The organism is Rhodococcus sp. Chr-9 (assembly GCF_000801125.1).
In the GTDB taxonomy this organism is placed as follows: domain Bacteria; phylum Actinomycetota; class Actinomycetes; order Mycobacteriales; family Mycobacteriaceae; genus Rhodococcus; species Rhodococcus pyridinivorans.
On record NZ_JTIZ01000105.1, the window covers coordinates 1 to 55872 of the forward strand.

Sequence of the window (55872 nt, forward strand, 5' to 3'; positions counted from 1 at the left end):
GGTCGCACACAAATGACAATGTGTGCATGAGACCCGGGATGGTTCACAGCGGTTCGTTGACCCGCAGTCGGTGCTGCTGCCAGCGGTCGGTGCCCAAGTCCTCTCCGTTTTGGTAGGAGATGTTCGAGGTGAACATCTTCGCTTGGCCATTGTCGAGGTAGTCGGCGGAAAAGTCCTCGACCCTGACGCAGAAGGGCTCGAGTCCGGTGCCGTCGGTGGCGGTACCGGCTCGGAACGAGTCGTACACCGCCGGGGAGGTGTTGCAGAACCCGGGACCGCCGTCGGCGATGACGATCACCGCGCCCTCGTACCCGAACAACCGGCCGGTGGCCACCGCCACCAACAACCCCACCAGGGAGAAGTGGAAGACCAGGTTGCCGGCCTCGCGCAGGTAGCCCTTTTCGGCGGAGATCGACCGGTGCCCGTCGTCGCCGGTGCGGGTGACCGTTCGCCACCGGCGCAGCACGGTCTGTACCTGCTCGAGAGTGTCGTCGATGGGAGTGTCGAGTTTTCCCTGGTGGTGGTGCGGCAGCCGGGACAGATTGCGCGGTACCGCGACCGGCTCACTGCGCAGCGCCCGCAGATGCTCGCGCAGGCGCGGGAGCAGACATCCGATGAGCGAGATCATCAGCAGCGCGTAGATGGCGGTGAACCAGAAGCTGGCGAACACGTCGAACATTTCGAGTCGGTCCAGGAGCGGGCCGAGAACCGGGCGGGCGGCGATGTACTCGTCGACCTTGCCGACGTTGAGGTTGCGTTGCGGGAGCAGCGCCCCGGGGATCGCGGCGACCGCGAGCAGGAACAGCAGCACCAGGGCGGTGCGCATCGAGGTGAGCTGACGCCACAGGTTCCGGGCCTGGGCGAGGGCGCGGCGCCACGGAGGAGGACTCGGTAGCGGTGGTGCCGGATTCCGGTCGGTGAGGGTCATATCGGTAGCACCACGCTGGTGACGAACTCATCCCGGATCCACGCGATGAACAACTCCCATGCCCCGGTCAGCAGAGCGATGCCGACCGCGAGGAGCATCACGCCGCCGACGATTTGAATGGTGCGAGAGTGGCGGCGCAGCCATCCGACACCGCGCAGGGCCGAGGACGAACCGAACGCCAAGGCGATGAACGGCAGTCCCAGTCCCAGGCAGTACGCGACGATCAACAGCACTCCGCGGGCGGCGGTGGTGCCTTCGGTGCCGGCCGCCACAGACAGCACCCCGGCCAACGTCGGGCCCAGGCACGGTGTCCACCCCAGCGCGAAGACCCCACCGAGCAGCGGGGCGCCGGCGAGTGAGGAGATGCGCCGGGGCGCAAAACGGGTGTCCTTCTGCAATGCCGGAATCAGGCCGATGAAGGCCAGGCCCATCACGATGGTGATCACCCCGCCGAGGCGTTGGAGCAGTTCCTGGTTGATCCGCAGTGCCCCGATCACCCCGAATACCGAGGCGGTGGCCAGCACGAACACCACGGTGAAACCGGCGACGAACAGGCCGGCGGCGCCGGTGACCCGCCACCGGCCCGTGGTGTGTACCCCGGCGGTGCCTACACCGGCAGGGGTCAGGGCCGGTGCTTCGGCGCCGGAGACGCCGGCCAGATACGACAGGTAGCCGGGCACCAAGGGCACCACGCACGGAGAGGCGAACGAGATCAACCCGGCCAACAGACAGGCGCCCACCGCCAACAGCAGCGGCCCGGACGCGGCCGCGGTCTGGAAACTCGCCCCGATTCCCTGCGCGAGCACAGTCACGGTCACTGTTCGGCCGCCACGCGTTCGATGACCGGTTGCAGGTCCTCGGTCAGCAGGGCCCGCAGGAACACCGCCGCGACGCGATGCTGCCGGTCGAGGACGAGCGTGGACGGGATGACGCTGGTGGGAAAGGCGCCACCGAGGGCGGTCAAGGTCGCCATCGGCGGGTCGTAGATCGATGGGTAGGACACATTGTTGTCGATCACGAAGTCCTGGGCCTTGTCGCGCTGGGGATCGCGGACGTTGATACCGAGAAACTGCACTCCCAGATCCTGGGTGGCTGCGTAGGCGCGCTCGAGATCGTCGGCTTCGCTGCGGCACGGGGCGCACCACTGTCCCCACAGGTTGAGCACGACCACCTGGTCGGCGTAATCGGCCAGGTCGACGGTGACGCCGTCGGTCATCAGGTCCGGGCCGGAGAGCGCGCCGAGGGTGCCGCGGTCGGCCGGCGGATCGTAGAAAATGTCGGTCTGTCCACCGGGGGCGACGAAATCGAAGGTGCCACCCTGGGCGACGGCGTCGGAGCCGGTGCCGCAGCCGCTCACCCCCACCAGCACCACCACGGCCAGGACCACTCGGCCCAGCAGTCGAGACGGCCGGCCGCCTGTCGGCTTTACGCCGGTCATCGCAGCAGCCCGTTCACCGCGGCACGGACCTGGTCCGGGCCTGTGAACACCGCGGGCTCGGCGATCCGGTCCACCGAACCGTCGCGCTGCAGAAGGAAGGTCAGCGGCAACACGGGTGGGCCGGCCAGTGCCTGCTGTGCCCGGTCGTCGGTGTCGACGAACGAGGGGTAGCCGATGCGCAGGTCGGTCATCAGCGTCGCGGCGGAGCCCGCGGTGTCCTGCACGTTGATCCCGATCACCCGCACCGCGCCGGGCTCGCGGGCGTAGGCATCGAGCACGGGCATTTCTTCCCGGCACGGTCCGCACCACGAGGCCCACACGTTGAGCAGGGCCGGTTCCCCGGCCAGGGCGCCGCCGAGATCGACGGGGCGGTCCGAACCCAGGCACCGCACCGTCACCTCCGCCAGGGGACCTGCAGCCCCGATGCCCGTGCCGGTCGGGCAGGGCGGGGTCGCGCCCGGGTCGGGCAGAGCGTTGCGTGCCGGGGCGGGGCGGGCGGATACCGCGGTCGGCTGTAGCCCGGAATCGGCTGGGGTCACGGTGTCGTCCTCCCGTTGGGGCCACAGCGCCACCACGAACGCGACGATCACGAATAGACACGTGATCGACCATGCAGCTCTGGTAGACATGTGGCCCCTCTCCGTTGTCGTCCGACCGAAATACTACGCGAGATAGTATTTCGATCGGACGACCGGTCGGGATCAGCAGCACATCATCGACGCACACATCTGGCATGCGCCGCTGAGCATCATCACGTGGCAGTCCCACAGCGCCTGCAAATTCGCAATCATTTCCTGCATGTTTCACCTCCTCCTCGATCGCGATGCGCCACTTTCACGCATCTACTATCTCCGTACGTAGATAGTAGATGTAGACGGGAACGCTGGTCCTGGACTCGTCCAGCAAGGAAGCGTTCACGCCGAAAACGACCGGTTCACCTCCGCTGCGGCGCCCGTGGCGGGTTCACCACCTCGAGGCGGTGGAGGACTACCTTGCGAGCCTCTACCGCCGGAGCGGTCGCCGCGAAGAAACCTCGACCACGGCGCGGGCAGCCCGTCTGGGCTGGAGGCTGTCAGCAGTGTCAACCATGCACCGACGCCAGGGGCCGCCGATCTGATCCTCCGCCCCACGGCGCACCGAGCGGAGTTGACCGGCCACGGCCGACAACACGCGAGAAACGTGGTGCGGCGGAACTGCCTGGTGAAGACCTTCAGGGCACCGGAGTTGTCCCTGCCGCGGATCGAACTCCCGGGAGAGGCCGACCGGCTCGAGCATGTCGTCGGCATACTGTTCGAGGTCCGACTCGTCCGAGTCCTGGGATATCCGCGGTCGAACCCGTTCGGCAGTCCCATCCCGCTCCCGACCGAAGACCGCGCCGAGTCGTGACCCGATCTTCTGACCGCCGTCCTGCCCTGTCGACGATTCACCGTTCGGCGCATCGCCGATCACGACTCGGTGGCGCTCGGACTGCTGACCGGAGTCCACATCGGCCTGCACACCGTCCTGACCGACGTGGTGCTCGATCCGGTCACCGACCTGGTGCACTTCGACACCGCCGGCCACCGGCACATCCATCCGCTCGGTTGCGCTCAGCAGGTGCACGGTCGATCCGGGTGATCGGAAGAGTCAACGGCGGTGACCGGCCGCGGACGCATCCGGCCCGCCTTACCCTGGGAGAACGGCAGACACGAAAGCGGAGGCAACGGTGCGGGTGAAGGGGTTCGGTGAACTCGAGGCCGTGGTGATGGACCGGATCTGGGAGCGCGAGGGCACCACCACGGTCCGGCAGATCTTCGACGCTCTCGCCGCGCACCGCGACATCGCCTACACCACGGTGATGTCGACGATGGACAACCTGTACCGCAAAGGGTGGCTGGCACGGGTCCGCACCGGCAAGGCATTCACCTACTGGCCGACACTGAGCCGGGAACAACACACGGCTCGGCTGATGCGCGAAGTGTTCGACGCGGGTGGACAGACCGATCTGGTCTTGACCCACTTCGTCGAGCAGATGAGCGCGGAGGAATCGGCGAGCCTGCGCCAAGCACTGCGTCGACTGTCCGGCGGCGAGGACACCGCGTGATCCCCGTCCTCTGCCTGCTGCTCTACGCAGCCGCCGTCGCGGTGTTCGGTCCCGTGGTCCTGGCACGGCTGACCGCCGCCGGGATCGCCCCGCGCCTGGGCGTGGCCGCCTGGCTGAGCGCAATCACAGGTGTGTCCGTCGCCGCAACCGCTGCCGTGGCGATTGCCCTCGTCGACGTGCTCGGCAGAGGTGGTGACGCCGCTCGATGGATCGTCGACTGTGTCGGCGCGCTCTCGACAAGCGTCGGCGAGCACTCCGGCGCAGACATGCGTCTGCTGTCGGGAATCGTATTGTCCGGGGGAGCGGCCGTGGGGGTCGTCAGGGCGTGGCGGATCTGCCGGGGTGTGCAGCGCCGCCGAGCCCGCACCCATGAGCACGCCCACCTGGCCCGGATGGTCGGACGTCGCATCCCCGATCTCGACGCAGTGGTGATCGACTCCGAGGAACGAGTGGCGTACTGCATAGCCGGACGCGAAAGATCGGTGGTGATCACCCGTGGCGCGTTGGCGGTGCTCGATCCCCGGCAGCTCGCCGCCGTCCTCGCGCACGAGCGAGCCCACCTCGGCGGCCGCCACTCGCTGGTGCTCGATGTCGTCCACAGTGTGGCAGCGGCACTGCCCGGGGTTTCCCTGTTCCGGGTCGGCGCCACCGAGATCGGGCGTCTGTTCGAGATGTGCGCCGACGACGTGTCGGTCCCCGGACAGGGAAGGCGGGCCCTCCTCGGCGGTTTGCTCGCCTTGGGTGGGCATCCGGCCCCGGAAGGTACCCTCGGCGGCGGCGGTGGGCTCACCGCCCGCGCCGCGCGGCTGGTCAGCCCGCCTCCGCCGCTCGTTCGTCTCGGCGTCACCGTCCTGCTCGGGGCCGTCATCGTCACTGTCCTTGCGGGGCCGTTGATGTGCACCTTGATGGATTGAGGCGTTGGGCGGCACCCGAGGTCCCGGGGGCCGGCGTGGCCGAGGGCGATCCCACCAGGGCGGCGACTCTGTCATCGTCGAAACCCGATATAATCCCCTTCAATCGATTATAGGTGTGCGCCGAAGCATTGCTGCCTTCCCGGATCGCTCGTAAGCGGACGGGTTCGGGCGCCGGGTCGAAAGGTGCTCATGAATCTGCTCGCGTCCGTCCTGCAGGCGGTCGGCCTGTTTCTCGTGACCAATATCGACGACATCATCGTGCTGTCGCTGTTCTTCGCTCGAGGAGCCGGGGTTGGGGGCACCACCACAGCGATTTTGGTGGGACAGTATCTGGGATTCGGCGCCATCCTCGCCGCCTCCGTTCTGGTCGCAGTGGGGGCGACGACCTTCTTGCCGGAGGAGGCGATCGCCTACTTCGGTCTGATCCCTCTGCTTCTGGGTGCGTACGCCGCATGGCGGGCATGGCGGGGGCGAGGGGAGGACGACGAACAGAAAACCGCCGGTAAGAAGGTCGCGGTAGGGACGGTCGCCGCGGTTACGTTCGCCAATGGAGGCGACAACATCGGGGTCTACGTCCCGGTGTTCGTCACTGTCGGAGCCCCCGCGGTGGTGGCCTACTCGATCGTCTTTTTGGCCTTGGTTGCAGTTCTGGTCATCGCGGCGCGCTACCTCGCCACCCGCAAGCCGATCGCCGAGGTTCTCGAGCGCTGGGAACACGTGCTGTTTCCGATCGTGTTGATCGGTCTCGGCGTGTTCATTCTCGCCGAGGGTGATGCATTCGGGCTGTGAGGATGCCCGCCGGTGACCCGACCTATTCATATCGTTGAGTGCCGGTTATTATCGTCATATGACGATCAATGATGTGGGTTGCCACGCCCGCGAATCCGTGGATTCGGCAGTGGCGTTGTTCCACAGCCTCTCCGACGGCACCCGCCTAGCCATCGTGCGCCGGCTCGCCGGCGGTGAAGCCCGCGTGGCGGATCTGGTCGGCGCGCTCGACTTGGCGCAGTCGACGATTTCCGCGCATGTGGCGTGCCTGCGGGACTGCGGTCTGGTGCAGGGCCGACCCGAGGGCCGGCAGGTGTTCTACTCGCTGACCCGACCGGAACTGCTCGATCTGCTCGCCGCGGCCGAAACCCTCTTGGCCGCGACGGGCAACGCCGTCGCGCTGTGCCCGAACTACAGCACCGACACCGGGGAGAAGTCGTGAGTGACGCGTGCGGTTGCGGCCACGACGAACCCCGCGTCGAGGGTGAGGAAGAGCACGAGCCCGACAAGTGGTGGCAGGTCACCGAGATTCGGGCGGCCGCCGTCGCCGGGCTGCTGCTGGTTGCCGCCCTGGTCGTGGGGTGGACCGACGGCCCCCACCCGGTGAAGCTGACCCTCGAAGCCCTGGCGCTGATCGTCGCCGGCTACACCTTCGTCCCCTCCACGCTCACACGCCTGGCCCGCGGCAAGATCGGGGTCGGCACTCTGATGACGATCGCCGCCGTCGGCGCCGTGCTGCTCGGCGAGGTCGGCGAGGCCGCGATGCTCGCCTTTCTGTTCGCCATCAGCGAGGGCCTCGAAGAATATGCGGTCACCCGCACCCGCCGCGGCCTACGCGCCCTGCTGAATCTGGTGCCGGACACCGCCACCGTCCTGCGTGGCGGTCGTGAACAGACCGTCGCCCCCGCAGAGTTGGTGCTCGGGGAGATCATGATCGTCAAACCCGGGGAGCGGCTCGCCACCGACGGCACCATCCGCACCGGCCNCCGCCCTGGACACTTCCGCGATCACCGGCGAATCCGTCCCGGTCGAGGCCGCACCGGGCTCCGAGGTGTTCGCCGGCTCGATCAACGGCACCGGCGTTCTCGAGGTCGAGGTCACCGCCGGTGCGCAAGACAACTCGCTGGCCAAGATCGTGCGGATCGTCGAGGCCGAGCAGTCCCGCAAGGGCGAGGCCCAGCGTCTGGCCGACAAGATCGCCAAGCCCCTGGTTCCGGGAGTGATGGTTGCCGCGGCGCTGATCGCCGCGATCGGCAGCGTGTTCGGCGATCCGCTGGTGTGGATCGAACGCGCCCTGGTGGTGCTGGTCGCCGCGTCCCCGTGCGCGCTGGCCATCGCGATCCCGGTCACGGTGGTCGCCGCGATCGGCGCCGCTTCCAAGCTCGGTGTCTTGGTCAAGGGCGGTGCCGCCCTCGAAGCGTTGGGCCGGATCCGCACCGTCGCGCTGGACAAGACCGGCACCCTGACCCGCAACCGCCCCGAGGTCATCGACGTCGCCACCACCGGCGGCGCCACCCGCGGCGACGTCCTGAACGTCGCCGCCGCCCTCGAGGCCCGCAGCGAACACCCCCTCGCCGCAGCGATCCTCGCCGCCGTCGACGACTACACCCCGGCCGAGAACGTCGATGCGGTCCCCGGGGCCGGACTGATCGGACACGTCGGCGGCATCCCCGCCCGGCTCGGCCGGCCCGGCTGGATCGATCCTGGCCCCCTGGCCGCGAATATCGAGTGGATGCAGCACGCCGGAGCCACCGCGGTGCTCATCGAACGCGACGGCGCCCTGATCGGCGCGGTCGCGGTGCGCGACGAACTGCGCCCCGAAGCCCGCGACGTCGTCGCTGGGCTGCGCCGCGACGGCTACACCGTGGCGATGCTCACCGGCGACAACGAGCGCACCGCACGAGCGTTGGCCGCCGCCGTCGGCATCGACGAGGTCCACGCCGATCTGCGTCCGGAGGACAAGGCCCGCATCATCGACACTCTCCGCGGTACGCGGCCGACGGCGATGGTCGGCGACGGCGTCAACGACGCCCCGGCCCTGGCCACCGCCGACCTCGGGATCGCGATGGGCGCGATGGGCACCGACGTCGCCATCGAAACCGCCGATGTCGCCCTGATGGGTGAGGACTTGCGGCACCTACCCCAAGCCCTGCAGCACGCCCGACGCTCCCGGACGATCATGTTGCAGAACGTCGGCCTCTCGCTCGCGATCATCACCGTCCTGATGCCCCTGGCCCTGTTCGGGATACTCGGGCTGGCCGCCGTCGTCCTGGTCCACGAGATCGCCGAGATCATTGTGATCGCCAACGGGGTGCGCGCCGGACGCGCCCGGAGCCTGACCGTGACAACAGAATCGACAAAGTCATCCGTGCCGGTCGCCGGAGCTCGGTCATGACAGATAAGGACAACTCCGTGTCGTCCGTAGTGCCCGTGGGCAGGCGGCGTTGTGGCCGAGGTATTCTCGTCGTGCTGGTGGGTGCCCTGGCTGCGGTCGCGTTGGCCCTCGATCCGGTGGCGCGCGACGCGCTGTCCGGTGGGCGGGCAATCGATTTCGGGTTGTTGCAACTACGGTTGGCCTACAACACCGGGGTCGCGTTCAGTCTCGGTGACCAGCTCCCCCCTACCGTCGTTCTTGCCGTCACCGCTGCCCTCACCGTGACGATCGGCGTGTTCGCCTGGCGCACTGCACTCGACAGTCCACTGATCCAGACCATCGGCCTGGCCGCGATCGTCGCCGGCGCCACCGCCAACGTCGTCGACCGCTTCCTTGACGGCAAAGTCACCGATTATTTCCACACCGGGTGGTGGCCCACCTTCAACCTCGCCGACACCTACATCACCTGCGGTGTTGTCCTCGTCGTCGGCGCCCTGCTTCTCGCAACCTCCAACAGGGACCACATCTCATGAGTCGAATGCCCGAACAGCTGCGCACCCTCTACACCGCGGAGATGACCGCCGCTCGACATAGCAGCGACGATGTCAGGCGCTGGCGCCACCTCGAACGCGCCCACATCTTGTCCCAGCCCTACCCGTGGCCGCACACCCGCAACCACCTCGCCATGTTCACCTTGGCGCTGCGCCAGCGTGATCGCCGCGAGGCTGTGGGCCAGGTCGTGCGGATTCTGCTCGCCGCTCCCGGCTCGGCGCTGGGCCGCTACCCTCAAGGCAACACCGGGCGTACTTCGGCGGGGCTGATGACCCCGATGCAGGTCCCGGAGGATCTGGTTTCGATGCTCACTCGACCCACCTGACACCGCGCCTCTCGCTGCGATTGAGTCAGACGGAACAACAAGTCCGGTAGTGCACCGTCTTCCTCATCTACTACTTGCTGTCCGAGTTCGAAAGGGGCCAGTCAGGGGGACTACCCGCACGTTGTGCTGCGCGGACACGGATTATGTTGAGGGCCGGGCAATCATGTGGCGGCCAGAATCGCAGGACTCGACTTGCCCTCATACCGTCGAACCGAGGTGAACGAGTCCTGCGACCTGACTCTCCCTTCGCTCAGAAGGGAAGAAAACTTTCCGTCTCATTCTACAGCGCAGATCCCGAAACCGGCACGGCACTTTGTGTGCTGGACCTTTTGCGCGATGCATGAGGAACCGCTGGGCGTTGATGCTGAAATGTGCGCGGTCCAAAGATGGCCGTCGCTGCCCGCGTAGCTCGTGGACTGTCGAATCGGAGCACAACGTTGGGCTCGGTTACCGCGGTCGGCCGTACCGGGCGGCGAGACTCTTGCTCGCGGAGAGCGGCGTCTCGTCGTCGGTTCGGGTGGCCTTCACCTTGCGGCGTTCCTTCAACTCCGCCCACACGAAATACCCCAGTCCCATTGGGGCCATGATCCCGAACGCGAGCCACTGCAGCCCGTACGACAGATACGGACCCGCATCAAGTTGGGGAAGTGGGATGACTCCGAGCCCGCCCGGCTGGTGAGCATCGAGTTGTAGGTAGACGTCTTCGAGTTCGAGACCCGTCACAGCCGCGACCTGCGGCGCGTCGATAAAATACACTTGCTGATAGCCCGCGTCAGTGAAGGGCTCCTTGCCGTCCATTGTGCCTTGGGACTTGCGGATCCGAGCATCGAGCGAGACATTTCCGCCCGGTGCGGCGGGGATTGCGGGGACCTCGCTACCGCGTACCGGACGCACATAACCTCGATTGACGAGAATCGTCCGACCATTACCCAGCGCAAACGGCGTGAGCACTTCGTACGCGGGTTGGGATTCGACGCTGCGCAACCGGACGAGCACATCAGAGTCGGGCAGATACGAGCCCTGCGCGACGACCCGCCTCCACTCGTCGTCGATCGTCGCACTGTCACCGCCGAGCAGCTCGGCGACAGGGACCGGGTCCTGCGCCATCGATGCCGAGATCCGCGCATTCCGATCCTCGGTGCTCGTGTTCTTGCTCAGCTGCCACGGGGCGAGCAGGGTGAAGCACCCATACGCGAAACCGACTACCACCACGGCCAGAATGAACCAGCTCGGACGGAGAAGAAACATCACACGGCGCACTTGTTCACGGTAGACCCCAGAGTGGACTCTTCTGCCATCGCATCCCCTCTCGACGCGCTCAACGCCCAGCTGCTGCGGCGCCTCCACCTCGACCTCACCCACCTGACCTTCGAGTCGAGGATGGGGAACAATCCGGGGCGTTTGAGGTGGAGCACCTTGCTGATCTTGGCTACCCCCACGTGCCGGGGCGCGGCCGTGCGGAAATGGTCGTAGAGGGCTTCGGCCCGGTCGTAGAGCTCGCCGCTGATGTTCGGGTCGGCCTCGACCAGTTGTGCTTCGATCGGCGCCGCCGCCCACGGGGCGTCGACGGCGGTACGGATGAACCAGTCGAGTTGGGCGTGGCTGATGCGGGAGCGCACCTTGTGGGTGCGGGCGATCTCGTCGGCGGTGATCTCCTTGAGTGCTCCGGGTCCGGGCAGGTCGTAGCGGGCCACGGTCACCGCCGGATAGCCGTGGGCCGTGGCGGTCGCGGTGTCGATGTCGATGCTGCGTCCGGCGATCACCAACACGGTGGCCCCGTCCTCGCCGCGGGTGCGGTTCATGGCTTCTGCCGCCCGGCCGGGTCCGGGTCGGTGTCGTTGATGCCTCCCAGATCGGTGTATGGAGTCGCAGCGGACGTGTCTGCGGTCGTCGCAGCGGCGATTTCCTTCGGGTCCGGCCGGCTCGAGCTGCGGATCGTGCGAGCGAGTGCCCGCAGGTCCTGGAGCGAGCGGATTCCGTCCGGGACGCTGTCGTCACCGGGTGACCGTAAGGCGTTCGAGTTCAGCGGGTTGGTGGCATGCCGCTCTTCTCCATCCTCGTCCGCGTACGGAGAACGGTCTCCGAGCATCTGGCGGCTCAATTCGCGCATCTGGCGACATTCCTCGATCTTTTCGGCGGCCTGCTGTGCTCGGATCTTTTCGGGCTTGAGGTACTCCTCGATCCGTCCGATGTCCGTGGCGAGGTGCGCCATCGCGGGGGCGATCTTCTCCAATGCCTGTGTTGAGCGTTTCTGCAGGGAGTGCAGTGAGTCCGAGTGCGTCGAGAATGTTCCCCACCTATGGACGCTCATGTCGAGCACGAACGTGTCGCTGTAGGTATCACGCTCGTTGGGGGCAGATCCGTAGGTGATGGTCACGGTGACTCGATCGGGGATCTGTTCATCGTTGCGGATGGACCGGTCGGGGTCGTCCGGGTCCTCTTTGCCGATGAAATAGATGTTGGACAGTTCGTTACCGGGCATGAAGGTGGGGATGGGGTCGGCGTAGCGCTTGAGGAGGAATGCGATGATGCTCGGCTGGCCGCTGTGGGTAGGTTGCTCAGCCAGTGGTGGGTCGAATTCGACCTTGACGTTGTACGCCACCGAGGGTCCGAAGTTGCGTACGACCAGAGACGCCGTCCGAGCAGATAGTTGAGGATCGATCACCAATTCAGCACCGACCATCGGCCGTGATCGGTCCCGACTGTCACGCTTCGTCGCCCGCAACGTGCGAACAGCCACGAAAGCTGCGGCGACCGCCGCCGCTGCGGCCACGACCGTCGCACCACCACCGACAGCCGCACCCACCGCGGACACAAGATCGGTGGTGTCGGACGCAAGGACAGTCGGCACAGTTCTTCTCCACGGGTATTCAGGCGGCAGGGTGGGCGATAATGTCCGATACATCGTCGCAGCATCGAGTTTCAATACTCGAGCGGCGAGTAGCTCCCGATTCTGGGTAGACCTGTGGACGGACTTCCGCGGGAGAAGTTCCGCTGAATCCTCTACAGGTAGCTACTGCACCGGCGACGGTTCCGGACGCAGTTCGGCCAAGGATCCCACCGCGGTGATTCCGACGGGTTCGGTGGTGGATAGCGGAATCACCGCGTACCGGTCGGCAAGCTCACCCCGGACCTTGTCGATCTGCTCGAGTTCGGCTACGGCCCGCCGGCGGAGCAGCGGTGCGGTGGGCTCCGCTGCGGCCAGGGAGTTGTTGATCACCCACGCCCACGGTGCGATACCGGCGCGTCGCAGATCGTCCTGCAGACCGGCGGCCTCGAGCACCGGGGTGGTCTCGGCGAGCGTGACCAGCACAATCTTGGTCTGTGCCGGGTCCTGCAGCCGCATCAGCGGGGTGGTGAACTGCGCACCGTCGCCCATCTGCCGGGCGATCTCGCGGTGATACGAGCCGGTCGCGTCGAGCAGCAGCAGGGTGTGGCCGGTGGGGGCGGTGTCGATGACGACGAACTTGCGGCGTGATTCGTGGATGACCTTGGAAAACGCCTGGAACACTGCGACTTCTTCGGTGCACGGGGAGAGTAGGTCTTCGGCGAGGGTGGCGCGACCGGCGTCGTCGAGTCCGGCGCCCTTGGCGGCCAGGACCCGGTTGCGGTAGGTCTCACTGGCCTCGTGCGGGTCGATGCGGGAGACCTCGAGGTGGTCGAGTTCCCCGGCGAGAGTCTCGGTCAGATGCGCGGCGGGGTCGGTGGTGGTCAGGTGCACGTCATGACCGCGCTGGACCAGAGCGACCGCGATCGCGGCGGCGACGGTGGTCTTACCGACCCCGCCCTTGCCCATACACATCACCAAACCATGCCCGTCGGCCTCGATCGCATCGATCAGATCCGCCAACGGTGCCTCGGCAATCTCGGCAATCGCGACGAGGTCGGTCTCGGCCGCGGCGGTCGGGGGTGAAGCGGCGTCGAACAGGCTGCTCACGGCATCGAGACCGACCATGTTCACCGCTTTGAGTTCGATCAAATCGGTGGGCAGGCCGGCGATCGTATCGGGCACGGTGGCCAGCGCTGCCTGTTCGCGGTGGTACACGGCAGTCGCCAGCGGATCGGTGTCGTCGACGGGGGTGGGCAGCACGCCGTTGACGACCACATGCTGTCTCGTCATGCCGATCGCGGTGAGTTCGTCGTGGGTACGGGCGATTTCGGCGAGGGCGGCGCGGTTGGCGCGGGCGACGAGCACCAGGCGGGTGCGCTCGGGATCCGACAGCGCCTCGACCGCACCGGCGTACATGGCTTTCTGCTTGTCGAGCCCGGCGAGTGGCCCGAGACAGGAGGCGTCGCCCTTACCGTTGTCGAGGAATTCGGTCCAGTTGCCGGGCAGCTGCAGCAGCCGGATGGTGTGGCCGGTGGGGGCGGTGTCGAACAGCACGTGATCGAACCCGGCGACCCGCTCGTCGGGATCGGCGAGCAGCGAGGTGAATTCGTCGAACGAGGCCACTTCGGTGGTGCACGAGCCGGACAACTGTTCGGTGATCGACGCGATCTCCGCGTCGGGCAGCAACCCGCGGACGGGGCCGACGATGCGTTCACGGTAGGCGGCGGCGGCCTGCTCGGGGTCGATCTCGAGCGCTGAGAGCCCCGGCGCCGCGGGGACCTCGGTGATGGTGTTGCCGATGCTCAGACCGAAGACCTGCCCGACGTTCGAGGTCGGGTCGGTCGAGACCAGCAGCACCCTCTTGCCGGCTCGGGCCAGGCGCAGCGCCGACGCGCACGCAATGGAGGTCTTGCCGACCCCGCCTTTGCCGGTGAAGAACACGAACCGGGGCGGGTCGGTCAAAAACGTCGGGTCGGCGGTAGCCATGGAAGCAGGTACTCCTCGTCGGACGGTATCGGCGGGCGGGTGCGGATCTGGGTGGTCAGCAGCAGGTGGACTCGTCCGGTGTGCAGCACGAGTCGTTGTCGTCGGCGAGCCCGAGCATGGTCACCCCGGACGGCGCTGCGGCGGGAACCTCGAGGTCGGCCCACGTGGCGAGCTCGGTGCGGGTCGGGTAACGCCCGGTAGCTACGGTGACGTCGTCGACGAGTACGAGCGGAAGACCGTCCGATCCGGCGAGTTCGAGGAACTTTGTGACGGTCTCGTTGTGCGCGAACGAGAGCGGGTCGTTGGCCAGGTTGTGGCGGGTGATGGTGGCGCCCTGCTCGGTCAGCGCGGCCATGTCGGCGGTGAAGGTGACCAGGTTCTGGTCGAGGTCCTCGCCGCACACGCCGGTGTTGCAGCACAGGGCCGGTTCGAAGACTGCGATCGTGCTCATGGTGTTCTGCTCCTGGTTGGGGTAGGTGCTCAGCGGGTCGCGTCGAGTAGCCGGGTGGCGAGTTCGTCGACGCGGGTGGCGATGTCGCCGCGGACCAGACGCATCCGCTCGATGCCGTCGACGCCGCGCTCGGACGGCTCGTCGATGTCCCAGCTCTCCACCACCACGCCGGCAGGCGCGTCGAGGTGAGCCTCATCGCCGAGGGTGACCACAAGGTCGACCTCGGACAGTAATTGCGGATCGATCGGCTTGGGGTACTCACCGTCGAGGTGAGCCCCGATTTCCTTGAGGACCTGCACCGACAGTGCGTTGAGGGACGATCCGGGCGTGGTGCCGGCGGAGTGGACGACGATCCGGTCGCCTGCGGCCCGGCGCATGAGGGCAGCGGCCATCTGGGATTTGCCGCCGTTCTTCACGCATACGAACAGCATCGAAGCAGTGGGCACGAGGATGGTCCTTTCCGAGGCGCTCGGATTGACGACTGAATAGATCCACGTCAATATAGACGCATGTCGAATCAGCTGTCGAGCGAGGCCGAGCTGTGCTGCCCTCCACTCTCGCGTGAGCCCCTGACCTCCGATTGGGCCGGCGACCTGGCCCGCATGTTCAAGGCCCTCGGCGATCCGGTGCGCCTGCGCATGCTCAGCATGATCGCCAGCCACCAGGGCGGCGAGAGTTGCGTGTGCGACATCAGTCCCGCCTTCGACCTGTCCCAGCCCACCATCTCGCACCACCTCAAGGTGCTGCGCGAAGCCGGACTGCTCGACTGCGAACGCCGCGGCACCTGGGTGTACTACCGGGTGATCCCTGCCGCGCTCGAGCAGTTGTCCGCAGTGCTGGCCACCGAATCGGGGGTGCTACCCGGATCGACCTGTGCGTGCACCCCGGCCGAACCTCATCAGGAGACCGTTTCGTGACCACCACCACCGAAAACCGTTCTGTGGCAGGAAAAATGTCGACCCTCGACCGCTTCCTGGCCGTGTGGATCGGCATCTCCATGGTCGTCGGCCTGCTGCTCGGCCGGATGATCCCCGGGCTCGGCGACGCTCTGAGCGTCCTCGAGATCGACAACATCTCGCTGCCGATCGCCCTCGGTCTGCTGATCATGATGTATCCGGTGCTCGCGAAGGTGCGCTACGACCGTCTCGACACCGTCACCGGCGACCGCAAACTGCTGATCTCGTCGTTGATTCTGAACTGGGTACTCGGCCCGGCGCTGATGTTCGCCCTTGCGTGGTTGCTGCTGCCGGATCTGCCCGAGTACCGTACGGGTCTGATCATCGTCGGCCTCGCACGCTGCATTGCGATGGTCATCATCTGGAACGACCTCGCGTGCGGCGACCGCGAAGCCGCCGCGGTGCTGGTCGCGATCAACTCGGTGTTCCAGGTGATCATGTTCGCCGTCCTCGGCTGGTTCTATCTCTCGGTGCTGCCGGGATGGCTCGGACTCGAGCAGACCGCTTTCGACGTCTCCCCGTGGCAGATCGCCAAATCGGTGTTGATCTTCCTCGGCATCCCGCTCGTCGCCGGTTTCCTGACCCGGCACTTCGGTGAAAAGGCCAAGGGCCGTGACTGGTACGAAGACACATTCCTGCCGAAGATCGGACCGTGGGCGCTGTACGGGTTGCTGTTCACGATCGTGCTCCTGTTCGCGCTCCAGGGCGAGCAGATCACGTCGCAGCCGTGGGACGTCGTGCGGATCGCGTTGCCGCTGCTCGCCTATTTCGTCCTCATGTGGGGCGGTGGGTTCCTGTTCGGCGCCGCGATCGGTCTGGGTTACGAGCGCACGACCACCTTGGCGTTCACCGCTGCGGGCAACAACTTCGAACTCGCTATTGCCGTGGCGATCGGCACCTTCGGTGTCACCTCGGGTCAAGCTCTGGCCGGTGTCGTCGGTCCGCTGATCGAAGTGCCGATCCTCGTCGCCCTCATCTATGTCTCGTTGGCGCTGCGCAAGCGTTTCAAGAGTTCAAATACCCCTGCTGTGCAGTAAAAGTCGATACGCCAGGAGGCGACCGATGTCTTCACACCCCGCACAACCGGAACTGCTCATGCCTCAGGCGGTGCTGCAGCGTTCCGCCGAGCACCTCGCCGACAAGTACGCCGGGGTGTTCTCCCCGCAGACCGTGGAACGGATGGTGTTCGAGTCGTACGCTGCGCTGCGCCGCACCGCCAAGATCCACACGCACCTGACCGCCCTGGCCACCCGGTTCGCCGGCGAACGCCTCACCGCGCTGGCACAAGCCGACGGTGCGATCACCAAGGACGTACCGGAGGTGCTGTTCGTGTGCGTGCGCAACAGCGGCCGCTCCCAGATGGCGGCGGCGTTGCTCGCCCACCACGGCGTCGGACGCGTGCATGTGCGCTCCGCCGGATCGGCGCCCGCATCGTCGATCCATCCCGTTGTCGTCGAGGCGATGGCCGAGATCGGGCTCGATCTCGGCGCCGAATACCCCAAACCGCTCACTGATGATGTGGTGGCGGCCGCGGACGTGGTGGTCACCATGGGCTGCGGTGACGCCTGCGCGGTGTATCCGGGCAAGCGCTACCTCGATTGGTCGCTGCTCGACCCGGAAGACGAGTCGCTCGAGGCGGTGCGCGGCATCCGCGACGACATCGATGCCCGGGTCCGTGTCCTGCTGACCGAGCTCGGCGCTGTCTCTGTCTGATCTTGTCTCTGCCTGACCTTCCTCTACGAAAGGACGTTCCACTTCATGACCACCCACTCCGCCACCGATCGCACGCCGTCGGTGCTGTTCGTGTGCGTGCACAACGCCGGCCGTTCCCAGATGGCCGCCGGGTTCCTCACCGCCCTGGCCGGGGATCGGATCGAGGTCCGCTCCGCCGGCTCCGCTCCGGCCGCGCAGGTCAACCCCGCTGCGGTCGAGGCGATGGCCGAGGTGGGGATCGATATCTCCACGCAGAATCCGAAGATCCTCACCGTCGACGCAGTGCAGGCCTCCGATGTGGTGATCACCATGGGGTGCGGCGACACCTGCCCGGCATTCCCGGGCAAGTCCTACCGGGACTGGGTGCTCGAGGACCCGGCCGGGCAAGGGGTCGAGGCGGTGCGGCCGATCCGCGACGAGATCAAGGCCCAGGTCGAGGCGCTGATCGCCGAGCTCGTTCCAAACGTCGCCCGCGCATCAGCGTCCCCGCACTGTCGATGACCTGATCATCGACAGTGCGAGCGATGCCTCACGGCAGAGATGCTGTCGGTGTGTCGGGAACCATGCGTGGCACGAGCCGGACGTAGAGGACCATGCCGACGAGCTCGACCAGGGTTTGCGTGACGACGATGACGGGGGTCAGGGCATAGCCGGCCGGTAAGGCGAGCGCGAGCGGAAGTACCACGAGCGAATTGCGGGTGGCACCACTGAAGATCAACGCACGTGAGCGGCCGACGTCGAACCGGAACACTCGTGCCGCGATGAATCCGAGTCCGGCCATGAGAATCAAGAAGGCGGCGTAGACGGGGATGACCGTGCCGACGTGGTGGAGTTCGTCGCGAATTTTCGGGATCTGACCAGCCACGACGACGAACAGGGTTCCGGCCATCAGTGGAACCATCGCCGCGGTGAACGCGGTGGTGAGCACGACACCGACACGGCGCCGTGCAGCCAGGGCCTGCGTGACTCACGCCAGGGCGAGCGGTGCGACGATCAGGATGAGAAACGCCTCGAGGAACGGTGCGACGTCGACGATATCGGTGAGCTCTGATCCCATGAACAGCCACAACAGCAGCGGCAGTGCCGCCATCTGGGCGAACATCAGCAGCGGTGAGGCGGCAAGCAGTCGCCTGCTGTCACCTCCGGCGAGACCGGAGAACACGATGACGTAGTCGATGCAGGGCGTGAGCAGGGTCAGCAGGATGCCCAGCAGCACGGCCTGCGGGAATGTCACCACCAACGTCAGGGCGGCGACGACGAGCGGGACGACGACGAAATTGAGAACCAGGGCCGCGGTGAGGAACCGGCGGTCGCGGACGGCCTCGGCCAGTGTGGTGAACGGCACCTGCAGGAAGGTGGCGTAGAGCAGTGCCCCGAGCAGCGGGTAGATGCTCGCTTCGAACACCGACGAGGAATCCGGCAGGGTCAGTCCCACGACGGCGCCGGTCACCAGGGCACCGAGGTAGACGAGGATCTGGTGGCGTTCGAGCCACTGGGTCGCGGACATGCGCTGGTAGAGGCCTTTCGAGGCGGGTCGAGCGAGGCAGCAGTGGGGACCGGCTGTGAAAGCCAGGGATGTGGGACCGGTGGTCAGCGAGCAGGTGGGGCGCTCGTGCCGTCGCCGAACAACGCGCGCACCATTTCTGCAGCCGCTGCCGGTGCCCCCACGTCGAGGATCACTTCGGTACCGCGCAGATGCAGGTCGAATTCGTAGAACGGGCAGCAGTGCTGCTCGGCGGCGGCGAGTTCGGCGAGTGCACCGACTCGGTCGATGGGCAGGCGCAGTCGCACATCCGCCGGACCGGGTTCGCGGACAACGTCGACGAGTACCTGCTGCCACCGGTGCACACGTTCCCCGTGGTCGGCGGCGTCGAGGGAGCAGGCAATCGGCGGGTCGGCCGGCACGGTGATCGCCGCGCCAGGCGCAGCGAAAGGAGGGTCGACGACCTGGGTGCGGGGCTGCGGCGCAAGGAATCCGCAGCCGGCATCGCACGGCTCGGCGCGATCAGGCAGGTCGTCGAGCTGGGCAAGAGCATGCCGAAGCGTGTCGGTGAAGGCGGCGAGTTCCGCGGTCCGGGTGGCGGCCTCGTCCAGGCGAGCGGCCATCTTCGGGCGTAGCTGCGCACGGACCTCGGCGCAGGGATCGTGCTCCCACACCGCCAGTAGTTCGCGGATCTCACCCAAGGGGAGTCCCACGTGCTTGGCCGCCTGGATGAACGCAACGCGGTCGACATCCCGATCTCCGTAGACGCGATATCCACTGTCGGTGCGCCCCGCCGGGACCAGTCCTGCGGATTCGTAGAACCGCAAGGTGGTGGCCGGGACACCGGTGTGTTCGGCGAACTGGGAGATCAGCATCGTGCTCACTCCTCGACGGTAAACCTTCGAGTCGACTCGAAGGTCAAGCCCGACACCGGCTCAGCCCTGCCGACCTTCGACCCGGCGGAGCACGTCGATCAGCTCCGCGGTGCTCGGGGCGCCGCCGGGTCCGTCGGCGGTGCGGTAGACGCGGCAGGTCAACCCGACACCCTCGGTGGGACCGAACGGGTCGATCCCGTCGATGCGGATCGTCGGGGAGCCCGCGAAGGCGGCGCGCTCAGCAGCCTCCGGGGTCTCGATACGGCGCAGCCGGATCGGGGTGCCGGCGTTGCCGGTTGCGGCCAGGGCCTCGGCGAGGCGGTCGCGGGCGAGCTGCCAGTTCGGGCAGCCGTCGAAGTACAGCAGTTCGATATCCATGGCGGTCGGTCCCGTTCGTCAGTGGTTGTCAGCGGCGGGAACGGACTCGGAGCGGCGTTCGAGCAGTACCGTATCGCGCCACACCCCGTGCAGCCGGCCGATGCGCTCGCGCACCCCGACGGTGCGGAAACCCGCCGAATGGTGCAGCGCGAGACTGGCGCGGTTCTCCGGGAAGATCGAGGTCTGCAGAGTCCACAATCCGGCCTCATCGGCGGCGATGACCTGGGTGCGCAGCAGCGCCTTGCCGACCCCACGCCCGCGCATGCCGTCGCCGACATAGACCGAGTTCTCCGCCACCCCCCGGTAGCACTCGCGCCCCGACACCGGGCTCAACGCTGCCCAGCCGACCACCTGGCCCTCGATCTCGGCGACCCACCGATGCCCGGGCAGCCACTGGTCCTCGAGCACCTCGCGGGTGGGGACCTCGGTGGTGAACGTCGCAGTACCGGTGGCGATGCCCTCTCCGTAGATGCGGCGCACGGCCTCCCAGTCGCGGCCGGCGAGCGGACGCACGCTCACGTCGGCCGGGACGTCCTCGGGGCAGCACGGGTGGGCGGTGAGCACCCCCATCACCGCGTCGGCGGCACTGGGCAGGTCGCTGCAGCAGCTCGGGTTGACCATCACCACGGTGCTGGTGCCGTGTTTGCCGGTGGTGACGAAGCCGACGTCGGCGAGCTTGCGGACGTGATGGGAGATGGTGGGCTGGCCGACCCCGAGGATCTCGGCGAGTTCTCCGACGGTGATGCCGGCCGGGCGGGCGGCGACGTGGTGCAGCAGCCGCACCCGGGTGGGCTCGGCCAGGCAGGCGAACCACCCGGCGTAGGTGGCCGCGTCCTCGGGGCTCAGGGCGTCGATGTCCACCTCCGCGCCGGGGATGGCCGGGGTCGGCAGGCCGAGTGATGTCATACCCCCACTATATCGATCGGCATCGATGGCTGCATTCATCGATGCCCATCTATATTCTGGCGGCAGCTTAGATCGATACCCATCGATGAAAGGATCTGTTATGAGCGAGTTGCCCGTCGTCGTGGTGGGAGCCGGACCGATCGGCCTGGCCGCCGCCGCTCACCTGCGTGAAGGCGGCCTCGAGCCGCTGGTACTCGAGCGGGGNTCACGCAGTGGCACAGCGTCCACACCTTCTCCCGCTGGGCCGAACTGATCGACCCCGCAGCCCGCGTCTCCTCGACACCACCGGCTGGAGCGCCCCCGGCGTCGACTCCTACCCCACCGGCCAGGACTGGGCCGGCCGGTACCTGACCCCGCTGGCTGTTTATGACAGCTTGAGTCGAGACCACCGTGACGGCCAGACCCAGACCCGTCTGCGACTCGCCGGACCGATGATGACGGTTTGAGCTGAGCCCACCGCAGTGTTGTGGCATCTGGCCTTGTTCGGATGCCAGGAACTGGTGGAGGGCAGTGATGGAGACTCGGATGGAGTTGTTCGCCCGTATTCGACGTGATGCCCGGGTCGAGGGGTATTCGATCCGGCAGTTGGCCCGCCGCCACCAGGTCGGTCGGGCAACGGTGCGGATGGCGTTGGCTCAGGCAGAGCCGCCGCCGAGGAAGATCCCGGTACGAACGTCACCGAAGCTCGATTCGTTCAAAGCTGCGATCGACGGCATGCTCACCACCGATATCGACGCACCACGAAAGCAACGTCACACGGCTCGCCGAATCCTCGCCAGGCTGGCCGATGAGCATGGGGCGCACGAGTTGTCGTATTCGACCGTGCGTGACTACGTGCGGGTCCGGCGAGCACAGATCGACGTCGAAGCCGGACGTCGCATCGAAGTGTTCGTCCCGCAGGAACACGCACCCGGCGCCGAAGCAGAAGTCGATTTCGGTGAAGTATGGGTGATATTGGCCGGGGTGAAAACCAAATGCCACATGTTCGCCTTCCGCCTCTCGCACTCGGGAAAATCCGTGCATCGGGTGTACTCGACGCAAGGGCAGGAAGCGTTCTTCGAAGGACACATCGCCGCGTTCGACGAGATCGGCGGCGTGCCGACCCGTCACATCCGCTACGACAACCTCACCAGCGCTGTGCAGAAGGTGATCTACGGGCAATCTCGTGCTCGGGTGGAGAACCCACGATGGGTGCTGTTTCGTTCGCACTTCGGGTTCGACCCGTTCTACTGCCAGCCGGGTATCGCCGGGGCGCACGAGAAGGGCGGTGTGGAGGGTGAGGTGGGCAGGTTCCGCCGAAACCGGTTGTCCCCGATGCCGGTTGTCGACTCACTTGATGAGCTCAACGAGAAGATCCGCGGCTGGGACACCGCCGATGACGACCGGCGCATCAATGACCGGATACGCACGGTCGGGCAGGACTTCGCCGTCGAAGCACCGCTTCTTCTGCCTGTTCCCGGTGAGGGGTTCGATCCTGGATTGTCGCTGGAACCGCGGGTCGATCGTAGTGCGTTGATCACGGTGCGGATGGCGAAATACTCTGTTCCTGCACGTTTCATCGGCAGACGAGTACGCGTGTCGTTGCGGGCATCGGAGGTGGTGGTCTTCGACGGGCGGGCGGTGATCGCTCGCCATCAGCGGGTCATCGCCCGGGGCGGTCAGAGTCTGGACCTCGACCACTACCTGGAAGTGTTGCGCACCAAACCCGGCGCGCTGCCGGGGGCGAGCGCGTTGGCTGCAGCCCGTAGGAACGGGACGTTCACCGCCAGCCATGACGCGTTCTGGGCGGCGGCCCGCACAACCGACGGTGACGCCGGTGGAACTCGCCAACTGATCGATGTCCTGCTCCTGCATCGAACGATGGATGCGGTGGATGTGATCGCCGGTATCGAAGCCGCTCTGACCGTCGGCGCGGTGACCGCTGATGTCGTCGCGGTCGAAGCCCGCCGGCACGCGTTCTCGGAGGTCGGTGCGGGTGGGTCTGATCCAGGCCGTCATCTCGTTGCTCGTCGTGGCGGCCGGGAGCAGCGTGTTGTCAGCTTGACCCAACGCCGTCTCGCCGATCCGGCAGCGGTCATCGCTGGTCTGCCGGCCGATTCTCGGCCTGCGCCGACGGTGGATCACTACGACCAGTTGCTCCGCCTACCGGAACGAACCCCACCCGACACCGCCGTCCGAGCAGAGTGAAAGAAGGCCTGAACATGGTTCGTCCACCCGTCACGGTGTCCACCACGTTGCGTCGACGAGGTTTGACCGAGGAGGCCGCCATCGCTGCGGTCGATCAAGCGTGCCGGCGACTACGGCTGCCCACCATTCGTGCCGTCGTCGCGGACGCCGCTGCGGCAGCCCGCAAGGACCAACTCTCGTACTACGGGTTCTTGGCTGAACTTCTGCTTTCCGAATGCGACGACCGTGATCGCAGGAGTGTGGTGCGGCGGATCAAAGGGGCGGGGTTTCCTCGCGAAAAGTGGTTGGCCGACTTCGATTTCGACGCCAACCCCAATATCAATTGCGCGACCATCGGCACCCTCGCGACCGGCGGCTGGATCCGCAAAGGACAACCCCTGTGCTTGATCGGGGACTCCGGGACCGGGAAATCGCATCTCCTCATCGGGCTCGGCGCCGCGGCCGCCGAAGCGGGTTACCGCGTCAAATACGTCCTCGCGACCCGGTTGGTGAACGAGCTCGTCGAAGCCGCCGACGAGAAACAACTTGCCCGCACGATCGCCCGTTACGGCAGGGTGGATCTCCTTCTGATCGACGAACTCGGTTACATGGAACTCGACAAGCGAGGCGCGGAGCTGCTGTTCCAGGTGTTGACCGAACGGGAAGAAAAGAATTCCGTCGCCATCGCATCGAACGAGTCGTTCTCCGGTTGGACGAAGACGTTCACCGACCCACGGCTTTGCGCTGCCATTGTCGACAGGCTCACCTTCGGCGGCAACATCATCGAAACCGGCACCGACTCCTACCGACTCGCCCATACCCGAGCTCAGCACTCCACCTGATCCATGCACCAGGGTGGGCCCGGATCAAGCCGCCCTACTGGACCTGAATGAGATTGACATATTCGTCCCCAGCGTGAGCCCCGAGAACTCTGAGGTCCCCCGGAAAACAGCTAGACCCCCGTATCCACAGGTGTGGGGGGTCTGCACCACAAAGATTACGCTCTGCGGCTGCGGTACCGCAAATCAGCCCGTAACCCCCCGCCACCGCCCCTCGCGCCTCAGCGCTCAGGGAGCACCAGGACCAGGCCGTCCTGGGCCGGTATCGTCACCGCGTCGACGAGCTCTCCGGTATTGACGGACGGGTCCTGCGTGCCCCGCAGATGCCGGTAGGTCTGGCCCAGTGCCACCGGCTGGGCTTCGGTTCCGAGATTGACCAGGACCACGCCGTGGTCGAAATCCCGGCGGTACACGCCCGCGGCGACCGTGCCGACCCCGCGGTGTACGGACGGTTCACCCTCTCCCACGACGGGTTCTCGACGATCGGCTCGCCCAGATAGCCCCCACCCAGCCCTGCTCCGTCCATCTCGTCGTAGAAGGCCAGCTCTCGGTAGTGTTCTTCCATCGCAGCCCAGTACCCGTCCTGCAACAACGTGGCGGTCAGGAAGAACCGGGCCCGCCGAGAGTGCTCGGCCGGTTCGAGACCGCCGCGGCGCCGATCGATCGTCATCGATACGCCGGGAGGTTGCTGTTCGCCGGCCGCGACGGTCGTGAGGTAGTCCTGCACATCTGCTTTCGGATCCCGGCCGCGAGAGGGTCGGCGAAGCTCTCCCACGCTCGGCCGTTGAGGGGGCTGCGGTGCAAGGTGCGGTTGCTGTTGGCGATCAGGATCGCCTCGGGCATCTGCGCCCGCATGAGCTGCTCGGCCCGCGCCAGACCGCGGGCCCAGGGTCCGTCGGGACCGTAGATCTGCTCGTCCGTCTCGTCGATACCGTCGCCGTCGATGTCCCACCGGTCCTGGTCGGCGGTGTAGATCCGATCGCCCCACACATCGAGAAGAATCCCGTCCCACATCCCGGTGGCCCAGACTCGATCGACGACCCACTGCGCTGCGTATTCGGCAAAAATACGGCCCTGCACCTGCGGTACGACATCGGTGAGGTTGGCCAGCGACGTCTTCGGCCATTCGCTGACCGTGCTCCCGAAGGCGGTGGTGGCGAGCCACCGAGGAGGAAAGGAACTGCTGGTGGAGTCCGAGAATTGCCACGGATCGTAGCGGCCGGGCCGGTACTCGGCCAACCCCAGCGCATCCGGATAGTCGACCAGGTTGACGTAGGCGAGCAGCCGAAGAGCGAGGTGGACCTCGTCGAGTGCACGAAATAACGACTGCGGCGCCCGTTGCGCCCACTCGTGGTCAATGACCACGAGGTCGTATCGCGCGAGTTCGTCGACGGACGGCAGCGAATCCTGATCCAGGTAGTACACCGCGGTGCGGGGAAAAACCGGCCCCGCGCTCTCGGCCCTGCTCGCTCACGGACGGCGCACACGAGACGGCGAGCACCATCGCCGCAGCACACACGGCGTATCGAAACAGCCGTCGTACCGGTCGGCTCGATGCTCGGGGCATCGCCTCAGTATGGCCACGGCGGGTGGGGGTGCGGCTCGTCGTTTGATGAAGGTTTGCTGAAGAACTTCGCCGCCTGCGCCTGGGTCTTCTGCCTCGGAGCGCTACTACCGGGCTCGGACACCGGGCCCCGGCTAGCGCGACACAGTCGCGGCGCCGGGATGTCCGGCGGCTCGGCGCTGCCCGTACCGGGTCAGCCCGCGGGGCTTGAACACCGCCAATACCAGCGCGGTCACCAGCACCACCAACGCGGCCGACGCGTGCACCACGTGGGTCGGGTCGGCGAGGACCCGTCGATCGGCATCGGACCACTGCGGTTTCGCCGCAATGGTCGCGGCATTCTCGATCGAGCGGGTGTAGAGCAGCAGCACCGCGGTGGCCACCAGGTTCAACACCAGCTTGAACAGCACCCAATAGTGCCGCAGCAACCCCCATGAGGTGCCCAGGGAGCACACCAGCCCGGTGACCAGCGTCGCCGCGGACAACGGCACCAGCACAACGACGGTGATCAGGGCCAGCACCTGATAGCCCCCCACCGTCGGAGCGGGAGCGGCACCGGGCAGCGTCGCCGCGGCCACCACGAGATAGGTGAGCACCGCGCCGAACCACCCCGCGGCGGCCCCGATATGGACGGTGCGGGCGGCCAGGCGCGCCCGGGGCGAGAGCCTCACGTCCCGACAACCCCGAACAGGCAGCCGTCAGCTGGCGTGGGGTCGGCGCTCTCGGTCGCCGCGACCGCCGAGGTGGGGGGAGCGGACAGGTGTCGGCTCGGGCCGTGAGTACCGTCCCCCAGCAGCATCATGGCCACGATCAGCGCCACCAGCACCGCGACTACGACAAGGGCCGCCTTCACCCAGCGCGGAGTGCGATGCTCCGGTGGGCCACCGGTCGGGCCGTGGCTCTCGGGTAGGGGGTCGGAGGGAGAGGGCGGGCCGGTCATCAGCGGTGCCTTCCGTCTCGCGGGCGGGACGTTCCCGTCCCTACTTTTCAATACACTCTGTCACGACATCTTCACCATGTCGAGGCTGTGGCGCTGCGTATACTTCGGGGGTGCCCAAGCTGTGGAACGAGACGATCGCCTCGCATCGCCACGCCGTGCGGGAGGCGACATTGGACGCCGCTGCGACCGTGATCACCGAGTCCGGTCTCGCGGGGGTGAGCATGTCGAAGATCGCCGAACGCACCGGGATCGGCCGGGCCACGCTGTACAAGTACTTTCCCGACGCCGAGGCCATCCTGGCGGCCTGGCACGACCGCCAGATCACCCGCCACCTGCAGCACCTGGCGCAGGTACGCGATCGCGCCACCGGCGCCGGCTCCCGCCTCGAGGCGGTGCTCGGGGCCTATGCGCAGATCCTCACCCATCATCCCACCGGGGCGATCGTGGCCGGGCTGCACCGCGGCAACCACGTCGAGCATGCGCAACATCGCCTGCACGAGTTCGTACGCGCCCTGGTCACCGACGCGGCGCAGGTCGGCGAGGTCCGCGACGATGTCCCGGCCGACGAGCTGACCGGGTACGTGCTGCATGCGGTCACCGCCGCCGAGGGGCTCGACTCGCCCGCCGCCGCGGACCGGCTCGTCGCCCTCATTCTGACCGGGTTGGCTCCGCAGCAGGGACCCCGGTCGCCACGTCCGCCGTCGACGGATCAGGCCTCGAAATCTGCCGCCGCCCACCACTGACCGGTCGCCGGGCGAGGAGCCAGTGGCCCTCTGTCGGCACCCGGTCGGTCAGGACCGGACCAGGCGGGCGATCGCGTCGGTGGCTTCTTTGATCTTCGCCTGCGCCTCGGGGCCACCGGCGACGGCGGCATCGACGACGCAGTGGCCGATGTGGTCTTCGAGCAGCCCCATCGCCACGGCTTGCAGCGCCTTGGTCATCGCCGAGATCTGGGTGAGGATGTCGATGCAGTACTTCTCGTCCTCGACCATCTTGTGCACCCCTCGGGCCTGGCCCTCGATCCGCTTGAGCCGTTTGAGGTAGTCGTCTTTGGCGGTGATGTAGCCGTGCCCGGCGTGGTCGCCGGCGCCGGCGGCGGCCGGGGCGTCGGGGGACGTGGCCGCGGGGGTGGGGGTGGCCATGGGGTCCTCCTGGTATCCGGCTGTCAGCACGAGCACCCCCGATTATGCCCACCGGAGGTAGACGGCCGAGGCGGGTGCGCCTCCTGCAGGCGGTGGCCGGCCGCCNCAGCCGGCCGCGCACCGGGCCGCCGCCCGGGCGGCCGGATGACGGGCGATCCGGATCAGCGCGGTGGTCACCGTCGACATGCTCTTTCTCCTTGGTGGTGGTGGGGAAGATACGGACGCAGGTGGGTGGCGCCTGCCCGCGCCACCCACCCGGCTTCGGTGAATTCCGGTCCCGGTCACCGGGCGGTGGAGCGGAAGCGGCGCAGTCGCAGGCTGTTGCTGACCACGAACACCGACGAGAACGCCATCGCCGCGCCGGCGAGCATCGGGTTGAGCAGTCCCATCGCGGCCAGCGGCAGGGCGGCGACGTTGTAGGCGAAGGCCCAGAACAGGTTGCCCTTGATGGTGCCCAGGGTGCGGCGCGAGAGCCGGATCGCGTCCGCGGCCGCCCGCAGGTCCCCGCGCACCAGGGTCAGGTCGCTGGCCTCGATCGCGACGTCGGTGCCGGTGCCCATCGCCAGGCCGAGGTCGGCCTGGGCGAGCGCGGCCGCGTCGTTGACTCCGTCACCGACCATGGCGACGACCTTGCCTTGTGCCTGCAGGCGTTTGACCACGTCCACCTTGTCCGCCGGGAGCACCTCGGCGATAACCTCGTCGATGCCGACCTGGGCTGCGATGGCCTGGGCGGCGGCGGTGTTGTCGCCGGTGAGCATGATCGGGGTCAGCCCCAGCTCGCGCAGCTGGGCGATCGCCTCGGCGGAGGTCGGTTTGACGGCGTCGGCCACCACCAGCACCGCCCGGGCGCGGCCGTCCCAGCCGACCGCGACGGCGGTCTGGCCGGCGGATTCGGCGGCGGCCATGGCCTCAGCGAGGTCGGCGGGCAGGTGCTGGGAGAAGTCGGCGAGCAGCCGGGCGCGGCCGACGAGCACCGCATGCTCGTCGACGAGGCCCTGCACGCCCAGGCCCTCGAGGTTGGTGAACTGCTGGGCTGCGGGTAGGTCGCCGATCTTCTCGCGGGCGCCCCGGGCGATGGCCTGCGCGATGGGATGCTCGGACGAGTCCTCCACGGCTCCGGCCAGGCGCAGCACCTGACCGGCGTCCTGGCCGGTAGCGGTGATGACCTCGAGCAGGGTCATCTTGCCGGTGGTGACGGTGCCGGTCTTGTCGAGCACGACGGTGTCGACGCGGCGGGTCGATTCGAGCACCTCGGGGCCCTTGATCAAGATGCCGAGCTGGGCGCCGCGGCCGGTGCCGACCATCAGCGCGGTCGGGGTCGCCAGCCCGAGAGCACACGGGCAGGCGATGATCAGCACGGCGACGGCGGCGGTGAACGCCGCGGCGACCGAGCCGCCGGTGCCGAGCCAGAACCCCAAGGTGGCCACCGCCAGGGCGATCACGATCGGGACGAAGACACCGGAGATCCTGTCGGCCAGTCGTTGGGCCTGGGCCTTGCCGGTCTGGGCGTCTTCGACGAGTCGGGCCATCTGCGCGAGTTGGGTGTCCGAGCCGATCCGGGTGGCGCGCACGACGATCCGCCCGCCGACGTTGACGGTGGCGCCGACGACCGGCTCGTCCNACCTCGACCGGCACCGATTCCCCGGTGAGCATCGAGGCGTCCACCGCGGAGGAGCCGTCGACGACGACACCGTCGGTGGCGATCTTTTCGCCGGGGCGCACGACGAACTCGTCGCCGACGGCCAGCTGGTCGATCGGGATGCGGTGCTCGGTGCCGTCGCGGCGGACCGAGACGTCCTTGGCGCCGAGTTCGAGCAGTGCGCGCAGGGCGGCGCCGGCGCGACGCTTGGAGCGGGCCTCGAAGTAGCGCCCGGCGAGGATGAAGGTGGTGACCCCGGCGGCGGCCTCGAGGTAGATGTTGCCGGCGCCGTCGGTGCGGGCGATGGTCAGCTCGAACGGGTGCGTCATCCCGGTGACGCCGGCGGTGCCCCAGAACAGGGCGTAGATCGACCAGCCCAGGGCGGCGAGGGTACCGAGGGAGACCAGGGTGTCCATGGTGGCGGTGGCGTGCTTGAGGTTGGTGTAGGCGGCCTTGTGGAACGGCCACGCTCCCCATACCACCACCGGCGCGGCGAGGGTGAGCGAGAGCCACTGCCAGTTCGGGAACTGCCACGCCGGGACCATCGCCATCGCGATCACCGGGACGCTGAGCACCAGCGAGATCAGCAGCCGTTGCCGCAGCGCGGCGGTCGGATCCGGTGTGGTAGCCGGTGGGGCCACGGTGCCGGTGCCGGGGGCGGGGGGCGGGGTCGGGAGCGTGGCGGTGTAGCCGGCCTGTTCGACGGCGGCCACGAGATCCTCGGCCGAGACGTCCCCGACGTAGTCGACGCGGGCCTTTTCGGTGGCGTAGTTCACCGTGGCGGTGACACCGTCGAGCTTGTTGAGCTTCTTTTCGACCCGGCTGGCGCAGGACGCGCAGGTCATGCCGCCGATGTCGAGTTCGATTCGGCTGTCGGCCGGGTGGGTGACGGACTTCATCGCGTCTTCCTCCCTCTCGCAAATGTGGTGGCGGTCAGTGCCCGTGTCCGGACGGCATCGGCGCGGTGGCGACCTCGGTGGGGGGCGGGGTGTCGACGTCGTGGATTTCGGTGCCGTGGGTGGCCGGTGGTGCGGGTTCGTCGGGGCCGAGCACGGCGCCGGCCCCGAAGGACAGGGCAAAGACCGCGGCCAGGGCGGCGAGGAATCCGGTGATCTTCGACGGGGCCTTCATCGTGTGCGGTCTCCTGTCCGGGTCGCGGGGTCGGTCAGTCGGCGAGCCGGTAACCGGCCTCGTCGACCGCGGTGGCGATCGCGGTGCGGTCGATGTCGGTGGTCGAGTCGATGTCGACGCGGCCGCTGGCCAGATCGACGGTCACGCCGGTCACGCCGGGGATCTGGCCGATCTCCTCGCGTACGGAGGAGGCGCAGTGCCCGCAGGTCATGCCGGTCACGGTGACGGTGGTGGTGCTCATGGGTTACCCCTCTTGCCGATCGGTGCGGACACGGGATTCCGTGTCGCGGCGGGTCTTCTGTCCCCACCCGCACAATGTATACCATACCCCCCTAGGGTATCTAGAGGTGCAGAGGAACTACTCTGCCCTCACCGAGCCCTCGTTTCCCACCACCGATCAAATCCCGGGCCGGCGCGACCGGAGTTCGGCCCAGCCGCCGGTGAGGAACGGCGTGCCGCCGTAGACGAAGATCACCGTGCCCAGCACCGGCGGAATCCACATCGCGCCGGGGAAGTCCGGCATGGGGTAGCCGAGCAGGTCGGCGACCATGTGGCTGAACGCGACGACCGGCACCGACAGGATCAGGCTGACCCAGAACCGCCGGCGGAACATCTCCCCGCGTGCCCCGTGCCCGGCATGCCGATCGTGACCCCCGTGCCCGGCATGCCGATCGTGACCTCCGTGCCAGGTATGAGCAGCGCCTTGTCCTCGCGAAGTCAGGGCGATGCGGCGGTATCGATGGCCCGACACGCTAAATACTGGATGCCGCTACGGATGTCTTGCTGTGCAGCTGTACCCGTACCCGTTGTGTCAACGCAGCGCGGGGACCGCAGCTGCTGCCGCTCGTCGCCTGACGCATCGACGAGGGGTCCCGGGAGTAATGGCGCAAAACCACGAGGTTCGCGTAGTTCCTGATCGGCGGTGATTTCTCGGTTCGGGCTGCGGACCGGGATGGTTGGCGCTCGGCTTGGCTATTGATGAGGTTGGTCGGCGTTTTGGGAGGCTGGGGTTCGCGGCGACGCGGGCATTCGGGAGCGAGGAGTTGCAGCGACTTCGGGAGTTCCCGGAGATCAGTCGTGAGGAGTTGTTCCGGCACTTCACGCTGACCCCGGCTGATCCGACATTCGTTGCTCCGCAGGGCAGGGCCCTGCAGTCCGTCTTGGCTGGCGTGGTGCCCCGCGAGCACGGCCACACCCGCGGCGGATGCCCTACGAAACAATCAGACCCTCTCCACCCCTGCGTTAGACATCCGGTCCACACCGACCGGGTACCGAACCGGCCGGGTTACCGAGAAGAACGCGCCCGGCGGGGTGCATCACCGGTGCCGGGTGCCGGTGACGCACCCCCACACGGCGCTCAGCTCCGGTAGTCGAGCCTGGTCATCATGCCCGCGTCTTGGTGGTAGCCGTTGTGACAGTGCAGCATCCAGTAACCGGGATTGTCAGCGACGAGGTTGACTTCGATCTTCTGCATCGGCAGGACGATCACGGTGTCCTTACGCGGTCCTGGGGTGCCATCGGCGCGGACGACCTGGAACGTGTGCCCGTGCAGGTGCATCGGATGCCACATCATCGACATGTTGGTGAACGTCAATCGGGCATGCTGGCCTTCCCGGACGGTCAGTGGCTCCATCTGGTCGAACATCCGGCCGTTGATCGTCCACTGATAGCTCATCATGTCGCCACCGAGATCGGCCGTCAGGTTCACATCCGGCGGTCCCTGGGGAAGCATCACTTCACCGGTGGCCGAGAACGAGTGCACGGTGCCGACCTGCCCGGCGAGTTCGGTGGGCCGCATACCTGGATCCGGCACGGCGCCGGCGCCTGTCCGGAGCAGGGCGCGGGTCTGCGCGTTCTTACCCTCTGCCGCGGCGACGAGCGGAAAGACGCCGTCTGCGGCCGTGACGATGACGTCGTAGCGTTCGGACATTCCGACCAACAGTGCATCGACCTCGGTGGGGACCACAGGGAAGCCGTCGGTGTGGGTGACGGTCATGCGGTGCCCGGCGAGCGCGACCCGGAACGCGGTGTCGGCACCGGTATTGATGATACGAATCCGGATCCGCTGGCCCGGCTTGGCGGTGAACGAAGAAGGAGACTCCGGGACGCGGCCGTTGATCAGATAGAGCGGGTAGGTGACATCCCCGGCGTCACCGCCGAGAAGGTTGTCGCTCGTCCCATCGGACAAGCCGCTGGTGGGCGGCTGAGCCATGCCCGACATGCCTGATGACATGCCTGATGACATGCCCGGCATGCCGGACATACCTGGCATGCTCATCCCGGGCATGGAGCCGTGATCCATCGATCCCATCCCACCTTCGCGGAGTTCGTCGAGAATCTGTTGAGGGCTGCGACCGACACCATCGGTCCAGTCATCGAGGACCACGATCCATTCCGCGTCGTACGACAAGGGTTCGTTGGGGTCGTCGACGATCACCGGCGCATACAGCCCGTAGTCCGTTTGCCCACCGACATGTGGGTGGGCCCAGAAGGTGCCCGAGTGCGGCACCGAGAACCGGTAGGTGAAGGACTCGCCCGGCTTGATGTCGGGGCTTGCGGGGGCGGCGCCGTCCATGTCGTTGCGCAGAGCGATGCCATGCCAGTGCACCGATGTGGGATCAGACATCTTGTTGTCGACCGTGACGGCCAGCTCGTCACCGACGCCGGCGCGGATCACCTGTCCCGGCACCGTGTCGCCGTAGGCGTAGGAACGCACTGTTGGTCCGCCGAGGTCGAGTTCTGTCATTTGCGGGGTGAGGTTGGCAGTGACGGTACGACCGGTGTGAGGGCGTTTCGCCTCGGCAGCGAGAATCGCGCTCTGCTCGACGCTCGCTGCTGTGGTGCCGGGCGTCGTCGAGGTTGTCTTGCTGCACGCGGTCAGCGCCAGACCGCCGATGCCCACCGAGGTGGCGGTGAGGAATGTTCGCCTGCTGACGCGGGGACCGAAGTTGCCGGAGGGGGTCACGAAACTCTCCTGAAGAGTGTGCGGTGCGCGCCAGCATGTGGGGCGCGCTGGGAACCGAACAGCTGACCGGACTCCGTATCGGAAGGACACAGGTCGGGTCGGATCCGATCACGTGCGCAGGACACATTTCCGGTGCAAAATCTCCACACCGGACGCTGACGGGGGCCGCCACCGCCGCCACCGACCGAGGCCCGCCGCGTAGCTGCATGCGATGTCGCTGCCGGTGTTCGGCCGGGGCACTCTGTCGGGGTTCGACCTGCTGCCCGCATCCGCAACCGGCACGACCTGAACTTCTACCGCCCCGAGGCGAGCGCCCGCTATCAGCACATCGATTCGCTGTTCGGCGACAACGTCCTCGACTGGGCGCTGCTCGAGACCCACCGGCCGGACCTGATGTGCACTGTCCCCTCGACCCGGGATGGACGATTGTCGTCGGTGACGCGGCTGCGCAAACTGGGCAACCATTCCCGCAATAAGGCCCGGATCAGTGCTCATCGGGGTCAGTCCAGTGGGTAGAGCGTCTGGGCGGTCGCGGCATAGGCGGTGTCGAAGTCGACGGCCAGCACGGCTTCGACCGGCCCGACCACCGCGTGTTGTTCCCAGCTCTGGCCGGTGCGGCTGCGCCAGGCGGTGCCGGTGGTGTCGACCCCCCACAGGGAGCCGTCGCTCGCGGCGGAGAGCAACGCCAGCGGCGGGGCGTCGGGCACCAGGGTGAAGGTGCGCCCGGCGTCGGTGCTGTGTTTGAGTCCGGCGGTGGTGGTCGCCCACACTCCGGTGTCGGTGACGGCGAGCGCGGCCGCGGCCAGCGGGGCGCCGGCACTCCAGGTGGCGCCGTCGTCGGTGGAGGTCAGCAGGCCGGTGCCGCCCTCGTATCCGACCAGCAGCTCTCCGTCGGTGGCCAGGGCATGAAAGTCGACTTCACCGGTCAGGGATTTCGGTGTCCAGGTGCGGCCGCCATCGAGGCTTTCGATCAGTCCCAGTGGGTTCGGGGCGGAGCTGGACGGCCCCGGATGCCCGGACGCGAAAAGGTGGTCGCTGCCGGGCACGCCGGTCAGTCCCATGAAGTCGTCGTCGGAGCCCCCGAGGCGGGTGGTGCGCCCGTCGGTGGCGAGGTCGACGAGGCCGGTGTGGGTGCCGGCCAGCACCGCCCCGCCGGGGGCCAGATGCAGACCGTGCAGGTGATCGAGCGCCGGGGCCAACGCCACCCCGGGCACCGACGACTCGACCGCCGCCACCCCGGCCCCGGACCCGGACCCGGCCGGGGTGGGTGGCTCGCCGGTCGAACACCCGACCAGCACCGCCGCAGCAGCCACAGGGACAAGGACATGCGCCCACCGGCGCAGGGGAAAACTCCACATGAAAAACGAACTCGTTTCGGATCGGGTCGGGTGCCGGCTCAGGTGCGGGCCAGGCGGGCGGGGTCGAGGTCGAGGCGGCGCAGCAGCTGAGCATTGAGCGCGACCACGATCGTCGAGACCGACATGAGGATCGCGGCCACCGCCGGGGAGATCGCGACCCCGGCGAAGGCCAGCACCCCGGCGGCGAGCGGAACGGCGATGATGTTGTAGCCGGTGGCCCACACCAGGTTCTGCCACATCTTGCGGTAGCTGGCATGCGAGAGCGCGATGATCGACAGCACCGCCCGCGGATCGTTCGCCGCGAGCACGACGCCGGCGGATTCGATGGCCACATCGGTGCCTGCACCGATCGCGACGCCGACATCGGCGCGGGCCAAAGCGGGGGCGTCGTTGACACCGTCGCCGACCATCGCGACCGTGTGCCCGCGGTTCTGCAGTTCGGTGACCTTGGCGTCCTTGTGTTCGGGCAGCACCTCGGCGAACACCTCGTCGATACCGAGATCGGCCGCCACCGCGTCGGCGACCTGCCGCGCATCCCCGGTGATCATCGCGACCTTCACCCCACGGGCGTGCAACGCGTCGATGGCCTGACGCGATTCCTCGCGCACGGCGTCCTCCAGCGCCACCGCCCCGAGCACCCGGTCACCCTCGGCCAGGTGCAGCACCGAAGCCCCGCGCCGGATCCACCCGGCGGTGACGGCGGTGACGTCCGCGGGCACCGACAACGACAGGTCGGTGAGCATCGCCGGTCCGCCGACCGTCACCTCGGTGCCGTCGACGATCGCGCGCACCCCGCGTCCGGGTAGCGACCGGAAGTCGGTGGCGACGATCCGCTCGCCCGCCGGGACACGACTGTCGGCGGCGGCGACGATGGCCCGCGCGACGGGATGTTCACTGTCGGCCTCGACCGCCGCGGCCAACGCCAGCACCTGCTCGTCGCTGATCCCGTCGGTCACAGCGACGCCGGTGACCTGATGCCGGCCCTGGGTCAACGTGCCGGTCTTGTCGAAGAGCACCACATCGACGGTGCGCATGCGTTCGAGCGAGAGCCGGTCCTTGACCAGCACCCCGGCCTGGGCGGCGCGTTCGGTGGAGATCGCGATCACCAGCGGGATCGCCAAACCGAGGGCGTGGGGGCAGGCGATGACCAGCACGGTGACGGTGCGCACCACGGCCTCGTCGACGTTGCCGAGCAGCGACCACACCGTAAAGGTGACGATGCCCGCGATGGCGGCGAAGTAGAACAGGAACGCCGCGGCCTTGTCCGCCAGTGCCTGGGCGCGAGAGGAGGAGGCCTGGGCGTCGGCGACCATCCGTTGGATGCCGGCCAGGGCAGTGTCGTCGCCGACCGCGGTGATGCGCACCCGCAGCGCGCTGTCGGTGGCGACGGTGCCGGCGACCACGGTGTCCCCGACCTGCCGGGTGACCGCTTTGGATTCGCCGGTGATCATCGATTCGTCGACCTCGGCGCGGCCGTCGGTGACGGTGCCGTCGGCGGGCACTCGCGCCCCGGCGCGAACCAGCACCCGATCGCCACGGGACAGCTCCGAGATCGGCACCTCGCGGGTGCCGTCATCGGTGATCTTCTCCGCGGTGTCCGGGAGCATCGCGGCCAGGGCTTCGAGGGCGCCCGATGCCGAGCCGAGGGCACGCATCTCGAGCCAGTGCCCGAGCAGCATGATCACGATCAGCAGCGCCAGCTCCCACCAGAAATCCAGGTTGAATCCGCCGAGTCCGAGGGTGGTGACCCAGGACGCGACGAATGCGACGCTGATGGCCATGGCGATGAGCAGCATCATCCCGGGGCGGCGCGAGCGGAGTTCGGCCCAGCCGCCGGTGAGGAACGGCGTGCCGCCGTAGACGAAGATCACCGTGCCCAGCACCGGCGGAATCCACATCGCGCCGGGGAAGTCCGGCATGGGGTAGCCGAGCAGGTCGGCGACCATGTGGCTGAACGCGACGACCGGCACCGACAGGATCAGGCTGACCCAGAACCGGCGGCGGAACATCTCCCCGTGCGCCCCGTGCCCGGCATGTCGATCATGGCCCCCGTGCCCGGTGTGACCCTCGTGCCCGGTGTGGCCTTCGTGCCCGACATGGGCGAGGTGCTCACCGTGACCGGCGTGCGCATCATGTTCATCGGGGGGCGGACTCTGCGTCACCGCACCGTGGTCATGCCCGGCGGATGCCGGCTCCGGGTCGTTGGGTCCGTGCTCGGGGCGCGCCATCGAGACAAGCTCCTGACTGTAGTGGGTTGGGAAACGAACGCGGTGTCTACAGGGTGGTCAGCAGCTGGCGCATGGTGTCGATCTCCTGCTGCTGGGTGTCGACGATGGTGCGGGCCATCTCGACGGCGTCGGGGAACTGTCCGTCCTCGATCTCGGTCTGCGCCATGTCGATCGCGCCTTCGTGGTGGGCGATCATCTGCTCGAGGAACAGGCGAGCGGCGTCGGTGCCCTGCGCATCGGACAGTGCCTGCATGTCCTCCTCACTCATCATCCCTTCCATCTGCATTCCCTCCATTCCCTCCATACCGTCCATGCCCTCGTCCATGTCCATGCCGGGCATGTCGTTGTTGCCGGTTTCGGGCATCTCGGTGGGCTCGCCCCACTGCTCGAGCCAGGATTCGAGCTGCGCGATCTCCGGGCCCTGAGCGGCCTTGATCTGCTCGGCCAGCGCGGTCACGTCGGCGGGGATGTCCTGCTTGGCCAGCAGCATGTCGCTCATCTCGATGGCCTGACTGTGGTGCGGGATCATCATCNGTCGGCGTCGTTGTGCGCTGCCGCTTCGTCGGCGGCGGAGGCGGTGGCCGAGGTGGTGGCGCTCGATGTGGCGGCGGTGGTGCCGGTGTCGGAGTCGCTGCACGCCGCCGCGGTGAACACCACCGCCAGCGCCATGGCGCCGACGGCGAGAGTCTTCTTGTTCATGAGTGGATCCTTTCCTCGAACGGTCACAGACACAGGTGAACCAACGACGGGGTATCCCCGCAGCCGGCGCACCCTGGACTAGGCCAGGTAGGACACGGTGGTCATCATCCCGGCCTCCTGGTGGTAGGCGTTGTGGCAGTGCAGGGCCCATTGGCCCGGGTTGTCGGTGTCGAATTCGATCTCGACGGTGCGCATCGGCCCGATGGTGACGGTGTCCTTGCGCAGACCGGTGTCGGTGAGCGCGAAGGTGTGCCCGTGCAGGTGCATCGGGTGGAACATGTCCGACATGTTCCGCATCCGCATACGTACCCGCTGCCCTTCGCTCACGTCCAGCGGCGGGATGTCGGGGTGGGCCCGGCCGTTGAGGGTCCACCGGTACGGCGACATGGTCCCGCCCATATCCACGCTGTGATACAGGTCGTGATCGCGCTCCGTCAGCCGCACATACTCGCGGGGCGCGAGGTCGGTGCCGAGCAGCACCCGCCGCTCCAGCTCCTCGGGCCGGGACCGTGCGGGTAGCTCGCCGACGGCGGTGCGCACCAGCGCTAGCCCGTGCCCGGTCTTGCCTTCCGCCTGCGCGAACAACGGGAACACGCCGTCGCCGAGGGTGACGAGCACGTCGAAGCGCTCGCCCATGCCGATCAGCAGTGCGTCGGTGTCCTGCGGCACGACGGGGAAGCCGTCGGTGTGGGTGACGGTCATCCGGTGCCCGCCCAGCGCAACACGGAAGGCGGTGTCCGCGCCGGCGTTGACGAACCGGATCCGTACCCGCTGCCGCGGTGTGGCGGTGAAAACCATCGGGTCCTCGGGGACTCGGCCGCCGACCAGGAAGTGCGGGTAGGAGACGTCCCCGGCGCCGCCGAGCAGCGGGGAGAGCATCGTTTCCTCCCCCATGTCCATGCCGTCCATGCCGTCCATGGCGCCGTGGTCCATCCCGCCCATCCCGGCATCGTCGCTCTCGCCGGTGGCGCCGATGCCGAGGTCGCGGCCCACCTCGTCCGGGGTGCGGCCGGTACCGTCGAGCCAGTCGTCGAGCACCACGATCCACTCGTGGTCGTAGTCGCCGGGCTCGAGCGGGTCGTCGATGACCAGCGCGCCGTACAGGCCGCGGTCGAGCTGCAGCCCGGAATGCGAATGGTAGAAGTACGTGCCCGGATCCGGGACGGTGAACTCGTAGGTAAACCGGCCGCCGGCGGTGATGGGGTCCTGGGTCAACCCGGGTACCCCGTCCATGTCGTTGCTCAGCGCCAGGCCGTGCCAGTGCACGCTCGTCTCGACCGGCAGCCGGTTGTCGACCTCCACCCGCAGCAGATCCCCGGCGCGGGCCCGGAGCAGGGGTCCGGGCAGATTCTGGTCGTAGCCCCAGGTGGAGACGACGCGCCCACCGAGGTCCACCTCGACCGGACGCGGCGTCAACCGGGCCGAGACCACTCGCTGGCCGGGGCTGCGGCGCTGCTGCTCGAGCCGGCGCACCACGCCCGACGAGGCGGTCACCGGCGCACCGGTCGGCGATCCGGATCCGGAACAGGCCGCCAGCGCCCCGGCACCGACGAAAAGCGATCCGAGCATGAAGGACCGGCGGGTCAGTTCACCCACGGATCGGCTCCTGTCGGCCGCTGCCATCGGCCGTGCCCCTGGTCGGGGTCAGTAGCTGACGGCGTGCGACGAATTCGTCGTAGTCGATATCGCCGCGGGCGAAACGCGCTTCGAGCACCTGCAGCGGACCTGCCTCGTGTTCGGTGCCGTCTGGCCCGCTTGCGCGGTCGGTGCGGAACATGGCGGCCATCAGGTAGAGCACCACCGCCCAGAACGCGAGCATGCACACGGCCATGAGAATCCATCCGGTCAAGCTCAGCTCACCTGCCCAGCCCATCATGATCGTCCCCTTCCTTCTCTTCGTGCTTCCAGCCTCGCGCACGGACCCCGGTAATCCGGTGGAGGTTGCATGAAGATTTGCTCAAGAAGTCCGGCCCGCAACGTCAGCGCCGGACGCTACTGGCGATGATGGATGCCATGGACACCTCTGCGCGCACGCCCGAGACCAGCAGCGACACCGCAACGGTGCGGCGCCCGCCGACGGGGTTGCGGGCGATGGTCGTCGAGGACGAGGCGCCGCTGGCGAACCTGGTGGGCAGCTACCTCGAACGCGACGGGTTCGAGGTCACGATCACCGGTGACGGCGCCGACGCGGTCGGCCTCGCCCGGCAGGTCGATCCCGATGTCGTGGTCCTGGATCTGGGCCTGCCACATCTGGACGGTGTCGAGGTGTGCCGGCAACTGCGCACCTTCTCCGACGCCTACGTGGTGATGCTCACCGCCCGCACCGAGGAAGTCGACACCCTCATCGGGCTCTCCGTCGGCGCGGATGACTACATGAGCAAACCGTTCAGCCCCCGGGAGTTGACGGCCCGCATCCAGGCCATGCTGCGTCGCCCCCGCACCCACACCCCCCGGCCGGCCGAGTCTGTTCCGGGCACGCCCGCCCGCAACTTCGGTGACCTGGCCATCGACGTCGACGGCCGTGAGGTCACCGTCGGCGGCGTGCCGGTGGCACTCACCCGCACCGAATTCGACGTCCTCGCCGCCCTGTCCCAGGATCCCGCTGTCGTTCTCAGCCGGACGCAGCTGATCGAAGCGGTGTGGGGTCCGAGCTGGGTCGGGGACGAGCAGCTGGTCAACGTGCACATCGGGCATCTGCGCCGCAAACTCGGCGACGACGCCACCGAAGGCCGCTACGTGCGCACCGTCCGCGGCGTCGGCTACCGGATGGGCACCGGACAATGAACACTCGGATCCCCGCGTCGGGGCCGTCGCTGCGACGGGCACTGACCGGTTCGAGTTTCGGCACCCGACTGTTCCTCGCCCTGACCGTGGTGGTGGTCGGCTGCGCGGTCAGCGCCTGGCTCGTCGCCTCCGCGCTCGCGCCCGGCATCTTCCACGATCACCTCGGCCAGGCCGGCATCGACCACAACTCCAGCGAAGCCGCCCACGTCGAACAGGCATTCACCCGGGCGATCATCCTGGCCTGGGGCCTGGCCATCGCGATCGCCGTGCTCCTGGCGCTGGCGGTGAGCTGGTACTTCACCCGCCGCGTCCAACGCTCGCTGACCGCCGTGACCGCCTCCACGGCCCGGATCGCCGATGGCCACTACGACACCCGCGTGCCCAGTCCCGGACTCGGCGGCGAATTCGACGAACTCGCCGCCACCGTCAACGAACTCGCCCGCCGGCTCGACGCCACCGAAACCACCCGGCGTCGGATGCTCGCCGACCTCGGCCACGAGATGCGCACCCCCATCGCCACCCTCGACTCCTACCTCGAAGCCCTCGACGACGGCATCCGCACCTTCGACGACGACACCCGGGCGGTCCTGCGCGCCGCCACCCACCGGCTGGGTCGTCTCGCCCAGGACATCACCGCGGTCTCGCGCGCCGAAGAACACCTCACCCGCATCCGGCCGGTGCCCACCACCACCGGCGCCCTGGTCACCACCGCGGTGGATGCCGTGCGCGAACAGTACGACAGCAAGGGCGTTGCCGTGCACAGCCGTATCGACGACTCCGCAGCTGTGACGGTCGATCCCGACCGGCTCGGTCAGGTGCTGGGCAATCTACTCGACAACGCCCTGCGCCACACCCCCAACGGGGGCACGGTCACCGTCACCAGCAGACGAGTGGACAACGGTCATGCGGAGATCGCCGTCGCCGACACCGGTGACGGCATCACCCCCGATCACCTCGATCATCTGTTCGACCGGTTCTACCGGGCCGATGCCGCCCGCGACCGCCGACACGGTGGGAGCGGCATCGGCCTGACCATCACCCGAGCCCTCGTCGAAGCTCACCACGGGCGTATCCAGGCGCACAGCGAGGGACCCGGCCGTGGGGCACGCTTCACCGTCGAACTGCCCACCGCCGGGTACTGAAACACAATCCTGAGGCAAGCTGTCCGGACCGGGCCAGAGAGACGGCGCTTCTGGAAGGGCGCCGGAACCCGGTGACGGCATCGACGTCGATCCGATCGGGGTCGGCCGAGGAGGCGGATCCCCAACCGGGCGCCGGCGGGATCGCCGCGTGCCGAGCACCGCGACGGAGCGAGTCATATCGCAGCACGTGCCGGGTGCTTCGGCCGGATGATCAGTACCGGACAGGGGGCGTGGTGGGCGATCTGACTCGACACCGAGCCGAGCAGCAGGTTGGTGAAGCCGCCGTGGCCGCGCGAACCCACGACCAGAAGATCTGCGTCCTTCGACGCCGTCAACAGCACGGCCGCGGCGGGCCCCTGATGGATTTCACTGCTGACGGCGACACCGTCGCAGGACACCTCCTTCAATGCTCGGGCCTGGATTCGTTGCGCCACGCGCTGAAACGCATCGAACTCCCATGGCAGGCTTTCCATACCGGCCGCTACTGCGGGAAACTGCCATCCGGTCACCACGCGGAGCTGCCCGTGGCGCAGCCGAGCTTCCGTGACCGCCCATTCCAGGGCGAGCAGTGACTGGGGTGATCCGTCCACTCCGACGACCACCTCGAATGTGTGTTCCTCGTCCATGGGGCACGCCTTCCCGTACTACTAAGTGACGTAGTTGCAGACTGTCACATCAACGACGTTGACGTCTGGGTCTCGGCCGAGGACTGTCCGGTAGCCGTTGCCACCGCAATGTGCACTCATCGGTCCGGCGGTGACATCACTACGGCGCGGGCGATACGCTCGGTGTCTGCCTCGCTCCACCCTTGCGGCGCCGCGACAGCGGCCCAGGCATAGGGGATCAGGTCGGCGTAATTGTGTCCGTGCCCGGGTGGTGAGGTCTGCGCCCGGGCCAGATCGGCGGTGACCTGCCCGAAGGTCACGAAGGGGTACCAGCGCATGGCGGGGCTGCGGTCGCCGCCCGGGGGTTCGGACAGCCAGTCCGGTCGTGAGAACAGCAGCGCGGGATCCCACCACACCGTCGGATCGGAGCTGTGCTGCAGGTAGAGCACGCGCGGGGGTGTCCAGGGCTCGCTCGTGGTGTGCAACCCATTTTCGGTGGGTACCACCAGATCCTGCCGGGTGGCGGCGAATCGGATGACGAGACCGTCGGAGTAGGTCGGCAGCACCTCCGTGGTACCGGGATCGCGTCGATCTTTCACGCTGCGCCACAACCGGTCCGAGTTCGGGCCCACAAACAAGGCCCCGTCGACCGATCGGCGTAGCTCGCCGGGGCCGTCGAAGGCGGCTTCGATCGACTGCGCGCCGAGGCCCTCGCCGTAGACCACCAGGCGGGGGCGGCGGTCCGGGGGAAGCTGCGACCACCGTTGGCGGATACCGTCGATGAGAGCGGCGCCCGCCGCGTCGGCGGCCGCCCGGTCGACCAGAAGCGAAAGCCAGCTCGGCAGGGAGGAATATTGCATTGCGGCGATGGCGGTGTCGCCGTTGTACATCAACTCCACGGAGTCGACGGCGATCGGATCGAGCTTCCCGGCCCCCGTCGTACCGGCCACGACGAGGATCTTCCGATTCCACGCCGCGGTGCGGTCGAGTTCGTCGAGGACAAGCTCGACCCGAGCGGCGGTGTCGGCAGCGGAGGCGAGACCGGCATACACCCGGATCGGTTCCCGGGCCGGGGCGCCGTTGACCGTCGCCAACTCCATCGCTGTGCGGCCGCCGCTCACGAACAACTGTCCCGGCATCCCGAGCGTGTCCCACCCCGACCGCGACACAAGACTGCCCGAACGCTCCGTTAGCTGCGGTTGGACAACGTCCGCCGCGGTACCGTCCTGGGCGCCGAAGACACGGCGGGCCGCGCCGGAACTGCCCGACCGGTCGACCTCGTCGACGGCGAACACCACCACGAGCAGCATCACGAGCGGCACAACCGCATGCGCCACGATCGGGGGTAGATGCGCTCGGCCGCGGAGCCAGTGCCCCCCACCGCGGGCCATCGTCGCCAGTCCTCGGGCGAGAAACAACACCGTTCCGAAGATCGCCGCCCCGAGCAGAGTCGTGCGCCCGTAGGGCACCGTGGCGGGCGAGGGCATCCCCACCAGTACAGCGAGATCACGTTGCCAGTCCGCGGCCGCCCACGCGGTACCGACCACCATCGCCGCGGCTCCGGCCACGACTATCAGCGGCAGGATTTTTTCCGCTCGGCGGGAGGAAAGCGGCCTCCACGACAACTTCGGCACAATCCATCGACGGACCGGGAAGGCCAGTGCCAGGCCCACGCCGTAACCCGTGGCGCCGGCGAGCCCACTGAGCACACCCTGGACGACCCATCCTCGCGGAAGCAAGGACGGGCTCAGGCTCCACGCAAGAAACACGAGCGCAAAACTCAGACCGATGACGTCCGGGCCTGCCAACATCGCCCGTCGACGTTCGCCGCGGCCGATATGACGCCGGGACCGATCGGCAATCTCTGGTGCGGTCACCCGCCGACAGTAACCGTCTGCGATCGGCCGTAGGCGCCGGCCGACTCGGCCGTGCCGGCACCGGGAACAGTCTCTGCACGTCCACATCCCGGTGTCGGGGCTGGGACGAGGGCAAGATAAATCGATATGAGCCGCAGTGAGCTTCCCGGCCCGACCGGATCCTCGATGACGGAACCGGGCGGCGTCCTGGCCGCCGAGGACGTGCCGTGCTCGCCGTGCGTGGCGCAACTTCATTCACCGGCCGAGGAACTGGCAGCGCTGCGCGCCGCAGTCGAGCACGAGCCCGACCCTCTGGTGACCTTGACCCATCTACTGCACCTGTGCCGTGACGAACATCCCGTGCTGTGGGAGCAGGCCGGCAACCCCGCGACCCAGGCCACCGTGACCCAGATGCTCGAGCCCCTCCGCGCCCTCGCCCGTTCCCGTCCGGCCACCGCGGCGCTGGACCCGGCAACGCGACGCGGTCTCGTCGATGCGCTGCAGCCGGTAGGGGCAGTCGCGCCCGTGGTGGTGGCCCGGGAGCTGGCCCAGTTCCTCGACGACCATTACGGGCAATTCTTCGCCGACTCCTTCCGCCGCCGCAGCCCGTACCAGCCCGGTGTCGGAGACCCGATCCCACTCGGAGGACCCGACGTCCGGACGGTGATGGATATGCAGCCCACGGCGCCGCCCTGGCGACTGGCAAACCGGCTGGACGAGACCCGCCACGTCCGGTTGGCCGGAGGATGGGCCACGCAGTTCCGTGTTGTGTTCGACTACAGTCTCGTCGAGACTGCCACCGAACTGATCACCACCGAAACGATCGTTGCCACCTGCCACCCCAACCGCGGCCTCACCGAATTCACCCTTCCCGACGATCCCAGCCAACCCGCGTTTCCGGTGCAGCCGGCGCATCTCGACGCACAGCGTGCGCACCTCGACCGACTCGTCCGCGACGCCGTCCGGGCCGGCGCGTCCATCGTCGTGCTGCCCGAACTGTGCGTCACCGAAGCCCTCGCGCACGACCTGCAGAACTGGGTCAAACGAGACGACGGACCCCAGATCCTGGTGGCGGGCAGCTACCATCACGCCGACGGATCACCGCCACGCCGCCGCAACACCGCCCTGGCCTGGATCCGTGGACACGACCGCCCGTTGATTCACGACAAGCATTCGCCGGCGGAACAACCGATCCGGGAGGACATCCAGCCCCAGGGCTGGCCCGAGGTGCGGGTGTACGTCACCGCCGAAGGGTGGCACCTGGTCCTCGCGATCTGCCGGGATCTGCTCAACCCGCAGGCAGTACACACTCTGGCCGAGATCGGCGCCAACGTGGTGCTGGTCCCGGCGATGAGCGAGAGCCTGGCCCCCTTCACCGGTCAGGTCGCCCATCTGGTCGGCTCGGCGCAGGCCTTCGTCGCCGTAGCAAACAACCCCGCCGACTGGGCCGGCAACGGCGCACCGCCGCCACATCGCGCTGCCCGTGCACTGTTCGGCCATCCGGGACTCGGGCAGCAGACCCGGCAGGTGACCTCGCCCGACACGGCTCCCGGCATCGCCACCTTGCACGTGCGATCCGGACAGCTCCGATGGATCGGCACCGACTGCGAGACCTCGCCCGCGCACCGCAACAGCGTCGTGGACGACATGCCGCCGTGGGCTACCCGGCTGGCAGCCACGTTGCGACCCTACCTGCCGAACGAGATGCCCAGCGGGGGGTCGGTCATCCTGCGCACCGCTGCCGTGCTGGTGCTGCTCACGGAGGGACCGACCGGTCCTCAGGTGCTGCTCACACAACGCACTTCCGATCTGCACGACTATCCCGGACGTCTCGTGTTCCCCGGCGGCGTCCAGGATCCTGGCGACGGCGGGCCGGTGGCGACCGCCCTGCGGGAGGCCCGCGAAGAGATCGGCCTGAACCAGGACGGTGTCCGCATTCTCGGCGTGCTGCCCGCCGTGACCGAACCCGAAACCCGGTTCCTCGTGGTCCCCGTTCTGGGCTGGTCGAATCGGCTCGGGTACCTCGGAGCGGTCAACCTTGCCGAGGTCGATGGAATCCATCAGGTGCCGCTACATCGGATCGCCACCCGCTGGCAGGTCGATCAGCCGGACCGGGACCACCCCGACAACGGAGCCGACTGCGACCTCAGCCGACTGGGCTCGATGACGGCGTGGGTAATGGACACCCTGATCGCCATGCTCGGGGCGGAACCTGGCTCGGGGGTGGACGCATTCCCCTTCCGTACCAGCTGAGCACGGCGAAACCGGGTGCGGACCGCGCGCCGCGTCGCGCAGGCACCGTCGGCAGACGCCGACGAGTGGAACATCCGCTGCGGAAGCCGAGTCCGGCAGGAGATGCTCAAACCGTCGATGTCCGCGCCGGGACGCGTCCGCCGGGTGCCGGTACACGACTGGCGTGCAAGGCCCGAGCGACGTGGCTCGGGTCGACGGCACCGACAGGTGTGCGTGTGCGGTGACAGCGCTATTGCTCTACCGCCGCCGGGGTGGGCGGGTCGTCCACACCAGCGACAGCCCTAGTGATCCGGCCGTACCCAGACCGACCCCCAAGAGGAGGCGGTGCCAGAGTCCGTGTCGGTCCGCCCCGGTGGCCGCCGCCGCATCCCCAAGTCCCCGTAGAGCCGCGGCGACGAGAATGGCGACGGCCAGGCGATGTGTCGTCGTTTCGAGTCGACCCACGAGTGCGTCGAGTTCGGCGGTCCGTAGATGGACCTCCGGACCTCCGGCCTCGAGCATGTCCTGCACTCGCTGTAGCTGGACGGGAAGTTCGGCCATGAGGTCCAGGACGACAGCGCTGGCTGCGGTGAGCCGACGCGCCAGGACGGTGGGGGAGTAACGGTCTTCGACCAGCCGCTGGGCGTAGGGGGCGATGACCTGAGTGAGCTGGAAGTCCGGATCGACCTGCACACCCAGCCCCTCGGTCATGACGAGCATCTTCAGCAACAACGCGAGTTGGCGTGGTAGTTGGACGTGGTGACGACGCAGAACAGTCACGATGTCACGGATCAAGGCACCGACCGGGAGCTCACCCAGGGTGCGATCGGCGTAACGGTCAAGGACGGGAGCCAGGTCCACGGACAGGGCAGCCACATCGACCGCACCGCGAGCAGGAGTCATCTCAGCCAGGGCAGTGGCTACGCGGCGCGGATTCCGACGTGCCAACGCCACCAGCAGGTTTCCGAGATGTGCGCGGAGTGGCGGATCGAGATGCCCGACCATGCCGAAGTCGATGAGCCCGATGCGACCACCGGGTTCGACGAAGAGGTTCCCGGGGTGCGGATCGGCGTGGAAGAACCCATCTTCGAAAATCATCTTTGCGGCGATCCCGGCGGACCGTGCCGCAAGAGCCGACCGATCGACGCCGGCCGCGTCGAGAGCAGGCACATCGCTGATTTTGATTCCTCTGATGCGCTCAAGTGTCAGGACTCGGGAGCTGGTGGTGTCCCAATAGACGCGAGGAATGTGGATGCCGTCGTCACCGGCAAAGTTCGTAGCGAAGCGTTCCGCATTGCGTCCTTCCTCGAGATAGTCCAGTTCGGCACGCAAGGTGCGGCCAAATTCCTCAGCGACGCCGGGCAGATCGTAGTCGGCGGCAGCCTCCCATCGGTGGCTGGCCCGGGCGGCCAGATTCCGGAGAATCTCCAGATCCTGCTCGACCTGTTCGACCACGTCGGGGCGTCGCACCTTGACCACCACCGCGGTACCGTCGCGCAATGTAGCCGCGTGTGCCTGCCCCAGCGAGGCACTGGCCAGCGGGTGCACGTCGAAGGAAGAGAAGATCCTCGAGACGGAATCCCCGAGTTCATGCTCGACGAGTTCGACGATGGTCGAGGCCGGCACCGTCGGGGCGGCGTCCTGCAGTGTCGCCAACTCCACCCGATAGGACTCGGGTAGCAGGTCCTGGCGGGTGGAGAGGATCTGGCCGAGTTTGATGAAAGTCGGCCCGAGTTGTTCGAGCGCCAGGCGCAGATGCTCGGGACTCGAATAGGGCTGTTCCCGGCGGTCGTGTCCCAGAAGCCCTCGGTGGAAGGGCACCCACCGCTGCAGACCCGCCGCCCCGATAAGAAATCCGAGTCCGTGCCGGCCCAGGGTCTCGGCGACTTGACGGTACCGTTCGCTCAGAGGTGGGGGCATGGATTCAGCTCCGCCGGGCAGCGATCGGCTCGGTGCAGCCGTCCACTCGTCGCCGGCTGGCCCCGGCGACGTGGCGCTCCGCGCATCTATCCTGCGGTGTCATAGCGACATAGTTTAGTGGCATCGCGGTACGTCAAGGCTGAGAGTGACGCTGATCAGGTGCCGTCGTTGCAACAGCGTCGTTCTTCACCGGAAGCTCGACGGACGCCATCGAATTGACCCCGGGCACTCTACTCTGATGTCGTGGTTGTTCTCTTCGAGGCGTTGCTCGTCCTGGCGGCCGTGTCGATTGCGTGGTTCGCGCTGTATGTGCTCTACCGGCTCGTTACCGACGAATCGAATCGTCGCAGGCGGTGACCGGCGTACGAGACGGTGGCGGCAGCGCGTGGGCAGGGTGAAAGCGGCAGGACCACCACGCGCATTCGGTCGGCGAAACACGCCGGAGGTGAGCGCTTTCGCTGTACTGCTGTTCCGTGGCCGCCGGTGTCGCGCTGCCCGCAGTGGGGCGCCGGATCCTCCACACAGGTGACCCTGCCTGTGGGGCGACCTACGGTGGTGAAGACAACTATCGAGGGGTACCGTCCGTGTCGGATCGGACCCGCCCGGCGGCGAGACTCGACTTCGACACCCGCAGACAGCTGGAAGGGGACTGGGCTGTTCCGGTCGGAGAATACGGCGTGAACTCGACCGATGACACTGTGCCGATAACCGCTACAGCGTCGCCGTGAATCGGCGCGACTAGGCATCGCCGGAAGGGAAACAGTGCGTCTTACAGGGATGTTCGACTTGCGTGGTGATGCATACCCCCGTCGTGCGCGGCCGGACAACAAGGAGCCGTTACACCGAACCGCAGGCATACACGGCAGATCATGACTGTCGAGGCCGCCCCGGAGCTGCGCGCGCCGAAACCGCTGCGTATGGCGTGGATTATCGCGGCGTGGGGCGCCTGCTTCCTCGGGATCCAGTGGGGGCTCGCGTATGCGCCGATCCTGTGGTTCGCGGCGCTGCGTGCCCTGGTGGCGGGCGGAGTGCTTCTGGCGGTGGCGGGGGTCCAACATCGACCTCGACCCCGCGGGCGGCGCGCGTGGCTGCTGATCTCCGCACTGGCTGCGGTCAATGTCACCCTCGCGTTCGCTGCGATGTTCGCCTCGGTGGCGGGATCGTCGACCGGCACGGCCGCGGTACTGGCCAACGCGCAACCACTGCTGATCGTGCTGCCGGCGTGGTGGTGGTACGGGGAACGAATCTCCCCGCGCACGGTCGCAGCGCTGGCGGCAGGATTCGTGGGCTTGGTGGTGGTGGCCGTGCCCGGCGGCGGAGGGCAAGGGGCGGTGTTGGCGTTGCTGTCCGCCGTGGCGGTCACCGCCGGCACGTTGCTGGGCCGCCGCTTGGGCGGGCTCGACGTCGTCGCAGCCAGCGGATGGCATTTCGTGCTCGGTGGAGCAGGGCTGGCCGTCTGGGCAGCGCTCACGGAGGGAGCGCCCACCATTTCCTGGACTCCGGGCTTTGTGGCAGTGCTGGGTGCGATGTCCGTCGGAGGTACCGCCGCAGCATTCGTCGCTTGGTTCACCGAGAGCCGGCATTGCCGGCTCGACACCTTGACCGCGTGGACGTTCCTGGTGCCGGTGGTGGGCATTGTTCTCGCAGCATTGGTGCTCGGTGAGCGCCCGAACCGTTGGACGGTGCTCGGGCTGTCCGTAGTGTTGGCCGCGCTGTGGCTCGCGCTACGACCGCGCGGGATTCGGCCATCGCCGAGCGGATCTGCCGACGACCGGGCGTGAGCCCTGCGCCCCAACACATTGGTCCAGGATCCGGGTGGGCTCTACCGGCGCATTCGAAAAAAGGACGCGTCGGTCGTCGAACACCACGCCGGATGGCCGGACAGGGAGATGGTCGGCGCGGGATGCAGCACCACAAAAACTACGGCACCTCGTTTTTCGCGACGGATGAACGGGTACGGCATCTGAACCGGGTACTTCCAGCGACACAGCAACCGGCATCGACGAGAGGAGACACCAGTGAGCACCGTAGCGAGCATGCTCGATACCTACCCCAAGAGCTTCGACCGGATCGACACGGCGAAACTGACCGCCTGTATCGAGGCGTGCATCGAGTGTGCGCAAGTATGCACTGCATGCGCCGATGCGTGTCTGAGCGAGGATGCGGCAGCCGAGTTGGTCAAGTGCATCCGCATCGATTTGGACTGCGCCGACATTTGTGAGACCACAGGGCGGGTGCTCTCACGCCACACCGGCTACGACGCCAACCTCACCCGGTCCGTCCTCGATACCTGTGCGGCGGCGTGCAAGGCGTGCGGCGACGAGTGTGCTCGACACGCCTCCCATCACGAACACTGCCGCATGTGTGCCGAGGTGTGCCGACGGTGTGAACAGGCGTGCCACGATCTGATCGCCTCCCTCGGCTGACCCGGCTCCGACTTCGAGAGATCGGACTGTCAAGCGGTTCGTCGGTCGCGACTGCACATCGAGGGTGGTGTGAGGACCGTCTTCCCGCTCTTCGAACGGCGGCGGGGACCGGAACTATGGCCGCACCGTCCAACGCTGGCACAGTGGCCCTCGGTCCCTTCGACGGTGAGAGCACCCGTCGTCGGTATCGCAGGATGACGTATCACACCCGACCGCGCATGACGGGCGCGTGAGCTTCGGGTCGATCGTCGACTTCGTGTCCGAGACGGTCTGCGATCATCACGGCACAATCCGAACGACGTGAGTACGTCACCGCCGCACGCTTTGGCCGATCGGTTCCTCGTCCACTGCGGTGCCCGGCAGCACCGAGGAAATGCATGTGGCCGCAGTCCTCGCCGGCAGATGCAAGGGTGCCGCTCACGGCAGGGTGGCACGGTGCGATCACCGGGGAGCCGCGGACATTTCTCAAAGCCAACCCACCTCATTCCTTCGGTGGGCGGTGGGTGCGTACGGGGTGGCCACCGAATCGGCGACGCAGGGCGGCCACGGCTCTCATCGCCGGCGAATCGCTTTGCCGGGAGGCGAACCGAGCGAACAGGGCGGCGGAAATGACCGGGACAGGGACAGCATGACGGAGGGCTTCTTCGACCGTCCAGCGGCCTTCACCGGAGTCCTCCACATACCCCGACACCCGGAAGAACTCGTCTTCGTCGGACACCGCGTCGACAAGAAGATCGAGAAGCCACGACCGCACGACGGTGCCCCGCGACCAGGCTCTCAGCACTGCGGGTACATCGGTGATCAACTCCTCGGCGGCGAGAAGCTCGAAGCCTTCGGCATAGGCCTGCATCAAGCCGTACTCGACGCCGTTGTGCACCATCTTGGCGTAGTGTCCTGCCCCGAGGGGCCCGGCATGGACGAACGAGTCGGCGCGCTCACCGTCCGGACACAACGCCTCGAAGATCGGCATCAGATCAGAGACATCGGTCGGGTGGCCGCCGACCATGAGCGCATACCCGTCGGCTTCCCCCCACACCCCTCCGGAGACCCCACAGTCCACCAATCGGATGTCCGCGTGGGCAAGGATCTCGGCATGGATGCGGTCCTCGGTGAATCGGGTATTGCCGCCGTCGACGACCCGATCTCCTCCGGACAACATCCGGGAAAGCTGGCCGATCACCTCCCGGGTCGGTGCGCCGGCGGGAACCATCACCCATACCGTGCGCGGGACGGACAACGCCTGGACGAGAGCCTCCAGAGAGGTGACATCACTGGCGGCGGAGTGCGGATCGAATCCGATGACGTCGTGGCCGCGTCGACGCAGGCGCCGGCGCATGCCCGAACCCATCCGGCCCAGGCCCACAAGTCCCAGTTGCATCGCTACTCCTTCTCTCGGCGGGCTCGGACCTCGGGACTCGACCGCCACGGTCCCGGCCCGGCCACCTGTGCGCCTTGCGCCCCGAGTCATGATGTGTCGGTTTCGCCACGGTGGGGTCGTCGGCGCTCGGATGCGGGAGTCCGATCAGGTCTCCGGCGCGAGCGCGCAACCGCGGAATGGGCACAAATGCGTTGTATTCACCGGTCGGCGCCCCGCCTTCCCCGGGATCCGCCCGGACCGGCCGTGGGGCGAGCTGTGCCATCATGATCGCCTGGTTCGATCCTCGGTGTTGTGCGTCAAGGCACGGGCCACCTTGGAAAAGCTGTGACCGGGTCACCCGCTGTTCTCGTGTGCCGCATGCGGCCCGGCCTCCTAGGTTACGGCGGAACCGAGTACGAACTCTGCGATACGAGAGGTCGACCACGAATAGTCTCCTGGGGGTCGAAGGAGAGCGTTGCGTCGGATCAGCAAGTGGCGCAGGGCGCGTCGTTGAGCCGGGGAGTCGTCCACGTCGATGTCGCCGCGGCGAAACGGATGGCGATCATCGCCTGGTGTCGGAATGCGGGACCGGCGTCCCGGTTCCCCGTTCATCCCGGCGCAGATTCTCCCTCTACGGCACCGATGCGTCCGTGGTCCGTCGAACGTCATCTCGAGGTCCGGTGCGTCCAGGCGGGGATTTCAGGTCTTCGGGCGCCTCGCGGCCTTTGCGGGCGAGGACGACGTAGGCGACGGCGAGGACGAACACGATCGCCGAGGTGAACAAGTTGATGCGGATGCCGGCGATCACGGTGGCGGGATCCGAGCGCATCAGCTCGATCCAGAACCGGCCCGCGCAGTATCCAGCGACGTAGAGCGCGAACAGCCGCCCGTGCCCGATCCGGAACCTGCGGTCGACGAGGACGAGCAGCAGGACGACGAGCAGATTCCACAGCAGCTCGTATAGGAAGGCCGGATGCACGACCGCGACGACCTCGCCGGTCGAGACCCCGTCGATCAGGTCGGGTCCGGTCAGGCCGGAATCGGTGCGTCGCTCGTAGATCTCGAGTCCCCACGGCACCGTGGTCTCCCGACCGTACAGCTCCTGGTTGAACCAGTTGCCGAGTCGGCCGATGGCTTGCGCCAGCAGGATTCCCGGGGCGAGGGCGTCCCCGAATGCAGGGAGCGGGATGCCGCGGCGGCGGCAGCCGATCCACGCGCCGACACCGCCGAGCGCGACGGCGCCCCAGATGCCGAGACCCCCCTGCCAGATCTTCAGGGCGTCGAGCGGGTCGGCGCCCTCGCCGAAGTACTTGGGCCAGTCGGTGAGCACGTGGTAGAGCCGGCCGCCGATCAACCCGAACGGCACCGCCCACACCGCGATGTCGAGGACGGTGCCGGGTTCACCACCGCGGGCAATCCAGCGGCGGTCGCCCCAGAAGATCGCCACGACGATCCCGACGATGATGCACAACGCATAGGCGCGCAGCGCGACGGGACCGAGGTACCACACCCCCTGCGGCGGGCTGGGCAGGTACGCCAAGACGGTGGCCGTGGGGGGTACGCCGGTGGAGACCACGTGTTGTTCCTATGTCATATCGGGGCCGCGGCTGGATGCGGACGCGTGTGGGACAAATGTTCTTCAGAGCGCGGGAGACCGTGTGCGCGAGGGGCGCTACCAGGCTGCCGCGGGCGGCGTAGCCGGCGTGCCGGCGGGTGCCACGTTGCTCCATCCTGCCCTGTGCCTGCCCGTGGGAGGTGTTCATTTGATGAAGGTTCTCTGAAGATGGGCAACGGGAGGATGCTGCTGGTATCCGAAGTCGTCAGGACTGGTGCATGATGCCCGACTTCGACCGGCAGCTGCCCGCCTCCGCCCTAGAGATTGCCAGTGGCCGCTACCAACCGCTTCGGGGTGGATTCGACCAGCGGGCGCACATCAGCAGTCGACTCGCTCAGCGACGTGACTCGGTTGAGGGCACCAGCGGTGCGGGTTCTCGGATCTGGTACACGAGATACGCACCCCGCTGGCCGCTTGGACAACCCACTGGAGGTCCTCAACGCCGGATTCCACGGCCCCCGCACCGAGCCGCTGCAGATCCTGCGCTTGAACACCCTCCCGGTTTCCGGCCTCGCCGAGGGGCAGTGGCACCGTCTCGCCCCGCCGAGGAAGGCCGGCTGAACATCGCCCCGGCCGCCACCGACATCCGCTCGCGGGTCGAGGCCGCGACCCGCATCGCCTCGGACCCGATCACCGTGCGGGTGCCCGTCGCGTACCGAGTCCCGGCTCACCACATACCGTCATGCACGTCCTCCGCTGACTGTGAGGATGGATTCACCACCAACCGCGTGAATGCCGGCACGTTCGCCAGTTGCCGGTGGTGGGCTGAAGTCGATGGACTGCGTGCGTGACTCTTCGCCTGACTGGCTTCGTGCCTTTCCCGGGACTTGTCCGCTCGTGGTCCGTCGGCCCCGGCCCGGTGGAGCGACTGGCCTGATCAGGAGCTTGACCGGTGGTGTTCACAGCACCGCCGTGTCCCGTCACAGTCCTGCCGAGACTCCCATCCGGACCGGACCCTTCGTCCCAACCGGAGCTAATGGAGGAACGCATGACCATTTTGACTGACATCGTCGACGTCGTCATCGGAGTCGACACCCACGTCGACACCCACACCGCTGCGGCGGTCGCCGCCGGCACCGGCGCTGTTCTCGGCCAGATCACCGTGACGACCACTGTCGATGGCTACCAGGATCTGGTGGACTTCGCCGACGAGCACAGCGCAGTGCGAGTGTGGGCGATCGAGGGCACCGGCGGGCACGGTGCCGGCTTGGCCCGACTGCTCGAACGCCGTGAGGAACTCGTCGTCGAACTCGACCGGCCCGAGCGCGCCCAACGTCGCCACGGCGCCAAGTCCGACCCTCTCGACGCGGTGCGTGCGGCACGGGAAGCATTGTCCCGCAAGGATGTCGGCACGCCACGATCAGGTGGTGACCGTCAAGCACTATCGGTACTGCTGGCTGCGCGCCGATCCGCCGTCGACGCCTCGACGGTCGCCCAACGCCAGCTGTTCAGCCTCGTCATCGCCGCCCCCGAGGTACTGCGCGACACGCTTCGCGGACACAAACTACCCGAGATGATCCGTCGGGCCGCCACCGTGCGCCTACGCAAGGACTGGAACACCGAAACCACCACCACAGCGACCGTGTTGAAGACACTCGCCCGTCGTGCCCGCACTCTGCAGGCCGAAGCGGACGACCTCGAAAAGCAGATCCTGGCCATCGTGCGGCGGTGGCGGCCGGACCTGCTCGCCCAGCTCGGCGTCGGGCCGATCGTGGCCGCCACGGTGCTGTGCGCATGGTCGCACCCCGGCCGTATCCGGTCCGAAGCGGCGTTCGCGATGCTCGCCGGCGTCGCGCCGATTCCGGCGAACAGTGGTCAGGTCACCACCCGTTATCGGCTGAACCGGCACGGCGACCGGCAGCTCAACCGGGCCCTGCACACCGTCGTGCTGTCCCGGCAACGATACGACGACGCGACCAAGGCGTACACCGCCCGACGAACCGCCGAAGGAAAGACGTCCCGCGAGACCAAACGCTGCCTCAAGCGATACATCGCCCGCGACTTCTACCGGCTACTCGAACACCATCAGACCGCTTGACATCCATAGGAGCGTCCTTGCAGTCAGAACTCCGGTCCGCGGTCTGCGGGAAGAAGGACAAGCCGGCTGGGTAGAGACGGTAGAAAAAGGGCATGAAGAAGCTGTCGCTGATCGCCGTCGCCCGCCACCTGCGGTCTCACGCCGCCACCGCGTCCAGTGGCCGCAGTGCCGAAACCGTATACGGCGGTCACGACCAGGTGCTGCGCCAGACCCTCATCGCCCTGCAACAGGGACGATCGATGGGGGAACACGACAGCCCCGGCGAG

At 67.6% G+C, this 55872-nt stretch carries 56 protein-coding genes and 8 pseudogenes (1 of these 64 only partly in view); 28 read left to right on the plus strand and 36 right to left on the minus strand.

Annotated elements, in window-relative coordinates; genetic code table 11:
- Positions 1-46: 46 nt before the first annotated feature.
- From QR64_RS15700 to QR64_RS15715, 4 genes and pseudogenes are all read right to left on the minus strand, one after another.
- A pseudogene (locus tag QR64_RS15700) lies at positions 47-928 on the minus strand (cytochrome c biogenesis protein ResB); the annotation flags it as partial.
- Positions 925-1740, minus strand: a complete 816-nt coding sequence (locus QR64_RS15705; RefSeq protein WP_033098587.1) for a cytochrome c biogenesis CcdA family protein — start codon at positions 1738-1740, stop codon at positions 925-927. The pseudogene QR64_RS15700 and the gene QR64_RS15705, both read right to left, overlap by 4 nt.
- A 2-nt stretch (positions 1741-1742) precedes the next feature.
- A complete protein-coding gene (locus QR64_RS15710; RefSeq protein WP_051121670.1) occupies positions 1743-2366 on the minus strand; it encodes a TlpA disulfide reductase family protein in 624 nt (207 codons plus the stop codon).
- The gene (locus QR64_RS15715; RefSeq protein WP_006554183.1) at positions 2363-2995 is read right to left on the minus strand and encodes a TlpA family protein disulfide reductase; all 633 of its coding nucleotides are present in this window, start codon (positions 2993-2995) and stop codon (positions 2363-2365) included. Before QR64_RS15715 ends, QR64_RS15710 begins: the two co-directional genes overlap by 4 nt.
- Positions 2996-3320: 325 nt before the next feature.
- Here QR64_RS15715 and QR64_RS28585 point away from each other — a divergent pair, with 325 nt between their 5' ends.
- The 10 genes and pseudogenes from QR64_RS28585 (at position 3321) to QR64_RS15755 (ending at position 9382) form a co-directional block, all read left to right on the plus strand.
- Positions 3321-3752, plus strand: coding sequence for a metal-dependent transcriptional regulator (locus QR64_RS28585; RefSeq protein WP_225623911.1), 432 nt, complete (start codon positions 3321-3323; stop codon positions 3750-3752).
- A 69-nt stretch (positions 3753-3821) separates the two neighbouring features.
- Entirely contained in the window at positions 3822-3983 is a 162-nt protein-coding gene (locus QR64_RS26835; RefSeq protein WP_153811628.1) for a hypothetical protein, read from the plus strand.
- Between the two features lie 88 nt (positions 3984-4071).
- On the plus strand, positions 4072-4449 hold the full coding sequence (locus QR64_RS15725; protein ID WP_033098566.1) for a BlaI/MecI/CopY family transcriptional regulator: 378 nt from the start codon (positions 4072-4074) through the stop codon (positions 4447-4449).
- Complete coding sequence (locus QR64_RS15730; protein ID WP_039586123.1) at positions 4446-5363, plus strand: M56 family metallopeptidase; 918 nt, start codon at positions 4446-4448, stop codon at positions 5361-5363. Before QR64_RS15725 ends, QR64_RS15730 begins: the two co-directional genes overlap by 4 nt.
- A 189-nt stretch (positions 5364-5552) precedes the next feature.
- On the plus strand, positions 5553-6152 hold the full coding sequence (locus QR64_RS15735; protein ID WP_039586125.1) for a cadmium resistance transporter: 600 nt from the start codon (positions 5553-5555) through the stop codon (positions 6150-6152).
- 58 nt (positions 6153-6210) lie between these two features.
- Complete coding sequence (locus tag QR64_RS15740) at positions 6211-6573, plus strand: ArsR/SmtB family transcription factor (RefSeq protein ID WP_081263498.1); 363 nt, start codon at positions 6211-6213, stop codon at positions 6571-6573.
- Positions 6570-7116 (plus strand): annotated as a pseudogene (locus QR64_RS27975) (cation-transporting P-type ATPase); the annotation flags it as partial. The gene QR64_RS15740 and the pseudogene QR64_RS27975, both read left to right, overlap by 4 nt.
- Position 7117: 1 nt before the next feature.
- Positions 7118-8526, plus strand: a pseudogene (locus tag QR64_RS15745) (heavy metal translocating P-type ATPase); the annotation flags it as partial.
- The gene (gene lspA, locus QR64_RS15750) at positions 8523-9038 is read left to right on the plus strand and encodes a signal peptidase II (RefSeq protein WP_051121673.1); all 516 of its coding nucleotides are present in this window, start codon (positions 8523-8525) and stop codon (positions 9036-9038) included. The pseudogene QR64_RS15745 and the gene lspA, both read left to right, overlap by 4 nt.
- Positions 9035-9382: a DUF3703 domain-containing protein gene (locus tag QR64_RS15755; protein ID WP_033098568.1), complete on the plus strand. Its 348-nt coding sequence runs from the start codon at positions 9035-9037 to the stop codon at positions 9380-9382. Before lspA ends, QR64_RS15755 begins: the two co-directional genes overlap by 4 nt.
- A gap of 447 nt (positions 9383-9829) precedes the next feature.
- Here the strand turns inward: QR64_RS15755 and QR64_RS15760 are convergent, their stop codons facing one another.
- The 6 genes from QR64_RS15760 to QR64_RS15785 all read right to left on the minus strand — a co-directional run bounded on the left by QR64_RS15760 (position 9830) and on the right by QR64_RS15785 (position 15080).
- Complete coding sequence (locus tag QR64_RS15760) at positions 9830-10642, minus strand: SURF1 family protein (RefSeq protein ID WP_039586127.1); 813 nt, start codon at positions 10640-10642, stop codon at positions 9830-9832.
- Positions 10630-11184 carry a DUF6308 family protein gene (locus QR64_RS15765; RefSeq protein ID WP_232333527.1) on the minus strand — a complete coding sequence of 185 codons (555 nt, stop codon included), beginning with the start codon at positions 11182-11184 and terminating at the stop codon, positions 10630-10632. Before QR64_RS15765 ends, QR64_RS15760 begins: the two co-directional genes overlap by 13 nt.
- A complete protein-coding gene (locus QR64_RS25220) occupies positions 11181-12233 on the minus strand; it encodes a hypothetical protein (RefSeq protein WP_052227329.1) in 1053 nt (350 codons plus the stop codon). The genes QR64_RS15765 and QR64_RS25220 overlap by 4 nt, the downstream gene beginning before the upstream one ends.
- A 162-nt stretch (positions 12234-12395) precedes the next feature.
- Positions 12396-14198 carry an arsenical pump-driving ATPase gene (arsA, locus tag QR64_RS15775; protein WP_039586129.1) on the minus strand — a complete coding sequence of 601 codons (1803 nt, stop codon included), beginning with the start codon at positions 14196-14198 and terminating at the stop codon, positions 12396-12398.
- A 55-nt stretch (positions 14199-14253) separates the two neighbouring features.
- Positions 14254-14649, minus strand: coding sequence for an arsenite efflux transporter metallochaperone ArsD (gene arsD, locus QR64_RS15780; protein WP_039586130.1), 396 nt, complete (start codon positions 14647-14649; stop codon positions 14254-14256).
- 29 nt (positions 14650-14678) lie between these two features.
- Positions 14679-15080: a low molecular weight phosphatase family protein gene (locus tag QR64_RS15785; RefSeq protein ID WP_259444285.1), complete on the minus strand. Its 402-nt coding sequence runs from the start codon at positions 15078-15080 to the stop codon at positions 14679-14681.
- A 78-nt stretch (positions 15081-15158) separates the two neighbouring features.
- On the opposite strand from QR64_RS15785, the gene QR64_RS15790 reads away from it, so the two are divergent.
- Genes QR64_RS15790 through QR64_RS15805 form a run of 4 tightly spaced genes read left to right on the plus strand, consistent with a single transcriptional unit; the run spans position 15159 to position 17819 of the window.
- Positions 15159-15566, plus strand: coding sequence for an ArsR/SmtB family transcription factor (locus QR64_RS15790; protein WP_039586132.1), 408 nt, complete (start codon positions 15159-15161; stop codon positions 15564-15566).
- 35 nt (positions 15567-15601) lie between these two features.
- Positions 15602-16642, plus strand: a complete 1041-nt coding sequence (gene arsB / locus QR64_RS15795; protein WP_175428147.1) for an ACR3 family arsenite efflux transporter — start codon at positions 15602-15604, stop codon at positions 16640-16642.
- A 25-nt stretch (positions 16643-16667) separates the two neighbouring features.
- Entirely contained in the window at positions 16668-17318 is a 651-nt protein-coding gene (locus QR64_RS15800) for an arsenate reductase ArsC (protein ID WP_006554200.1), read from the plus strand.
- 45 nt (positions 17319-17363) lie between these two features.
- Positions 17364-17819: an arsenate reductase ArsC gene (locus tag QR64_RS15805; protein WP_033098575.1), complete on the plus strand. Its 456-nt coding sequence runs from the start codon at positions 17364-17366 to the stop codon at positions 17817-17819.
- A gap of 28 nt (positions 17820-17847) precedes the next feature.
- Here the strand turns inward: QR64_RS15805 and QR64_RS28695 are convergent, their stop codons facing one another.
- The 5 genes from QR64_RS28695 to QR64_RS15825 form a co-directional block, all read right to left on the minus strand.
- Positions 17848-18246 (minus strand): hypothetical protein, encoded by a 399-nt coding sequence (locus QR64_RS28695; RefSeq protein ID WP_318025579.1) that lies wholly within the window; start codon positions 18244-18246, stop codon positions 17848-17850.
- Positions 18247-18285: 39 nt separating this feature from the next.
- Positions 18286-18825 (minus strand): bile acid:sodium symporter, encoded by a 540-nt coding sequence (locus QR64_RS28700; protein WP_318025580.1) that lies wholly within the window; start codon positions 18823-18825, stop codon positions 18286-18288.
- 83 nt (positions 18826-18908) lie between these two features.
- A complete protein-coding gene (locus tag QR64_RS15815; RefSeq protein WP_039586197.1) occupies positions 18909-19676 on the minus strand; it encodes a MerR family transcriptional regulator in 768 nt (255 codons plus the stop codon).
- Positions 19677-19736: 60 nt separating this feature from the next.
- Positions 19737-20054 carry a hypothetical protein gene (locus tag QR64_RS15820; protein WP_006554203.1) on the minus strand — a complete coding sequence of 106 codons (318 nt, stop codon included), beginning with the start codon at positions 20052-20054 and terminating at the stop codon, positions 19737-19739.
- 18 nt (positions 20055-20072) lie between these two features.
- The gene (locus QR64_RS15825) at positions 20073-20960 is read right to left on the minus strand and encodes a helix-turn-helix domain-containing GNAT family N-acetyltransferase (protein WP_039586137.1); all 888 of its coding nucleotides are present in this window, start codon (positions 20958-20960) and stop codon (positions 20073-20075) included.
- A 100-nt stretch (positions 20961-21060) separates the two neighbouring features.
- On the opposite strand from QR64_RS15825, the pseudogene QR64_RS27980 reads away from it, so the two are divergent.
- The 4 genes and pseudogenes from QR64_RS27980 to istB form a co-directional block, all read left to right on the plus strand.
- A pseudogene (locus QR64_RS27980) lies at positions 21061-21164 on the plus strand (NAD(P)-binding protein); the annotation flags it as partial.
- A 1-nt stretch (position 21165) separates the two neighbouring features.
- Positions 21166-21322 (plus strand): annotated as a pseudogene (locus tag QR64_RS27985) (flavoprotein); the annotation flags it as partial.
- A gap of 151 nt (positions 21323-21473) precedes the next feature.
- Positions 21474-23147: an IS21 family transposase gene (gene istA, locus QR64_RS15830; protein ID WP_052227330.1), complete on the plus strand. Its 1674-nt coding sequence runs from the start codon at positions 21474-21476 to the stop codon at positions 23145-23147.
- 14 nt (positions 23148-23161) lie between these two features.
- Positions 23162-23968 (plus strand): IS21-like element helper ATPase IstB, encoded by an 807-nt coding sequence (gene istB / locus QR64_RS15835; protein WP_039586139.1) that lies wholly within the window; start codon positions 23162-23164, stop codon positions 23966-23968.
- Between the two features lie 218 nt (positions 23969-24186).
- Here the strand turns inward: istB and QR64_RS25225 are convergent, their stop codons facing one another.
- The 4 genes from QR64_RS25225 to QR64_RS25235 form a co-directional block, all read right to left on the minus strand.
- On the minus strand, positions 24187-24432 hold the full coding sequence (locus QR64_RS25225) for a hypothetical protein (RefSeq protein ID WP_052227331.1): 246 nt from the start codon (positions 24430-24432) through the stop codon (positions 24187-24189).
- A gap of 199 nt (positions 24433-24631) precedes the next feature.
- A complete protein-coding gene (locus tag QR64_RS25230) occupies positions 24632-25390 on the minus strand; it encodes a putative glycoside hydrolase (protein ID WP_052227332.1) in 759 nt (252 codons plus the stop codon).
- A 273-nt stretch (positions 25391-25663) separates the two neighbouring features.
- Positions 25664-26200 (minus strand): hypothetical protein, encoded by a 537-nt coding sequence (locus tag QR64_RS15845; protein ID WP_039586141.1) that lies wholly within the window; start codon positions 26198-26200, stop codon positions 25664-25666.
- Positions 26197-26469, minus strand: a complete 273-nt coding sequence (locus QR64_RS25235; RefSeq protein ID WP_228045316.1) for a hypothetical protein — start codon at positions 26467-26469, stop codon at positions 26197-26199. Before QR64_RS25235 ends, QR64_RS15845 begins: the two co-directional genes overlap by 4 nt.
- Positions 26470-26579: 110 nt before the next feature.
- On the opposite strand from QR64_RS25235, the gene QR64_RS15855 reads away from it, so the two are divergent.
- The gene (locus tag QR64_RS15855; RefSeq protein ID WP_082921152.1) at positions 26580-27212 is read left to right on the plus strand and encodes a TetR/AcrR family transcriptional regulator; all 633 of its coding nucleotides are present in this window, start codon (positions 26580-26582) and stop codon (positions 27210-27212) included.
- 48 nt (positions 27213-27260) lie between these two features.
- Here the strand turns inward: QR64_RS15855 and QR64_RS15860 are convergent, their stop codons facing one another.
- The 7 genes and pseudogenes from QR64_RS15860 to QR64_RS15885 form a co-directional block, all read right to left on the minus strand.
- The gene (locus QR64_RS15860) at positions 27261-27611 is read right to left on the minus strand and encodes a metal-sensitive transcriptional regulator (RefSeq protein ID WP_039586201.1); all 351 of its coding nucleotides are present in this window, start codon (positions 27609-27611) and stop codon (positions 27261-27263) included.
- A gap of 281 nt (positions 27612-27892) precedes the next feature.
- Positions 27893-29231 (minus strand): annotated as a pseudogene (locus tag QR64_RS27990) (heavy metal translocating P-type ATPase); the annotation flags it as partial.
- A gap of 1 nt (position 29232) precedes the next feature.
- Positions 29233-30149, minus strand: a pseudogene (locus QR64_RS27995) (heavy metal translocating P-type ATPase); the annotation flags it as partial.
- Positions 30150-30183: 34 nt separating this feature from the next.
- Positions 30184-30381: a hypothetical protein gene (locus QR64_RS27065; RefSeq protein WP_019290682.1), complete on the minus strand. Its 198-nt coding sequence runs from the start codon at positions 30379-30381 to the stop codon at positions 30184-30186.
- Between the two features lie 34 nt (positions 30382-30415).
- A complete protein-coding gene (locus QR64_RS15875; RefSeq protein ID WP_006554281.1) occupies positions 30416-30622 on the minus strand; it encodes a heavy-metal-associated domain-containing protein in 207 nt (68 codons plus the stop codon).
- Between the two features lie 159 nt (positions 30623-30781).
- Positions 30782-30994: pseudogene (locus QR64_RS15880) on the minus strand (heavy metal translocating P-type ATPase); the annotation flags it as partial.
- 744 nt (positions 30995-31738) lie between these two features.
- Complete coding sequence (locus QR64_RS15885; RefSeq protein WP_039586143.1) at positions 31739-33346, minus strand: multicopper oxidase family protein; 1608 nt, start codon at positions 33344-33346, stop codon at positions 31739-31741.
- A 285-nt stretch (positions 33347-33631) separates the two neighbouring features.
- Between QR64_RS15885 and QR64_RS25980 the strand changes: the two genes are divergently transcribed.
- Positions 33632-33862, plus strand: a complete 231-nt coding sequence (locus QR64_RS25980) for a transposase (RefSeq protein WP_230826341.1) — start codon at positions 33632-33634, stop codon at positions 33860-33862.
- Here QR64_RS25980 and QR64_RS15890 read toward each other — a convergent pair.
- The 5 genes from QR64_RS15890 to QR64_RS15910 form a co-directional block, all read right to left on the minus strand.
- Positions 33847-34704 carry a F510_1955 family glycosylhydrolase gene (locus QR64_RS15890; RefSeq protein ID WP_037217562.1) on the minus strand — a complete coding sequence of 286 codons (858 nt, stop codon included), beginning with the start codon at positions 34702-34704 and terminating at the stop codon, positions 33847-33849. The genes QR64_RS25980 and QR64_RS15890 overlap by 16 nt on opposite strands.
- 38 nt (positions 34705-34742) lie before the next feature.
- Positions 34743-36932, minus strand: a complete 2190-nt coding sequence (locus tag QR64_RS15895; protein ID WP_052227334.1) for a copper-translocating P-type ATPase — start codon at positions 36930-36932, stop codon at positions 34743-34745.
- A gap of 46 nt (positions 36933-36978) precedes the next feature.
- A partial coding sequence (locus tag QR64_RS15900; RefSeq protein ID WP_235367171.1) for a DUF305 domain-containing protein occupies positions 36979-37465 on the minus strand: 487 nt, incomplete at its 5' end.
- Between the two features lie 244 nt (positions 37466-37709).
- Positions 37710-39200, minus strand: coding sequence for a multicopper oxidase family protein (locus QR64_RS15905; protein ID WP_372462306.1), 1491 nt, complete (start codon positions 39198-39200; stop codon positions 37710-37712).
- A gap of 19 nt (positions 39201-39219) precedes the next feature.
- On the minus strand, positions 39220-39507 hold the full coding sequence (locus QR64_RS15910; protein ID WP_006554273.1) for an SHOCT domain-containing protein: 288 nt from the start codon (positions 39505-39507) through the stop codon (positions 39220-39222).
- A 137-nt stretch (positions 39508-39644) separates the two neighbouring features.
- Between QR64_RS15910 and QR64_RS15915 the strand changes: the two genes are divergently transcribed.
- Both QR64_RS15915 and QR64_RS15920 read left to right on the plus strand, forming a co-directional pair.
- Complete coding sequence (locus QR64_RS15915; protein WP_006554272.1) at positions 39645-40415, plus strand: response regulator transcription factor; 771 nt, start codon at positions 39645-39647, stop codon at positions 40413-40415.
- On the plus strand, positions 40412-41557 hold the full coding sequence (locus QR64_RS15920; RefSeq protein ID WP_006554271.1) for a sensor histidine kinase: 1146 nt from the start codon (positions 40412-40414) through the stop codon (positions 41555-41557). Before QR64_RS15915 ends, QR64_RS15920 begins: the two co-directional genes overlap by 4 nt.
- Positions 41558-41730: 173 nt before the next feature.
- Here the strand turns inward: QR64_RS15920 and QR64_RS15925 are convergent, their stop codons facing one another.
- Both QR64_RS15925 and QR64_RS15930 read right to left on the minus strand, forming a co-directional pair.
- Positions 41731-42183: a universal stress protein gene (locus QR64_RS15925; protein ID WP_006554270.1), complete on the minus strand. Its 453-nt coding sequence runs from the start codon at positions 42181-42183 to the stop codon at positions 41731-41733.
- Between the two features lie 116 nt (positions 42184-42299).
- Complete coding sequence (locus QR64_RS15930; RefSeq protein ID WP_161793632.1) at positions 42300-44039, minus strand: alpha/beta hydrolase; 1740 nt, start codon at positions 44037-44039, stop codon at positions 42300-42302.
- A gap of 126 nt (positions 44040-44165) precedes the next feature.
- On the opposite strand from QR64_RS15930, the gene QR64_RS15935 reads away from it, so the two are divergent.
- The gene (locus tag QR64_RS15935) at positions 44166-46271 is read left to right on the plus strand and encodes an NUDIX domain-containing protein (protein WP_084222349.1); all 2106 of its coding nucleotides are present in this window, start codon (positions 44166-44168) and stop codon (positions 46269-46271) included.
- A 237-nt stretch (positions 46272-46508) separates the two neighbouring features.
- On the opposite strand, the gene QR64_RS15940 is transcribed toward QR64_RS15935, so the two are convergent.
- Positions 46509-48170 (minus strand): ABC1 kinase family protein, encoded by a 1662-nt coding sequence (locus QR64_RS15940; protein ID WP_006554266.1) that lies wholly within the window; start codon positions 48168-48170, stop codon positions 46509-46511.
- An 869-nt stretch (positions 48171-49039) separates the two neighbouring features.
- Here QR64_RS15940 and QR64_RS15950 point away from each other — a divergent pair.
- Both QR64_RS15950 and QR64_RS15955 read left to right on the plus strand, forming a co-directional pair.
- Positions 49040-49951 (plus strand): DMT family transporter, encoded by a 912-nt coding sequence (locus QR64_RS15950; RefSeq protein WP_039586153.1) that lies wholly within the window; start codon positions 49040-49042, stop codon positions 49949-49951.
- A 237-nt stretch (positions 49952-50188) separates the two neighbouring features.
- Positions 50189-50596, plus strand: coding sequence for a four-helix bundle copper-binding protein (locus QR64_RS15955; RefSeq protein ID WP_039586155.1), 408 nt, complete (start codon positions 50189-50191; stop codon positions 50594-50596).
- A gap of 481 nt (positions 50597-51077) precedes the next feature.
- On the opposite strand, the gene gnd is transcribed toward QR64_RS15955, so the two are convergent.
- Both gnd and lgt read right to left on the minus strand, forming a co-directional pair.
- Positions 51078-51974: a phosphogluconate dehydrogenase (NAD(+)-dependent, decarboxylating) gene (gene gnd / locus QR64_RS15960; RefSeq protein WP_039586157.1), complete on the minus strand. Its 897-nt coding sequence runs from the start codon at positions 51972-51974 to the stop codon at positions 51078-51080.
- 610 nt (positions 51975-52584) lie between these two features.
- The gene (gene lgt, locus QR64_RS15965; protein ID WP_039586159.1) at positions 52585-53529 is read right to left on the minus strand and encodes a prolipoprotein diacylglyceryl transferase; all 945 of its coding nucleotides are present in this window, start codon (positions 53527-53529) and stop codon (positions 52585-52587) included.
- A 453-nt stretch (positions 53530-53982) separates the two neighbouring features.
- Here lgt and QR64_RS26845 point away from each other — a divergent pair, with 453 nt between their 5' ends.
- The 3 genes from QR64_RS26845 to QR64_RS15980 form a co-directional block, all read left to right on the plus strand.
- Positions 53983-54129: a hypothetical protein gene (locus tag QR64_RS26845; protein WP_153811630.1), complete on the plus strand. Its 147-nt coding sequence runs from the start codon at positions 53983-53985 to the stop codon at positions 54127-54129.
- A gap of 427 nt (positions 54130-54556) precedes the next feature.
- Positions 54557-55606 carry an IS110 family transposase gene (locus QR64_RS15975; RefSeq protein WP_006554260.1) on the plus strand — a complete coding sequence of 350 codons (1050 nt, stop codon included), beginning with the start codon at positions 54557-54559 and terminating at the stop codon, positions 55604-55606.
- A 92-nt stretch (positions 55607-55698) separates the two neighbouring features.
- Positions 55699-55872: the 5' portion of a cupin domain-containing protein gene (locus QR64_RS15980; RefSeq protein ID WP_006554259.1), read on the plus strand. 156 nt of this gene lie beyond the right edge of the window; only the first 174 of its 330 coding nucleotides appear in the window; its start codon is at positions 55699-55701; the stop codon falls past the right edge of the window.

Excerpts from the sequence above, each read along its gene's own strand:
- QR64_RS15710 (WP_051121670.1), bottom strand. The coding sequence starts at position 2,366 with ATGACCGGCGTAAAGCCGACAGGCGGCCGGCCGTCTCGACTGCTGGGC.
- QR64_RS15715 (WP_006554183.1), bottom strand. The coding sequence starts at position 2,995 with ATGTCTACCAGAGCTGCATGGTCGATCACGTGTCTATTCGTGATCGTC.
- QR64_RS15735 (WP_039586125.1), top strand. The coding sequence starts at position 5,553 with ATGAATCTGCTCGCGTCCGTCCTGCAGGCGGTCGGCCTGTTTCTCGTG.
- QR64_RS15740 (WP_081263498.1), top strand. The coding sequence starts at position 6,211 with ATGACGATCAATGATGTGGGTTGCCACGCCCGCGAATCCGTGGATTCG.
- lspA (WP_051121673.1), top strand. The coding sequence starts at position 8,523 with ATGACAGATAAGGACAACTCCGTGTCGTCCGTAGTGCCCGTGGGCAGG.
- QR64_RS15755 (WP_033098568.1), top strand. The coding sequence starts at position 9,035 with ATGAGTCGAATGCCCGAACAGCTGCGCACCCTCTACACCGCGGAGATG.
- QR64_RS15765 (WP_232333527.1), bottom strand. The coding sequence starts at position 11,184 with ATGAACCGCACCCGCGGCGAGGACGGGGCCACCGTGTTGGTGATCGCC.
- arsA (WP_039586129.1), bottom strand. The coding sequence starts at position 14,198 with ATGGCTACCGCCGACCCGACGTTTTTGACCGACCCGCCCCGGTTCGTG.
- arsD (WP_039586130.1), bottom strand. The coding sequence starts at position 14,649 with ATGAGCACGATCGCAGTCTTCGAACCGGCCCTGTGCTGCAACACCGGC.
- QR64_RS15785 (WP_259444285.1), bottom strand. The coding sequence starts at position 15,080 with ATGCTGTTCGTATGCGTGAAGAACGGCGGCAAATCCCAGATGGCCGCT.
- QR64_RS15790 (WP_039586132.1), top strand. The coding sequence starts at position 15,159 with ATGTCGAATCAGCTGTCGAGCGAGGCCGAGCTGTGCTGCCCTCCACTC.
- arsB (WP_175428147.1), top strand. The coding sequence starts at position 15,602 with ATGTCGACCCTCGACCGCTTCCTGGCCGTGTGGATCGGCATCTCCATG.
- QR64_RS15800 (WP_006554200.1), top strand. The coding sequence starts at position 16,668 with ATGTCTTCACACCCCGCACAACCGGAACTGCTCATGCCTCAGGCGGTG.
- QR64_RS15805 (WP_033098575.1), top strand. The coding sequence starts at position 17,364 with ATGACCACCCACTCCGCCACCGATCGCACGCCGTCGGTGCTGTTCGTG.
- QR64_RS28700 (WP_318025580.1), bottom strand. The coding sequence starts at position 18,825 with ATGTCCGCGACCCAGTGGCTCGAACGCCACCAGATCCTCGTCTACCTC.
- QR64_RS15815 (WP_039586197.1), bottom strand. The coding sequence starts at position 19,676 with ATGCTGATCTCCCAGTTCGCCGAACACACCGGTGTCCCGGCCACCACC.
- QR64_RS15820 (WP_006554203.1), bottom strand. The coding sequence starts at position 20,054 with ATGGATATCGAACTGCTGTACTTCGACGGCTGCCCGAACTGGCAGCTC.
- QR64_RS15825 (WP_039586137.1), bottom strand. The coding sequence starts at position 20,960 with ATGACATCACTCGGCCTGCCGACCCCGGCCATCCCCGGCGCGGAGGTG.
- istA (WP_052227330.1), top strand. The coding sequence starts at position 21,474 with ATGGAGACTCGGATGGAGTTGTTCGCCCGTATTCGACGTGATGCCCGG.
- istB (WP_039586139.1), top strand. The coding sequence starts at position 23,162 with ATGGTTCGTCCACCCGTCACGGTGTCCACCACGTTGCGTCGACGAGGT.
- QR64_RS25235 (WP_228045316.1), bottom strand. The coding sequence starts at position 26,469 with ATGACCGGCCCGCCCTCTCCCTCCGACCCCCTACCCGAGAGCCACGGC.
- QR64_RS15860 (WP_039586201.1), bottom strand. The coding sequence starts at position 27,611 with ATGGCCACCCCCACCCCCGCGGCCACGTCCCCCGACGCCCCGGCCGCC.
- QR64_RS27065 (WP_019290682.1), bottom strand. The coding sequence starts at position 30,381 with ATGAAGGCCCCGTCGAAGATCACCGGATTCCTCGCCGCCCTGGCCGCG.
- QR64_RS15875 (WP_006554281.1), bottom strand. The coding sequence starts at position 30,622 with ATGAGCACCACCACCGTCACCGTGACCGGCATGACCTGCGGGCACTGC.
- QR64_RS15890 (WP_037217562.1), bottom strand. The coding sequence starts at position 34,704 with ATGTGGAGTTTTCCCCTGCGCCGGTGGGCGCATGTCCTTGTCCCTGTG.
- QR64_RS15895 (WP_052227334.1), bottom strand. The coding sequence starts at position 36,932 with ATGGCGCGCCCCGAGCACGGACCCAACGACCCGGAGCCGGCATCCGCC.
- QR64_RS15905 (WP_372462306.1), bottom strand. The coding sequence starts at position 39,200 with ATGCTCGGATCGCTTTTCGTCGGTGCCGGGGCGCTGGCGGCCTGTTCC.
- QR64_RS15910 (WP_006554273.1), bottom strand. The coding sequence starts at position 39,507 with ATGATGGGCTGGGCAGGTGAGCTGAGCTTGACCGGATGGATTCTCATG.
- QR64_RS15915 (WP_006554272.1), top strand. The coding sequence starts at position 39,645 with ATGGACACCTCTGCGCGCACGCCCGAGACCAGCAGCGACACCGCAACG.
- QR64_RS15920 (WP_006554271.1), top strand. The coding sequence starts at position 40,412 with ATGAACACTCGGATCCCCGCGTCGGGGCCGTCGCTGCGACGGGCACTG.
- QR64_RS15925 (WP_006554270.1), bottom strand. The coding sequence starts at position 42,183 with ATGGACGAGGAACACACATTCGAGGTGGTCGTCGGAGTGGACGGATCA.
- QR64_RS15935 (WP_084222349.1), top strand. The coding sequence starts at position 44,166 with ATGAGCCGCAGTGAGCTTCCCGGCCCGACCGGATCCTCGATGACGGAA.
- QR64_RS15940 (WP_006554266.1), bottom strand. The coding sequence starts at position 48,170 with ATGCCCCCACCTCTGAGCGAACGGTACCGTCAAGTCGCCGAGACCCTG.
- QR64_RS15950 (WP_039586153.1), top strand. The coding sequence starts at position 49,040 with ATGACTGTCGAGGCCGCCCCGGAGCTGCGCGCGCCGAAACCGCTGCGT.
- gnd (WP_039586157.1), bottom strand. The coding sequence starts at position 51,974 with ATGCAACTGGGACTTGTGGGCCTGGGCCGGATGGGTTCGGGCATGCGC.
- QR64_RS15975 (WP_006554260.1), top strand. The coding sequence starts at position 54,557 with ATGACCATTTTGACTGACATCGTCGACGTCGTCATCGGAGTCGACACC.